The sequence below is a fragment of the Kocuria sp. genome (genome assembly GCF_030530945.1).
Classification (GTDB): Bacteria; Actinomycetota; Actinomycetes; order Actinomycetales; family Micrococcaceae; genus Kocuria.
Window position 1 is genome coordinate 1 of the sequence record NZ_JAUMTZ010000005.1, and the last position, 56675, is coordinate 56675.

The 56675-nt window shown below is 72.3% G+C and carries 49 protein-coding genes and 2 pseudogenes (1 of these 51 running past the window's edge); 29 read left to right on the top strand and 22 right to left on the bottom strand.

Going from position 1 to position 56675, the window contains the following annotated elements; genetic code table 11:
* Nucleotides 1–181: pseudogene (locus tag Q4A22_RS06345) on the top strand (respiratory nitrate reductase subunit gamma); the annotation flags it as partial.
* Nucleotides 182–251: 70 nt separating this feature from the next.
* Entirely contained in the window at nt 252–1475 is a 1224-nt protein-coding gene (locus tag Q4A22_RS06350) for a nitrate/nitrite transporter (RefSeq protein WP_303177896.1), read from the top strand.
* 60 nt (nt 1476–1535) lie between these two features.
* On the opposite strand, the gene Q4A22_RS06355 is transcribed toward Q4A22_RS06350, so the two are convergent.
* Together Q4A22_RS06355 and Q4A22_RS06360 are read right to left on the bottom strand one after the other, a co-directional pair.
* The gene (locus Q4A22_RS06355; RefSeq protein ID WP_303177897.1) at nt 1536–1904 is read right to left on the bottom strand and encodes a GntR family transcriptional regulator; all 369 of its coding nucleotides are present in this window, start codon (nt 1902–1904) and stop codon (nt 1536–1538) included.
* A 59-nt stretch (nt 1905–1963) separates the two neighbouring features.
* Nucleotides 1964–2254 (bottom strand): YciI family protein, encoded by a 291-nt coding sequence (locus Q4A22_RS06360; protein ID WP_303177898.1) that lies wholly within the window; start codon nt 2252–2254, stop codon nt 1964–1966.
* 57 nt (nt 2255–2311) lie between these two features.
* Here Q4A22_RS06360 and Q4A22_RS06365 point away from each other — a divergent pair, with 57 nt between their 5' ends.
* From Q4A22_RS06365 to Q4A22_RS06385, 5 genes are all read left to right on the top strand, one after another.
* The gene (locus Q4A22_RS06365; protein WP_303177899.1) at nt 2312–3436 is read left to right on the top strand and encodes an acyl-CoA dehydrogenase family protein; all 1125 of its coding nucleotides are present in this window, start codon (nt 2312–2314) and stop codon (nt 3434–3436) included.
* Nucleotides 3430–4767 carry a bifunctional PIG-L family deacetylase/class I SAM-dependent methyltransferase gene (locus Q4A22_RS06370; protein WP_303177900.1) on the top strand — a complete coding sequence of 446 codons (1338 nt, stop codon included), beginning with the start codon at nt 3430–3432 and terminating at the stop codon, nt 4765–4767. Before Q4A22_RS06365 ends, Q4A22_RS06370 begins: the two co-directional genes overlap by 7 nt.
* Entirely contained in the window at nt 4764–5582 is an 819-nt protein-coding gene (locus tag Q4A22_RS06375) for a glycosyltransferase family 2 protein (protein ID WP_303177901.1), read from the top strand. Before Q4A22_RS06370 ends, Q4A22_RS06375 begins: the two co-directional genes overlap by 4 nt.
* A gap of 63 nt (nt 5583–5645) precedes the next feature.
* Nucleotides 5646–6110: an SRPBCC domain-containing protein gene (locus Q4A22_RS06380; RefSeq protein ID WP_303177902.1), complete on the top strand. Its 465-nt coding sequence runs from the start codon at nt 5646–5648 to the stop codon at nt 6108–6110.
* Nucleotides 6111–6362: 252 nt separating this feature from the next.
* Nucleotides 6363–7598, top strand: a complete 1236-nt coding sequence (locus tag Q4A22_RS06385) for an MFS transporter (RefSeq protein WP_303177903.1) — start codon at nt 6363–6365, stop codon at nt 7596–7598.
* 136 nt (nt 7599–7734) lie between these two features.
* On the opposite strand, the gene Q4A22_RS06390 is transcribed toward Q4A22_RS06385, so the two are convergent.
* From Q4A22_RS06390 to Q4A22_RS06405, 4 genes are all read right to left on the bottom strand, one after another.
* Nucleotides 7735–8289, bottom strand: coding sequence for a type 1 glutamine amidotransferase domain-containing protein (locus Q4A22_RS06390; protein WP_303177904.1), 555 nt, complete (start codon nt 8287–8289; stop codon nt 7735–7737).
* A gap of 142 nt (nt 8290–8431) precedes the next feature.
* Nucleotides 8432–9391: an aldo/keto reductase gene (locus tag Q4A22_RS06395; protein WP_303177905.1), complete on the bottom strand. Its 960-nt coding sequence runs from the start codon at nt 9389–9391 to the stop codon at nt 8432–8434.
* Between the two features lie 177 nt (nt 9392–9568).
* On the bottom strand, nt 9569–10399 hold the full coding sequence (locus tag Q4A22_RS06400; RefSeq protein ID WP_303177906.1) for a hypothetical protein: 831 nt from the start codon (nt 10397–10399) through the stop codon (nt 9569–9571).
* A 161-nt stretch (nt 10400–10560) separates the two neighbouring features.
* Nucleotides 10561–11391 carry a methyltransferase domain-containing protein gene (locus Q4A22_RS06405; RefSeq protein ID WP_303177907.1) on the bottom strand — a complete coding sequence of 277 codons (831 nt, stop codon included), beginning with the start codon at nt 11389–11391 and terminating at the stop codon, nt 10561–10563.
* 197 nt (nt 11392–11588) lie between these two features.
* On the opposite strand from Q4A22_RS06405, the gene Q4A22_RS06410 reads away from it, so the two are divergent.
* A complete protein-coding gene (locus Q4A22_RS06410; protein ID WP_303177908.1) occupies nt 11589–12323 on the top strand; it encodes a type IV toxin-antitoxin system AbiEi family antitoxin domain-containing protein in 735 nt (244 codons plus the stop codon).
* An 87-nt stretch (nt 12324–12410) separates the two neighbouring features.
* Complete coding sequence (locus Q4A22_RS06415; RefSeq protein ID WP_303177909.1) at nt 12411–12995, top strand: nucleotidyl transferase AbiEii/AbiGii toxin family protein; 585 nt, start codon at nt 12411–12413, stop codon at nt 12993–12995.
* Between the two features lie 338 nt (nt 12996–13333).
* Here Q4A22_RS06415 and Q4A22_RS06420 read toward each other — a convergent pair whose 3' ends face one another.
* The 3 genes from Q4A22_RS06420 to Q4A22_RS06430 form a co-directional block, all read right to left on the bottom strand.
* Complete coding sequence (locus Q4A22_RS06420; protein WP_303177910.1) at nt 13334–13564, bottom strand: hypothetical protein; 231 nt, start codon at nt 13562–13564, stop codon at nt 13334–13336.
* Nucleotides 13561–14205 (bottom strand): hypothetical protein, encoded by a 645-nt coding sequence (locus Q4A22_RS06425; protein ID WP_303177911.1) that lies wholly within the window; start codon nt 14203–14205, stop codon nt 13561–13563. Before Q4A22_RS06425 ends, Q4A22_RS06420 begins: the two co-directional genes overlap by 4 nt.
* A 103-nt stretch (nt 14206–14308) precedes the next feature.
* Entirely contained in the window at nt 14309–15439 is a 1131-nt protein-coding gene (locus Q4A22_RS06430) for a glycerate kinase (protein WP_303177912.1), read from the bottom strand.
* Between the two features lie 164 nt (nt 15440–15603).
* Here Q4A22_RS06430 and Q4A22_RS06435 point away from each other — a divergent pair, with 164 nt between their 5' ends.
* A complete protein-coding gene (locus Q4A22_RS06435) occupies nt 15604–16182 on the top strand; it encodes a GNAT family N-acetyltransferase (protein WP_303177913.1) in 579 nt (192 codons plus the stop codon).
* Here the strand turns inward: Q4A22_RS06435 and Q4A22_RS06440 are convergent.
* Nucleotides 16179–17387, bottom strand: a complete 1209-nt coding sequence (locus Q4A22_RS06440) for an FAD-dependent monooxygenase (protein WP_303177914.1) — start codon at nt 17385–17387, stop codon at nt 16179–16181. The two genes, Q4A22_RS06435 and Q4A22_RS06440, sit on opposite strands and share 4 nt — an antisense overlap.
* Nucleotides 17388–17518: 131 nt before the next feature.
* Here Q4A22_RS06440 and Q4A22_RS06445 point away from each other — a divergent pair, with 131 nt between their 5' ends.
* Complete coding sequence (locus Q4A22_RS06445; protein WP_303177915.1) at nt 17519–18565, top strand: NAD(P)-dependent alcohol dehydrogenase; 1047 nt, start codon at nt 17519–17521, stop codon at nt 18563–18565.
* 111 nt (nt 18566–18676) lie between these two features.
* Here the strand turns inward: Q4A22_RS06445 and rfbA are convergent, their stop codons facing one another.
* Nucleotides 18677–19573, bottom strand: a complete 897-nt coding sequence (gene rfbA / locus Q4A22_RS06450) for a glucose-1-phosphate thymidylyltransferase RfbA (RefSeq protein ID WP_303177916.1) — start codon at nt 19571–19573, stop codon at nt 18677–18679.
* Nucleotides 19574–19666: 93 nt separating this feature from the next.
* Here rfbA and Q4A22_RS06455 point away from each other — a divergent pair, with 93 nt between their 5' ends.
* The 3 genes from Q4A22_RS06455 (at nt 19667) to Q4A22_RS06465 (ending at nt 23162) form a co-directional block, all read left to right on the top strand.
* A complete protein-coding gene (locus tag Q4A22_RS06455; RefSeq protein ID WP_303177917.1) occupies nt 19667–20401 on the top strand; it encodes a glutamine amidotransferase in 735 nt (244 codons plus the stop codon).
* Between the two features lie 90 nt (nt 20402–20491).
* Nucleotides 20492–21721: a CPBP family intramembrane glutamic endopeptidase gene (locus Q4A22_RS06460; RefSeq protein WP_303177918.1), complete on the top strand. Its 1230-nt coding sequence runs from the start codon at nt 20492–20494 to the stop codon at nt 21719–21721.
* Nucleotides 21705–23162, top strand: a complete 1458-nt coding sequence (locus Q4A22_RS06465) for a M18 family aminopeptidase (protein WP_303177919.1) — start codon at nt 21705–21707, stop codon at nt 23160–23162. Before Q4A22_RS06460 ends, Q4A22_RS06465 begins: the two co-directional genes overlap by 17 nt.
* 91 nt (nt 23163–23253) lie before the next feature.
* Here the strand turns inward: Q4A22_RS06465 and Q4A22_RS06470 are convergent, their stop codons facing one another.
* Nucleotides 23254–24669, bottom strand: a complete 1416-nt coding sequence (locus Q4A22_RS06470; protein ID WP_303177920.1) for a glyceraldehyde-3-phosphate dehydrogenase — start codon at nt 24667–24669, stop codon at nt 23254–23256.
* A 319-nt stretch (nt 24670–24988) separates the two neighbouring features.
* Here Q4A22_RS06470 and Q4A22_RS06475 point away from each other — a divergent pair, with 319 nt between their 5' ends.
* From Q4A22_RS06475 to Q4A22_RS06510, 8 genes and pseudogenes are all read left to right on the top strand, one after another.
* Nucleotides 24989–25921, top strand: coding sequence for a carbohydrate kinase (locus tag Q4A22_RS06475; protein ID WP_303177921.1), 933 nt, complete (start codon nt 24989–24991; stop codon nt 25919–25921).
* A gap of 167 nt (nt 25922–26088) precedes the next feature.
* Nucleotides 26089–26610 carry a YbhB/YbcL family Raf kinase inhibitor-like protein gene (locus tag Q4A22_RS06480; RefSeq protein WP_303177922.1) on the top strand — a complete coding sequence of 174 codons (522 nt, stop codon included), beginning with the start codon at nt 26089–26091 and terminating at the stop codon, nt 26608–26610.
* A 6-nt stretch (nt 26611–26616) separates the two neighbouring features.
* Complete coding sequence (locus Q4A22_RS06485) at nt 26617–27498, top strand: HAD-IIB family hydrolase (RefSeq protein WP_303177923.1); 882 nt, start codon at nt 26617–26619, stop codon at nt 27496–27498.
* Nucleotides 27491–28378 (top strand): glycerophosphodiester phosphodiesterase, encoded by an 888-nt coding sequence (locus Q4A22_RS06490; RefSeq protein WP_303177924.1) that lies wholly within the window; start codon nt 27491–27493, stop codon nt 28376–28378. Before Q4A22_RS06485 ends, Q4A22_RS06490 begins: the two co-directional genes overlap by 8 nt.
* Nucleotides 28379–28813: 435 nt before the next feature.
* The gene (locus Q4A22_RS06495; protein ID WP_303177925.1) at nt 28814–30469 is read left to right on the top strand and encodes an ABC transporter substrate-binding protein; all 1656 of its coding nucleotides are present in this window, start codon (nt 28814–28816) and stop codon (nt 30467–30469) included.
* Nucleotides 30470–30473: 4 nt separating this feature from the next.
* Nucleotides 30474–31430, top strand: a complete 957-nt coding sequence (locus Q4A22_RS06500) for an ABC transporter permease (protein WP_303177926.1) — start codon at nt 30474–30476, stop codon at nt 31428–31430.
* Nucleotides 31427–32431, top strand: a pseudogene (locus Q4A22_RS06505) (ABC transporter permease); the annotation flags it as partial. The gene Q4A22_RS06500 and the pseudogene Q4A22_RS06505, both read left to right, overlap by 4 nt.
* A 218-nt stretch (nt 32432–32649) precedes the next feature.
* A complete protein-coding gene (locus tag Q4A22_RS06510; protein ID WP_303177927.1) occupies nt 32650–34419 on the top strand; it encodes an ABC transporter ATP-binding protein in 1770 nt (589 codons plus the stop codon).
* Nucleotides 34420–34533: 114 nt separating this feature from the next.
* On the opposite strand, the gene Q4A22_RS06515 is transcribed toward Q4A22_RS06510, so the two are convergent.
* Nucleotides 34534–35436, bottom strand: coding sequence for a LysR family transcriptional regulator (locus Q4A22_RS06515; protein ID WP_303177928.1), 903 nt, complete (start codon nt 35434–35436; stop codon nt 34534–34536).
* Nucleotides 35437–35508: 72 nt separating this feature from the next.
* Here Q4A22_RS06515 and Q4A22_RS06520 point away from each other — a divergent pair, with 72 nt between their 5' ends.
* Nucleotides 35509–36771, top strand: a complete 1263-nt coding sequence (locus Q4A22_RS06520) for a TDT family transporter (RefSeq protein ID WP_303177929.1) — start codon at nt 35509–35511, stop codon at nt 36769–36771.
* Complete coding sequence (locus tag Q4A22_RS06525; protein ID WP_303177930.1) at nt 36768–37829, top strand: enoyl-CoA hydratase/isomerase family protein; 1062 nt, start codon at nt 36768–36770, stop codon at nt 37827–37829. Before Q4A22_RS06520 ends, Q4A22_RS06525 begins: the two co-directional genes overlap by 4 nt.
* Nucleotides 37830–37915: 86 nt before the next feature.
* Here Q4A22_RS06525 and Q4A22_RS06530 read toward each other — a convergent pair whose 3' ends face one another.
* Nucleotides 37916–39331 carry a uracil-xanthine permease family protein gene (locus Q4A22_RS06530; RefSeq protein WP_303177931.1) on the bottom strand — a complete coding sequence of 472 codons (1416 nt, stop codon included), beginning with the start codon at nt 39329–39331 and terminating at the stop codon, nt 37916–37918.
* Between the two features lie 181 nt (nt 39332–39512).
* Here Q4A22_RS06530 and Q4A22_RS06535 point away from each other — a divergent pair, with 181 nt between their 5' ends.
* The 3 genes from Q4A22_RS06535 to Q4A22_RS06545 all read left to right on the top strand — a co-directional run bounded on the left by Q4A22_RS06535 (nt 39513) and on the right by Q4A22_RS06545 (nt 42543).
* Complete coding sequence (locus tag Q4A22_RS06535; protein ID WP_303177932.1) at nt 39513–40367, top strand: 3-hydroxyacyl-CoA dehydrogenase; 855 nt, start codon at nt 39513–39515, stop codon at nt 40365–40367.
* Nucleotides 40368–40548: 181 nt separating this feature from the next.
* The gene (locus tag Q4A22_RS06540; protein WP_303177933.1) at nt 40549–41742 is read left to right on the top strand and encodes a hypothetical protein; all 1194 of its coding nucleotides are present in this window, start codon (nt 40549–40551) and stop codon (nt 41740–41742) included.
* 21 nt (nt 41743–41763) lie between these two features.
* A complete protein-coding gene (locus Q4A22_RS06545) occupies nt 41764–42543 on the top strand; it encodes a metal-dependent transcriptional regulator (protein ID WP_303177934.1) in 780 nt (259 codons plus the stop codon).
* Between the two features lie 13 nt (nt 42544–42556).
* Here the strand turns inward: Q4A22_RS06545 and Q4A22_RS06550 are convergent, their stop codons facing one another.
* Nucleotides 42557–43675, bottom strand: coding sequence for a peptidoglycan bridge formation glycyltransferase FemA/FemB family protein (locus Q4A22_RS06550; RefSeq protein WP_303177935.1), 1119 nt, complete (start codon nt 43673–43675; stop codon nt 42557–42559).
* Nucleotides 43676–43957: 282 nt separating this feature from the next.
* Between Q4A22_RS06550 and Q4A22_RS06555 the strand changes: the two genes are divergently transcribed.
* Nucleotides 43958–45496, top strand: coding sequence for an LTA synthase family protein (locus Q4A22_RS06555; RefSeq protein WP_303177936.1), 1539 nt, complete (start codon nt 43958–43960; stop codon nt 45494–45496).
* A gap of 32 nt (nt 45497–45528) precedes the next feature.
* Here the strand turns inward: Q4A22_RS06555 and Q4A22_RS06560 are convergent, their stop codons facing one another.
* The 7 genes from Q4A22_RS06560 to Q4A22_RS06590 form a co-directional block, all read right to left on the bottom strand.
* A complete protein-coding gene (locus tag Q4A22_RS06560; protein ID WP_368410617.1) occupies nt 45529–45924 on the bottom strand; it encodes a YrhK family protein in 396 nt (131 codons plus the stop codon).
* A gap of 239 nt (nt 45925–46163) precedes the next feature.
* Complete coding sequence (pgm, locus tag Q4A22_RS06565) at nt 46164–47798, bottom strand: phosphoglucomutase (alpha-D-glucose-1,6-bisphosphate-dependent) (protein ID WP_303177937.1); 1635 nt, start codon at nt 47796–47798, stop codon at nt 46164–46166.
* A 133-nt stretch (nt 47799–47931) separates the two neighbouring features.
* The gene (locus Q4A22_RS06570; protein WP_303177938.1) at nt 47932–49440 is read right to left on the bottom strand and encodes an amidase; all 1509 of its coding nucleotides are present in this window, start codon (nt 49438–49440) and stop codon (nt 47932–47934) included.
* A gap of 34 nt (nt 49441–49474) precedes the next feature.
* Entirely contained in the window at nt 49475–50962 is a 1488-nt protein-coding gene (locus tag Q4A22_RS06575) for an amino acid permease (RefSeq protein WP_303177939.1), read from the bottom strand.
* Nucleotides 50963–51178: 216 nt separating this feature from the next.
* On the bottom strand, nt 51179–52522 hold the full coding sequence (gene gabT / locus Q4A22_RS06580) for a 4-aminobutyrate--2-oxoglutarate transaminase (RefSeq protein WP_303177940.1): 1344 nt from the start codon (nt 52520–52522) through the stop codon (nt 51179–51181).
* 68 nt (nt 52523–52590) lie between these two features.
* Nucleotides 52591–54066, bottom strand: coding sequence for an NAD-dependent succinate-semialdehyde dehydrogenase (locus Q4A22_RS06585; protein WP_303177941.1), 1476 nt, complete (start codon nt 54064–54066; stop codon nt 52591–52593).
* A 165-nt stretch (nt 54067–54231) separates the two neighbouring features.
* Nucleotides 54232–55860: an amidohydrolase gene (locus tag Q4A22_RS06590; protein ID WP_303177942.1), complete on the bottom strand. Its 1629-nt coding sequence runs from the start codon at nt 55858–55860 to the stop codon at nt 54232–54234.
* A gap of 267 nt (nt 55861–56127) precedes the next feature.
* On the opposite strand from Q4A22_RS06590, the gene Q4A22_RS06595 reads away from it, so the two are divergent.
* Nucleotides 56128–56675: the 5' portion of an amino acid permease gene (locus tag Q4A22_RS06595; protein ID WP_303177943.1), read on the top strand. Its footprint extends 946 nt past the window's final position; 548 of the gene's 1494 nt are visible here — the first part of the coding sequence; it begins with the start codon at nt 56128–56130; the stop codon falls past the right edge of the window.

The window sequence follows — 56675 nt, forward strand, 5'->3', positions numbered from 1 at the left end:
GGCGCCGGTGCACTACCTGTTCCGCCCGTACATCGTGTACCGCTCCCGCGGCTCGCAGCCGCACGCGGGTTCCGTGGGCGTCCGCCGCGGCTGGGAGCCCATTGGCACCCAGGACAGGGCCAGTTCACGACGCCGCACGCGGCCTCCGCGCGCACGCACCGGTTCCACGCGCGCCAAGTGAGTTCCCCGCCGGAACGAGCCGGCGTTCCCAACCCATCCCTGCGCTGCGGCGCACTGCACCGAGGAGAGCCATGTCCACCGTTCATGCCAGCGGGGCCACCCCGAACTTGAAACAGGGCCAGCTGCGGAACCTGATCCTGGCCACCCTGGCTTCCACCGTGGGGTTCTGGGCGTGGACCGTGGTGGGTCCGCTCTCCAGGCGCTATGCCACCGAGATGCACCTGAGCCCCGGGCAGACCGCCATTCTGGTGGCCATGCCGATCTTCGTGGGGTCGATCGCCCGGGTGCCCGTGGGTGCCCTCACGGACAGGTTCGGCGGACGGGTCATGTTCACCGTGATCCTGGGCGTCACGGCCCCCCTGGTGCTGCTCACGGGGTTCGTGGGCGGGATGCACAACTTCCCGCTGCTGGTGGTGGTGGCATTCTTCTTGGGGATCGCGGGCACCGTGTTCGCGATCGGCATCCCGTTCTGCTCGGCGTGGTACGAGTCCCACCGCAAGGGTTTCGCCACCGGCGTGTTCGGGGCCGGCATGGTGGGCACGGCGGTCTCCGCGTTCTGCACCCCGCGGCTCGTGGCCGCCACCGGGTACTTCACCACGCACGTGGTCATCGCGGTGGTCGTGGCGGCCGCCGCGGTGCTGTGCTGGCTGCTGCTGCGGGACTCCCCCACCCGGGCGGGCGTTCCCGTGGAGCCGATGGTGCCGAAGCTCCGGGCTGCGTTCGGGCTGAAGGTCACGTGGCAGCTGTGCTTCCTCTACGCGGTGGTGTTCGGCGCGTTCGTGGCGTTCTCCAACTACCTGCCCACCTACCTGGCGAACGTCTACTCCTACGACGCGACCGCCGCGGGGACCCGCACCGCGGGCTTCGCGGTGGCGGCCGTGGTCGCCCGGCCCGTGGGCGGCACGCTCGCGGACCGCTTCGGGCCCAGGGTCATCACGCTGCTGTCCCTGACCGGGACCATCGTGACGGCGGTGCTCGTGGCCTTCCAGCCCGCAGGGGAGCATGTCTACGGCCCGCTGTTCCTGCTCATGGCCCTGTTCCTGGGGCTGGGTACCGGCGGCGTGTTCGCGTGGGTGGGACGGGCCACCCCGGCCGAGAACGTGGGCACGGTGGGCGGTGTGATCGCCGCGGCCGGCGGGCTGGGGGGCTACTTCCCGCCGCTGGTCATGGGGGCCACCTACGACGCCGAGAACAACTCCTACTTCGTGGGCCTCACGCTCTTGGCTGTGTTCTGCCTCGCCGCACTGCTGCTCTCACTGGTGGTGCGCCACGGCGGGCGTACCTGGGCGGACTGAGCGGCGGGGGCGGGTCCCGCGGGGCCTGAGACCCGCGCCCACGGGGCCGCCCGCGGGCCCTCAGCCCCGAGCCCGCCTGGCCGCGGCGCGCTCCACCAGCGCCACAGACTCCTCGGGGGTGTAGTGCAGCCGGTCCGCGACCACGTCCAGGTACGCGGCGGCGGCCCGCGCCGCGGCGGCCTCACGTTCGTCGCGGCCCTGCGCCACGAACGTGCCCCGGCGCCCGCGGGTCTCGATGATCCCGCGGGTCTCCATCTCCCGGTAGGCCTTGGCCACCGTGCCGGCGGCGAGACCGAGCTCCGCCGCGAGCGCTCGCACCGGGGGGATGCGGTCACCCACCGTGAGCTCCCCGGCGGCCACGTCCCGCAGCACGCACTCCACGAGCTGCTCGTACACCGGGGTGGGGGAGTGGGGGTCCACCGTGAACATGGGCACGCCTTTCGTCGTCTGCGCCCATCGTAGAGCGGGAGCGGGCGACGGCGGCGCGCTCAGTCCCGCAGCCACGCCCCGGTGCTCGGGTGCCACGCGGCGAGATCCAGGCGCCCCACGAGACCCTCCCGCGCGAACGGGTCCTCGGCGAGGATGCGGCGGGCCGCGGCCTCGTCGGGCGCCTCCAGCACCAGCATGCCGTCCCCGAACGGGCCGTCCAGCAGCTGGCCGGACGCGAGGAGTGTGCCCTCCTCCTCGAGCCCCTGGAAGTAGGCGTAGCGGGCGGGGCGCAGCGAGCTCATGGCCTGCGAGGAGGCCGCGTAGCTGAAGGTGGCGACGTAGACGGTCATGGGCCCAGACTACGGCGGCCTTCTGCCAGCCCCGTGGTCCGCACTGCACGTAGGCTTATGGTCGTGTCCGCGCATGCAGAACTTCCCCGTCCGGCCGCCGCAACACCCGATCCGCAGGCCGTCCGCACCTTCGTCCACCACGCACTGGAGCGGGCCCGGGTGCTCGGGCGCCAGCTCCCCCCGCCCGGGGAGGGCGCCACGGGGGAGCTGTGGCGGCAGCTGAGTGCGCTGGGCCGTACCGACCTCGCGCACGCGCGGATCATCGAACCCCATCTGGACGCCCTGGCCATCCTGCGCCAGGCCGGGCGTGAGGACCTCGCCGCCGGGGGCCACACCTGGGCCGTGTGGGCCGCCGAGGGCCCCGGTGAGCCCCTGCGTGCCGTTCCCACCGCGGACGACGCCGCCGGGCCCGGTGCCGGGGCGCCCGCCGGTGCCCGTGCCTGGACCCTCACCGGCACCAAGCCGTGGTGCTCCCTCGCGGACTCCGTGACCCGCGCCGTGGTCACCGCCCACGTGTGCGACGAGAACGGTGAGCCCACCGGCCACCGCCGCGCGTTCGTGGTGGCCACCGACCACCCGGGGTTCGAGCCCGAGCCCGTGACGCGGTGGATCTCGCACGGTCTGGCGGAGGTCGTGACCGTGCCCGTGGCCTTCGATGCGGTTCCCGCCGAGCCGCTCGGCGCGGACGAGTGGTACCTGACGCGCCCCGGTTTTGCGTGGGGCGGCATGGGCGTGGCGGCCATCTGGCTGGGTGGCGCGCAGTCCGTGGCGGACCTGCTGTGGTCCCAGCTGCGCCACCCGCGCCGTCCCGTGGACGATGCCGCGTTCACCGCCCTGGGACAGCTGGACCTCACCCTGGGGGCGGCCCGGGCGGTGCTGGAGCGCGCCGCGGCGGCCGTGGACCGCGGCGACGCCGTCGGGCAGCGGGGTGCCGCGTGGGCCCTGCGGGTGCGCCGCACCGTGGCGGACGCCGCTGAGGAGGTGATCCGCGTGGTCTCCCGTGCCACCGGACCGGGACCTCTCACGGGGGATCCCGGCCACATCCGGCGGGTGGAGTCCCTGCAGGTGTACATCCGCCAGGACCACGCCGAGCGGGACACCGCCGCCCTGGGGCGGTCCCTGCTGGAGCTCGCGGAACACACGGCGCAGGACTCCGTGCAGGAGGAGGACACCCCGTGGTGACCTTCGACCACAGGGATTCCGGAACACCCGAGGCGGACTGGGCCCGCTGCGGCGCCCTGCGCCGCGCCCCAGAGCTGGACCTCACGGGCGTGGACCGTGCCGTGGTGTTCGCCGCGCACCCGGACGACGAGACCCTCGGCGCGGGCGGCACCGTGCACCGGCTGGCCCGGCAGGGGACCGAGGTGCGCGTGGTGGTGGCCACCCTGGGGGAGAACTCCCACCCGGAGTCCCCCACGCACACCCCGCACCGGCTCACCGAGCTGCGCCGCGCGGAGATGGCCGGGGCGGTCCGCGCGCTCGCGGGGGAGGGCGTCACCCCGCACCACCTCGGTCTCACGGACGGCGCCCTCACCGAGGAGCAGCTGCGAGAGCCCGTGGCGGAGCACGTCGCGTGGGTGGAGCAGGGGGAGAAGCCTCTGGTGGTCTGCACGTGGGAGCACGACGGGCACACGGACCACGAGGTCCTGGCCCGCAGCGTCGCCCGCGCCGCGGGGGCCCGGGGGGTGCGCTGCGTGCAGTTCCCCGTCTGGTACTGGCACTGGGGCTCACCCTCCCGGCTGCCGCGCGGCCTGGTGCGGGTCCCGCTGGCGGACGCGGACCGGCGGGCCAAGCAGGACGCGCTAGCGCACCACGCCACGCAGGTCCGCCCGCTCTCGCACCAGCCCGGGGACGAGGTGCTGCTGGGCGAGCACGTCCTCGCGCACTTCGCGCGGAACGTCGAGCACTTCGTGGTCTCCGCGCCGGACCAGGCGGCGGTGTTCGACCGCGTGCACACGGACTCGGCGGACCCCTGGGCCGTGGACACCTCCTGGTACGAGCGGCGCAAGCGTGAGGTGCTCCTCGGCTGCCTCCCGCGGGCGCGCTACGAGCGCGTGCTGGACCTGGGCTGCTCCACGGGTGCACTGACCGCGGAGCTGGCCCGCCGGGCGGGAAGCGTGGTGGCGGTGGACGCGAGCGACGTCGCCCTGCGTACCGCCCGCGCCCGGCTGGCGGAGCACGGCGCCGCGAACGTCGAGCTCGTGTGCGCGGTTCTGCCCGCGGGCTGGCGGGACGAGTGGGCGCCGCGGGACCTGGTGGTGGTGAGCGAGATGGGGTACTTCTGCTCGCCCGAGCAGTGGGACGAGCTGCTGGAGCGCTGCGCCACTGCCCTGGCACCGGAGGGGCACCTGGTGCTGTGCCACTGGCGCCATCCCATCGAGGACTGGCCCCTGGACGGCGCGGACGTGCACCGTGCGGCGCGTCGCCGCCCGGACCTGCGGCGCGTGGTGAGCCACCGGGAGCCGGACTTCGAGCTGGAGGTCTTCGCGCCCGTGCCCGGGGAGCGCGGGTGATCCGGCGGCTCGCAGTGGTGGTTCCTGCCTGCGACGAGGAGGAGCGGGTGGGTCGGTGCGTGGCCTCGGTGGCCGCGGCGATCGCCCACCTCCGAGCCGGATCCCCGGTGGACCCGCCGCACGTGGGCGTGGTGCTGGCAGCGGACTCGTGCACCGACCGGACGGTGGAGCGGGCGCGGCGGGCGTGGGCGGCGTCGTGCCTCGCCGAGGACACCGCGCGGCTGGAGGTGCTGAGCGGGCGGTGGCGCAGCGCCGGTGGCGCGCGGGCCGCGGCGGCACGGCACGCGCTGTCGTGGACGCCCGGCCCGGAGTGGCTCGCCTCCACGGACGCGGACACCGCCGTGCCCGAGAACTGGCTGGCCCACCAGGTGGAGCGCGCGGCGCACGGGGTGGACGCGGTGCTGGGGACCGTGGAACCGGACCCCGCCGAGTGCCCGGAGGCCGTGCAGCGGCTGTGGCGCAGCGAGCACGTGCTCGCGGAGGGCCACCCGCACATCCACGCCGCGAACATGGGTGTGCGTGCCCGGTGCTACGAGCGGGCGGGCGGGTTTCCGCCGGTGGAGTGCAGCGAGGACGAGGCGCTCGTGGCGGCGCTGCGCGCGGCGGGCGCGCGGGTGGAGGCCACGGACCGGATCCGAGCGGTCACGTCCGGGCGGCTGGAGGGGCGCGCCGAACTGGGGTTCGCCCACCACCTGCTGAGCCTGGCCCGGTTGGCCGACGCCGGGCAGCCGGGGCCGGCGCCAACCATGGGGCACCGGGGCCCGGCCGGGCGCAGCGGGAGCCCGCGGCACTTCGCCCCTCGCGGAAACGCTTGAACCCCCACCCCCGGTTCTGACTACTGTGAACACGGAACGCACACCGACACGGGAGGTATTTTCGTGAAAGCCACGCACATCGACGCCAGCCGCCTCATCGACGCCCCGGCGAAGGACATCTTCGAGATCCTGACCCTGCCCGCCAAGCACGCCCAGATCGACGGCTCCGGCACCGTGGTCTCCGGCTCCGACCAGCGCATCCAGCAGGTGGGCGACGTGTTCGTCATGAACATGCACGCCGAGCACATGGGCGGGGACTACAAGATGGAGAACCACGTCACCGGGCTGGAGAAGGACAAGCTCATCGCCTGGAAGCCCTGCCAGGAGGGCACCTCCGTGGAGGACAACGGCTGGGAGTGGATGTACGAGCTCCAGCCCGAGGGCTCCGACCGCACCAACGTGACCCTCACGTACTCGTGGGAGCACGTCAACCCGGCCGTCCTCAAGAAGGTGAGCTTCCCGGTCTTCGACACCGACGTGCTCAAGGAGTCCCTGGAGAAGCTGGCCGCGGCCGTCTCCGGCTCCTGACACCCCGGGGCTCCGGCTCCGCACGCAGGCACGTTCGCCCGCGCTCTCCTGAGGGAGGGCGCGGGCGTTCTCGTGTGCGGGGCCCGCACGCAGGCGCCGCGGCGGACGACGGCGCCCGGTCACCGTGGCGGGAACGGCCCCGCACCTGACGGGCGCACCGGCGTAGCCTGGCCGGGCCGGGCGGCGACGTTCCGGTCCGGACCCGGGGTGCCGTGCAGTCCCGGTGGGCAGAGGACAGCGGAGAGGCTCGGGATGGGATCGTCAGTCAGCGCGTGGGAGGGCTACGACAGGGGTAGCTCCGGGTACAGGCGCATCCTCGTGGCGCTGCTGTGCGCCGGAGTGGCCACGTTCGCGCAGCTGTACTCGGTGCAGGGCGTGCTGCCTATCATGGCCGCGGACCTGCACGTGGACGCCGCCCGGTCCGCCCTCGCGGTCTCCGCAGCCACCATGGGTCTCGCCGTGGGGGTGATCCCGTGGTCGCTCGTCTCGGACCGGTGGGGCAGGAGGCGGGCCATGGTTGCCGCAGTCTCCGCCGCCACGTGCCTGGGCGTGGTCATGGGCGTGATGCCCACGTTCGAGTCCCTCGTGGCCCTGCGCTTCGTGGAGGGCATGGCACTCGGAGGGATCCCTGCGGTGGCCATGGCCTACCTCTCGGAAGAGGTCAACCCCCGCTACGGTGCCCTGGCGGCCGGGACTTACATCTCCGGGACGAGCCTGGGCGGGCTGTCGGGGCGCATCGTGGCCGCGCCCCTCGCGGACTTCTTCGGGTGGCGCGTGGGGACCACCGTGGTGGCACTGATCGCGGCGGTGGCCGCGGTGGTGTTCATCGTCCTCGCCCCGCGGCAGCGGGGGTTCACACCCCAGCCCGTCCGTCTCACCGGGGAACAGGGCCTGTTCGCCCACCTGTGGATCAACCTCCGGGACCCGCGCCTGTTCACGCTCTATCTGCAGGGGTTCCTGCTGATGGGCGGGTTCGTGGCCGTCTACAACTACATCGGCTTCCACCTGGGAGGGGAGCCGTTCCACGTCCCTCAGAGTGTGATCTCGGTGCTGTTCCTGGCATATCTCTCCGGCACCTGGTCCTCGGCGAAGGCTGGGGGTCTGGCGATCCGGCGCGGCAGGAAGCCGGTGCTGATCGGCTCCGCGCTGATCATGCTTGCCGGGCTGCTCCTGACCGCCGTCCCGTGGTTGCCCGCGATCGTTGTGGGACTGCTGGTCTTCACCGCCGGCTTCTTCGCCGCGCACTCCGTGGCCAACGGGTGGGTGCCCGCCCTCGCCACGGAGGGGCGCGCCCAGGCGTCGTCGCTGTACACCCTGCTCTACTACGGCGGCTCCTCCGTGCTCGGCTACGCGGTGGGTGTGCCCTTCACCGCCGCGGGGTGGAACGGGGCGGTGCTGTGCATCGTGGGGCTCATTGCCGCCGCCGTGGTGCTCGCGGTGGTCTTCCTTCCGCGGGCGCGTGCGGGTGAGGGGGTGCGCGTCGGATAGGAGGGGCTGTGGCGGGCGGCTGGTCTGCGCGCTCCGGGAGGTCTGAGGCCGCTGACCCGCGCGGCCGCCCGTCACACGGAAACGGCGGGCCCCACCGGGAAGGTGGGGCCCGCCGTCGTGGTGCGGGGAGCGCGGCTCAGGCGGTGAGCTGCTCCTCGATGGCGCCCACGAACGCGTCCAGGTCACCGGGGTTGCGGGAGGTGATCAGCGTCCAGCCGTTGGCGGGGCAGACCTTGGCGGACTCGTCCACCCAGGTGCCGCCCGCGTTGACGATGTCCGTCTTCACGGACTGGTACGAGGTCAGGGTCTTGCCCTTGACCAGGCCGGTCTCCACGAGCAGCCACGGGCCGTGGCAGATGGACGCCACCGGACGGCCGGAGGAGGCGAAGGCCTTCGCGATCTTCTGGGCGTCCTCATCCAGGCGCAGGGTGTCCGCGTTGAGGGTGCCGCCGGGCAGCAGCAGGAGGTCGTACTCGGACTCGTCCACCGCAGAGATGGTCTGGTCCACGGGGAAGGTCTCGCCCAGGTCCCAGTCGCCCACGAGGGACTTCACCTCGCCGGACTCGGGTGCGGCCACGGTGACCTCCGCACCGGCCTGGCGCAGCTTCTCCGCGGGCACCTTCAGCTCGTCCTGCTCCACGCCCTGGTTGTTGGTGAGGAGGAGGATCTTCTTGCCGGACAGTTCAGCCATTGCTAAGGGTCCTTTCTATCGGGTGATGGTTCAACTGTGGCACCGGGGAGCGGCGTCCGGCAAGAGTTCCGGGGCCGGTTCCGCTGTCAGCGACACGTTCCCGACGCCGCCGGGAAGCGTGCCGGGGCGCGGCGCCCCCGCCTCACGCGAAGGGCTGGGATGCGCGGTCCAGCGCGGCGACGTCGTCCTCGGTGAGGTGCAGGGACGGCGCCGCCAGCAGCGCGGGCAGCTGCGACGTGGTGGAGGCCGAGGCGATCGGGGCGGTGACCCCCTTGGCGAGCAGCCAGGCGAGGGCCACCGTGGCGGGCTCCGCGCGGTGGTGCTGCGCCACGGCCACGAGCGCGTCCACGACCTCCAGGCCCGCCGCGGAGACGTACTCCCCGGCCATCTGCTCGCGTGCAGAGCCCCGGAGGTCCTCCGCGGAGCGGTACTTGCCCGTGAGGAAGCCGGACGCCAGGGAGAAGTAGGGGAGCACGGCGGCGTCGAACTCCCTGGCCAGCGGGGCGTAGTCCCGCTCGTAGTCGCGGCGGTGGACCAGGTTGTACTGCGGCTGGATCGCGGCGGGCACGCTCGCGCCGCGCTCGTGGGCCACGGTGAAGAACTCCCGCATCCGCTGCGGCGAGTAGTTGGACAGGCCCACCGCGTGCACGCGGCCCGAGTCCACGAGCTCGTGGAAGGTCTCCACCTGCTCCTCGATGGGAGTGTCCTCGTCGTCGTAGTGGGCGTAGTAGAGGTCCACGTACCCGGTCTGCAGCCGGTCCAGGGACTCCTCCAGGGCCACGTTCACGGTGTCCCGGGAGAGGCCCCGGTGCTGGGGGTGGACGCCCACCTTGGTGGCGACCACCACGGAGTCGCGGTTGCCGCGGTGGGCCAGCCAGTTGCCCAGCACGGTCTCGGACTCCCCGCCCGAGTGCCCGGGCGCCCACGCGGAGTACACGTCCGCGGTGTCCACGAAGTTGCCCCCGGCGGCGGTGAAGGCGTCCAGGACGTCGAACGAGGTCTGCTCGTCACTGGTCCACCCGAAGGTGTTCCCGCCCAGGTTCAGGGGGAAGATCTCCTGGTGGATGCCCCGGATGCGGGCGGACGGGGTGTGCGCGGCCATGGTGTGCCTCCTGCGGTGGCGGTGCGGCCGCGCGGTCGATCACGCGACCCTGGTGCGCTCGCGACCCTAGCACTTGCCCCGGCAAGCAAACAGGCGGGGGAGGGGCGTGGACGGAGTCGCGCGCCCGGCCCGTCACCGGGCGCGGGGTTCGGCGCGCCGCGGGTTCGGCCTGCGCCCTCAGGCCGCCTGCTCCTGGATGATCGCGATCTTCTGCCACACCTTCCGCGCCATGTCCGAGGTGAGGGTCTCGATGCCCTCCACCGCGTCCAGCACGTCCCCGTCCGTGGTGTCCTCCGCGAACAGCGCCGCCGTCTTGCCCACGAGCGAGAGCATCTCCGTGCAGTAGTCCAGGTACTGGGTCATCTCCGCGCGGGTCATGTCAAGGTCCCCACCCCGCCCGGTGCCGGTCTGAGCGTCGGCAGCCCCCGACGACGACGGCGCGCCCTCCGTCCGCTCGGAGGCGCCCGGCACGTCCGGCAGCCGCTCGGGGACCTTGACCAGCTGGTGCATGTCGATCACGTGCGCGAGGGAGCGCAGCCGGTGCAGCACGCGCAGCACGCGGGCGCGCTCCATGCGCTGGGGTACGGCGAGGAGGAAGAAGATGGCGATGCCCGCGAAGACCAGATCGTTGACCACGGTCTCCAGGAGGGGCAGCCAGTCCACCGGGCCGAGCGCCTCGGGATCGGACCAGATGCTCGCGGCGGCCAGTGCGATGGCCGTTCCGAAGACCAGAAGCACCGCGAGCACACCCACCCGTGTGAGCAGGCGGGCCGAACGGATCCGGCGCCTGCTGATGCCGCCGCCCTCCGTCACCTCGTCCACCAGGGCGATCAGCTCACCTCCCACCTCCCACAGGCTGCGCCGGGGAAAGCGGGCGTAGATCCGCCGTTGCAGGGTGGCTGCCGAACCGCGGACCGCCGCGCCGTCCAGGTGCTGGTAGCGGCTGCCGGCCGGAGGCCCGTCGTCGTGGTCGTCCGGGCGCATGGGGGCAGGATGCGGAGAGGTCACTCCCCGAGGATAGGCGGCGAGGGGTGATGGCGACGGCCCGCAGGGCGGGCCGACATCATCTCCGATCACCTGGAGGAAGCGTGGGCCATGGAGGCGCTCCCCCACGGTCGCGGAACGACGGGTGACAGATGCCGTGATGCCCCGGGCGGCGTCGGTGCCGGTCAGACGGTGGCGCGTGCGACGACCTCTCCGTGGGGCATGCAGAACCAGGCATCGGGGGAGTTTCCCCAGTTCTGCCAGACGTCCGCGATGCGTTCCACCTCGGCGCGGGACAGGCCCTGTTCCTGCGCCCGGGCCGCGAAGCTCGACGTCCGCACGCGCTCCGCCTGGGAGCCGCCCCACCAGCGGGCGCTCTCGGGGTCGGCATAGGTCCAGGTGGAGGAGCCCACGCTCTCGACGGTGAGTCCTGCCGCGTTCGCCCACGCCCGCAGCCGACGGCCGGCGTCCGGCTCACCTCCAAGCGCGCGGGCGCCCGCGCAGTAGGTGTCCCGCCACCGGTCGAGTCCCTCGCTCTGGGGGTACCAGCTCATGGCGCCGTAGTCGGCGTCGCGACAGGCGACGACGCCGCCCGGTGCGCAGTAGCCCGCCATGGCGCGCAGCATGGCGACCGGGTCGGGCACGTGCTGGAGCACCTGGTGGGCGTGGACCACGTCGAAGGACCCCGGTTCCACGGGCACCGCGAAGAGGTCTGCCACGAGGAACCGGGTGGTCGTGTCGCCCCGCGACTCGGCACTCGCGCGGGCCGCGGCCACGGCGTCGGCGGAGAAGTCCACGCCCACCACCTGGCCCTCCGGTCCCACGATCTCGGCCAGGTCCAGCGTGATCGAACCCGGACCGCACCCGAGGTCGAGGATGCGCAGACCCGGGCGGAGCCGGTCGAGGAAGTAGGCGCAGCTGTCAGCGGCGCTGCGGGTGGAGTGGGAGGCCAGGACCGCCAGCTGGTGGCCGTGGCTGTACCGAGGGGTTGCGGCGGAGTCGGGCGAGGTGGTCATGGAGGCACGGTAGGGCGCGGGTGTCAGCGGGAAAAGACGGGACCGCATGGTGAGACGAGCTGCTGGCCCCGGAGTACTACCCAGCCCGGGGCCGATTTTCATGAGGGCAACAAGGGGTGCCGCGATGGCGATCGTGAACTACACCACGTGAGGTCATTATGCTGCAGCTGTATCACCCAAGCGATACAATTGCAGTTATGGGAGTCCTCGATGTCGTGTCGCGTGTGTCTGAACTGGCAGTACGGCAGTGGGGTCTGCTCACCACGGCTCAGGCCGGAGCGGAAGGCATCACCCGGCTGCAGCTGGCGCGTCTCGCGGCGGCGGGCGTGCTCGACCGCCTCGACAGGGGTGTCTACGCCGTCCCAGCGGCGGTGGACGAACGGACCCCCCTGCGTGTCGCCTGGCTGACCCTTGATCCCGCGCAACTCGCCGAGGAACGGCTGGCGGATCCCATGGCATCGGGCGTGGTTTCCCACACCTCGGCGGCGACTCTCCATGGCGTGGGCGATCTCCTGGATGACGAACCTGAACTCACGGTGCCCGGTCGGAAACAGAGCCGACGGGGTCTGCGCCTGCATCGGGCGGTCTTGGACACTGGCGACGTGACGATTGTGGGTGGCCTGCCGGTGACCACGCCGGCCCGCACCGCCGCAGATCTCCTGCGCGACGGGCACGATCCCTCGCACGTTGCTGAGATCATCGACGAAATGCGACGAAGGGACCTGGCCTCTCAGGGCGAGCTGGTGGCGGTGCTGGACCCGCTGGCGCGGAGGAACGGCCAGCCGGACGGGGCTGCGCTGCTCGAGAGTCTGCTCACAGGGAGTGGCCTGGGCCTCGAGAGCAGACCAATTCATCCAGAGGCAGAGGGGAACACCGGGGCCATGAAATTCCCACTTGTCCTGGTCGCCGATTCGGCGGGTGGTGCAGAGTGAAGGGGGAGTTTCCCCACCGAGACGGCAACGCCCTCTGGGCTGCGGTCAGGGCGCGCGAAAACGGAGGCCAGGGTTTCGGGGATCGCCGTGGAGGCGATCATCAGGCAGTTCGTTGTCGATCGCTTTCTGGCGCGGGTGTTCAGCTCTTCCCCTGCCGAATGGGTGCTGAAAGGCGGCAATGCGGTGCTCAGCCGCGTGCACGATGCGCGCGCGACCAAGGATGTCGATCTGCTGGTCGGTCTGACGAACCTGGAGGACGCGGTCGCGAGGTTGCGCACGGCGGTCGCCGTCGACCTCGGTGACCACTTCAGATTCATTGTCACCGAGGCCCGTGTCGCTTCCGGGGGCACCTTGCAGTCGGGTGTCGAAGGCTGCAAGGTGTCGGTCGATGCCTACTGCGGGGTGACGCGTCGCCACCGTTTCAGCGTGGACCTGGTGGTGTTTGCGCGGACCCAGTACATCGACGGGCCTGAGCTCTCCCGGGCCATTGCGGCTGAATGGGCCCACCGTGGCCTTCCCGGTAGCCCCTTCTTCGCTCCACCACACACCTGGGACCGGCTGTACCCGGCAGCAGCACGTCGAGTTCCAGCCTGTGGTGACGTCCTCACGTTCCACGCGGCCCTGGAGCTCACCGCGGCCTTCCTCGACCCCGTGCTTGAACACTTTGTCTAGGGCATGCGCTGGTCTCCGGAGAATCGCGCCTGGGGGAGTTCTTGAACTTTCCCGGTGGGAAATCTCCGAGCCAGCTCTTGCCGTGCGGAGGGGGCGTGAAGAAGATCGTTGCCCAGGCCCACTGGGCAACCCCAGATGTGCAGGAATGCGGTGGAAGTGCTGTGACCCGATGCCTCGTCAGTCCGCCACGTGATCGGGTGGTCTTCCACCCGATGTCCTCGACTGGGCCGCACCGCCACTTGCCCTACGGAGGAACGCCGGATGCTGATGGAAGCTGCCGACACCACCGAACTTGATGAGCTGACCTGCATGGGCAGGGGGCTACGGCCCCGGGACCATCACCTGGCGTTGGGGTTGATCCGTACGAGGACGATGCAGAGCACCGCGATCACGATGGTCGAGTACGAGTAGAAGAGACCCGCCGAGCTGCCCGCCGAGAGCTTCAAAACGATGCTCACGATGCTGCACACAATCGCGAGAGCAGCCGCGATGTAGATGAACTTCTTGACGCCGTACGGTGTCTCACCGTTCACGGCGGCCTCCTCGCTGGCATGGGGATGCGCGGTCATGAAATCAACGTGAAGTTTCCGTCGCGCGTCACCCGGTATCTTCCGACCGTTCCGCTCCCGCCGCCCTTCTGGAGCGAACGGGACCGCACGACGACCTCGAACGAGCCGTCCTGGTTGGGGAAACCCGCGTAGGTGAAATCGGGGTTGTTCTTGAACTCGACCCTGGAGACGAGGGCAATGGCCTCGTCCGGCGTGGTGATGTTCAACTGCTTCCACTGAGGGGTCCCACTGGGACCCGGAGGGACGACGAGGTCCGTGTTCCGGGCGCCGGACGGCGTGGGGTGGGCCGCAGGGGACGTTGGGGCAGCGGTGGGCGCGTGCTCCGCCGGAGGGGCGGTGGCTGGTGCGGAGGACGGCTGCGCGCTGGTCGCTGAGGGCTCCGGTGCTTCGACGGCGGTGGACGAGGGTGACGCCGCCACCTCGGGTGCCGCGGAACGGTATGACGGGGACGCCGACTGCTGGAGGTCTTCATTCGGGCTGCTCCACGACGCAGCGGCAGTGGGCGCGGAGCTCGTGGCAGTGGCGCGCGGGTTCCGCGAACCGTTCTTCGCATTGATGACGTACAGCGTGATCCCTGCGGCGATCAGGAGCACCACCACAGCCAGTGCAATTGCGCACATGATTTTGCGGCCGGTGCTCATCACATCTCCTCCGTGGGGTGATAAAAGCCTACTCTGCACTCAGATAAGTGCCCCACACATATAGAGGAATGCTGGAGGGTGATTCATGAGGAATGAGTCCCTTTCACCCTCGCCCGATGCGCCTCCCCACCTCCCGCAGCAGGCGCGGGGCCTCGCGCATGGAGGTTTCTACGTCCGGGGCCAGGGCGCGCAGCTCGTGCACGGCCTCGAACCCGGTGGTTCGCAGGGTCTGCGCATCCAGCGTGCTGCGCCCGCACACCGCCACCACGGGGACCCCGTGGCGCTGCCCCACCCGGAGCACACCCAGGGGTGCCTTCCCGCCGAGGCTCTGCTCGTCCAGACTGCCCTCGCCGGTGACCAGCAGGTCCGCGCCCGCCGCGGCGGCGTCGAGCCCCACGAGGTCGAGCACCACGTCGATCCCCGCCCTGCGCTCGGCCCCCAGCACCGCGAGTGCCGCGTAGCCGACGCCGCCGGCCGCCCCCGCGCCGGGTGCGTCCGCGGCCGTGCGGGCGGGTTCCCCGAGGGCGTGGGCGAGCCGGTCGCGGAACACGGCCAGGGCGGCGTCGAGCTCGGCCACGTCCGCCGGGGAGGCGCCCTTCTGAGGCCCGAAGACCGCGGCTGCCCCGCGCGGGCCGAGCAGGGGGTTGTCCACGTCCGCCGCGAGCGCGAACTCCGTGTCCCGGAGCTGCGGGTGCAGAGCGGAGGCGTCCACCGTGTGCAGCCGCGCCAGCGCGGCGCCGCCGAGGGGAAGGGGGTCTCCGGCGTCGTCGAGCAGGCGCAGCCCGAGCGCGGAGAGCATGCCCGCGCCGCCGTCCGTGGACGCGCTGCCGCCCACGCCCAGGACCAAGCGCGTGCACCCGGCATCCAGCGCCGCGGCGATCAGCTCGCCGGTGCCGACGGTCGTGGCGGTGCGGGCCGCGAGGTCGGGATGGCCCTCGCGCAGGGGGAGGGCCGCGAGGCCCGAGGCGAGCGACATCTCCACCACGGCCTCGTCTCCGCGCCGCGCCCACGCGGCACGGACCGGCGCCCCGGTGGGGCCCGTGACCGTGAGGTCGTGACGCTCGAAGCCCGCCTCCAGAGCGGCGTCGAGCGTGCCCTCCCCGCCGTCCGCGATGGGCAGGACCTCCACGGCCGCGTCCGGGCGCGCCTGGGTGATGCCTGCCGCGAGTTCTGCCGCCGCCTGGCGGGCGGTCGCGGAGCCCTTGAACTTGTCCGGTGCCACGACCACGCGCACGGAAACCTCCTGGGGTTGTCGGGTGCCCTGCTCCTCTCGGATCAGGGTGCCACGGGAAAGCGGAGAGCGAGCGACGCCGGACGCGGACGACGCCGCCGCTCACGGTGCGGGTGGCGGAGCTCGCGTCTCGCACCCCGCCGCGCTCGGCCTACTAGCCTGATCGCATGCCTACAACCCTGGACGACCTCACCTGGCCCCGCCGCACCGAACGGCTGACGCTGCGGAAGCAGGAGCCCGCGGACGCGGATGCCCTGTGGGAGATCGAGGGCGACGCCGCCCAGAACCGCTGGACCACGCGCGTCTACCAGGACCGGGCGGCGTTCGACGCCGACCGGGGCACCCGCGCGGCGTCGGACCTGGTGGCGCACTGGGATGGCCGGCTCGCCGGGGTGCTCATGGTGGCGCAGAAGGACGCCTGGTCCCAGGCCGAGGTGGCCGGGCAGGCGAAGGGCCAGCTGGTGGAGCTGGGCTGGCGCGTGGCCCCCTGGGCACAGGGCCAGGGGATCGCCACGGAGCTGGCCCGGGAGGGGCTGGCGATCGCCGTCGAGATGGGCGTGCACAGGGTGGCGGCCAGCTGCTTCATCGAGAACGCGGCGTCGTGGCGGGTCATGGAGAAGATCGGGATGCGGCGCGAGTCCCACACGGTGAGAGAGTCCCTGCACCGGGACGGCACGTGGCACGACGGCCTCACCTACGCCGTGCTCACCGAGGAGCTCGTGGCGGGCCGGACGCAGGGAGCCTAGTCCGCGCTCCGCTCCGGCAGCACGATCTCCGGCAGCGGCCGGGGCGTCTCCGCCACACGGGACACCCGAGAGGTCAGCGCCCTCACGGGCCCCGCGCTCGCCATCCGCAGCAGGCCCTGCCACAGGCGGACCCCCGCCGCCGTGCGGGGGTAGAACACGCGGGGCAGTCCCGGCGGCAGCTTCTGGCTGTCCGTCACGAGCGGGCGCAGCCACTGCTCGTACTCCGCCAGGGCACGGGCATGGTCCTGCGGGTGCTGGGACAGGAACGCCGCGAGCACGTACCCGCCCAGCAGTGCGAGGGACGCCCCACCGCCGCCCAGGGGAGTGACGCACCAGGCGGCGTCGCCCGTGACCACGGTGCGGCCCCGCACCCAGGCGGGCATGTGGATCTGCGTGAGGTGGTCGCTGTAGACGTCCCTCGAGTCCCGCAGGGCCTCCAGGACACGGTCGGTCTCCCAGCCGGCACCGCGGAAGCGGGAGTCGAGCTCCGCGAGCAGGGCCTCGCCGCGCAGGTGGGTGAGGTCCGCGTCCCGGTCGATGAACGCCAGGGTGGCGCGCGTGGTGCCGTGGTTGTCCGGGCGCAGCGTGACCTGCCGGGAGTCCGTGGCCAGGTACCAGCGCCACCAGCGGTCGTCCCGCGCGGTGCGCTCGATGGTCGCGTAGACCATCTCCAGCCCCAGTTCTCGCCGGGTGACGAGCTCCCCGAACACCCGGTCACGGGTGGTGGAGCGCACGCCCTCGGCCACCACCAGCAGCTCGCAGCTCTCCTCGCGGCCGTCCGAGCACACCACGCGGGTGCACCCACCGGGCTCCTCGTGGACCGCCTCCACCGTGGTGCCGAAGCGGAAGGCCACCGTGGACGGCAGGGCGCCCCGGACGACCTCCGCGAGGTCCCCGCGCAGGATCTCCAGCTCCGCCGTGAGTCCGCCCGAGCCCGTCACCGGGAACGCACCGAGCACCCGGCCGCGGCGGTCCACGAACGCGGTGCCCTCCTCGGTGGTGGTGTGCGCGCGGATGGCCGCCTCGATCCCCATGCGCTCGACGACGCCGCGCGCCGCCCCGCGCACGTCCACGTTCTGCCCGCCGCCGCGGAACTCGGGAGCCCGCTCCAGCACGGTGACGCGCCACCCGCTGCGCGCGAGCCAGAACGCGGTGCTCAGCCCCGCGATGCTCGCGCCGGAGACCAGGGCGTGGGGTGCTGTCATGGGGTGCCTCTTCTGCGGGGACGGACGGGGTCAGCTGGGGGAGAGGCTACTCCCTGGCCCCCGCGGAGCCGGCCCCGGGTGCTTTCCGCTGAAATGACGTACCCGTCGGTGCAGGTCTAGAGTCACGTCCCATGACTACCAACGTTGCTGCCTACCAGGCCGTCGCCTCGGACGCCCCCCTCGAGAAGGGCACCATCGAGCGGCGCGACCTGCGCCCGGACGACATCCGGATCGAGATCGAGTTCGCCGGGATCTGCCACTCGGACATCCACACCGTCCGCGAGGAGTGGGGTCCCATCGACTTCCCCATGGTCCCGGGTCACGAGATCATCGGCCGCGTCACCGAGATCGGCTCCGAGGTCACCACGTTCTCGGTCGGCGAGCGCGCCGGGGTGGGGTGCCTGGTGGACTCGTGCCGCGAGTGCGAGTGGTGCCTGCGCGGCGAGGAGAACAACTGCCCCAAGGCCGTGGCCACCTACAACGGCAAGGACCGCTTCGACGGGACCCCCACCAACGGCGGCTACTCCACGGAGATCGTGGTCTCCGAGGCCTTCGCCCTGCACATCCCGGAGAACCTGGACCCGGCGGCCACCACCCCGCTGCTGTGCGCCGGGATCACCACCTACTCCCCGCTGCGCACCTGGGGCGTCACCGAGGGCTCCAAGGTGGCCGTGGTGGGCATGGGCGGACTGGGCCACGTGGCCGTGAAGCTGGCCTCCGCGATGGGTGCGGAGGTCACCGTGATCAGCCAGACCCGCTCCAAGGAGGAGGACGGCCGCCGCTTCGGCGCCACGGACTGGATCGCCCGCAAGGAGGATCCCGAGGCCCTGAAGAACCATAAGGGCGCGTTCGACGTGATCATCAACACCGTGTCCGCCCACATCGACGTGCAGGAGTTCATGGCCACCCTGCGCCCGCACGGCGCCATGGTCCTGCTGGGCCTGCCCACCGAGCCCCTGCAGGTGAGCGCCGGCTCGCTGATCGGCGGCCGCAAGTCCCTCACCGGCTCCAACATCGGCGGCATCCGCGAGACCCAGGAGATGCTGGACTTCTGCGCCGAGCACGGCGTCACGGCGGAGATCGAGCTGATCAGCGCCGAGGACATCAACGACGCCTACGACCGCGTGGTGGGCTCGGACGTGCGCTACCGCTTCGTGGTGGACGCCAAGAGCATCTGAGGTCCCGCTCGGCGGGCACCCGCGCAGCGTGCCCCGACGACGACGGCGCCCTGTCCCCTGGAGGGGCGGGGCGCCGTCGCCGTGTGCATCCGATCGCGGCACGGACCGGGCTCAGGCGCCCGCGGGTGCCCGGGCGGCGTCGTCCGCCTCCGCCAGGAGGCCTTCGAGGTACGCCCCGTAGCCGCTCTTCGCGAGGCCCGCGGCCCGGGCGAGCAGCTGGTCGTCCGAGATCAGCCCCAGGCGCCACGCCACCTCCTCCGGGCAGCCGATGGACAGTCCCTGCCGGGCCTGCACGGCACGGACGTAGTTGGTGGCGTCCGCGAGCGAGTCCACGGTGCCGGTGTCCAGCCAGGCGGTGCCGCGTGCGAGCACGTGCACGGCCAGTTCCCCGCGCTGCATGTACAGCCGGTTCAGGTCCGTGATCTCCAGCTCGCCGCGCGCGGACGGGGTGAGCTGCCGGGCGAGCTCCACCACACGGTTGTCGTAGAAGTACAGCCCCGGCACCGCGTACCGGCTGCGGGGCTCGCGCGGCTTCTCCTCGATGGACACGGCCCGCCCGGAGGAGTCGAATTCCACCACGCCGTACGCGGTGGGGTCCGCCACCCGGTAGCCGAAGACGGCGGCGCCGCGCACGTCCTGGAAGCGGCGCAGCTGCGCCCCCAGCCCCGGTCCGTAGAAGATGTTGTCCCCCAGCACCAGGCACACGCTGTCGTCCCCGATGTGCTCGGCGCCCAGCAGGAACGCCTGGGCGAGCCCGTCCGGAGCGGCCTGCTGGGCGTAGTCGATGCGCACCCCGAACTGCGAGCCGTCCCCGAGCAGGCGCTCGAACTGGGGGGCGTCGTGCGGGGTGGTGATCACCAGGATCTCCCGCACCCCCGCCAGCAGCAGCGTGGACAGCGGGTAGTAGATCATCGGCTTGTCGTACACCGGGACCAGCTGCTTGCTCACGCCCACGGTCACCGGGTGCAGCCGCGAGCCCGTGCCGCCGGCCAGGATGATGCCCTTCATGTCCCCATTGTGGCAGGCCACCATGCGCGTGCATGAACCCGCAACCGGGGCGCCGTGTCCGGAGCGCGTCCCCGTCCTGGCTAGCATGAAGGCATGAAACCCTTCGTGCTGCTGGCCACCCGTGCTGATGACGTCCTCGCGGACGAGGAATACGAGGCCGTGGCCCGGTTCGGCGGCCTGGAGGAGTCCCAGCTCACGCGGATCCGGTTGGAGTCGGGCCAGTGGCCGGCCCTGGACCTGGACGACTACAGCGGGATCATCGTGGGCGGCTCGCCGTTCAACTCCTCGGACCCCGCGGAGGAGAAGTCGAAGGCCCAGCGGACCGCCGAGACCTGGATCACCGAGCTGCTGGACGAGGTGGTGGCCCGCGACTTCCCGTTCCTGGGCGCGTGCTACGGCGTGGGCACCCTGGGGATCCACCAGGGCGCGGTGGTGGACCACACCCAGCACGAGGACGTGGGGCCCATCACCGTGACCCTCACGGAGGAGGGGATGCAGGATCCGCTGCTGGCGGGCATGCCCCGGGAGTTCAGCGCGTACGTGGGCCACAAGGAGGGCACCCGGGTGCTGCCCCCCAACGCCGTGCTGCTGGCGGAGGGCTCCGTGTGCCGCGTGCAGATGTACCGGATCAAGAACAACCTCTACGCCACGCAGTTCCACCCCGAGCTGGACGTGGCCGGGCTGGTGAACCGCGTGCGCGTCTACAAGGACCTGGGCTACTTCCGCCCCGAGGAGCTGGACACCGTGATCGACCGCGTGTCCAACGGACCGGCCGTGGACCAGGCGCCCAGGATCCTTCGCGCGTTCGTGGAGCGCTACCGCCGCTGAGGTCCCCGCCCCGCCACGGCGGGGCACCGCACCCCGTGGCAAGTGCCGCCGGATCCGGCGCGCCCGGTCCGTGGCCGCTACCGTGGAGGCATGAGTCACCTGAGCGCTCCGTGGACCACCCCGGCACCCCTCACCGTGGGGGGCCGCCCGGTGCCTCCCGCCGGCGAGCGGCCGGCCGCAGGACCGGCGCCCGTCCCGCGGATCCGCCCGTACTTCTACCACCGCCTCGCGCTGACGGACCCGCGGCACCGCTGGTGGAAGCCCCTCGTGGAGGGCGTGATCCTCGTGGGCCTGTACCTGGTGGTGAGCATCCTCCTGGGGATCGTGCTGGCGGTGGCCGTGCCCCAGAGCCTCAGCCTGGACCTCGATGCCATGGACCAGAGCGACCCCGCGGTGTTCTTCGTGCTGTTCGCCTCGGTGGCCCTGCTGCTGCCGTGCGTGCTGGTGGCCCGCCTGGTCATGGGGCCCCGCCCCCTGGGTCTGATCTTCTCCGTGGCCGGGCGCATCCGCTGGCGGTGGCTGCTCACCTGCGCGCTGGTGGCCGTGGGCGTCTACGCGGTGGTCAACGCCGCGGGCATCGGGCTGGACCTCCTCGGGGGCGCCACGGCCACCCCCGTCCGCCCGCTGCCGGGCTTCTGGTGGTTCATCGCCACGATCCTGCTGGTGGTGCCCCTGCAGTGCGCGGCGGAGGAGCTCGTGTTCCGCGGCTACCTGGCCCAGACGGTGGGGCGCTGGCTCAAGCACCCGGCGTGGGCCATCCTGCTGCCCGTGCCGCTGTTCGTGCTGGGCCACGCCTACGACCTGTGGGGCCAGCTGTCGGTGGGCATCATGGCCGTGGCCATGGGCATCGTCACGTGGCGCACCGGCGGGCTGGAGGCGGGGATCGCCCTGCACGCCGTGAACAACATGAGCATCTCCCTGTTCGCCGCCCTCGGCCTCGTGGACATGAACGAGACCAGCGGGGCGCCCACGGACCTCATCACGGAGCTGATCCTCAACGGCGCGTACGTGGCGCTCGTGTTCCGGCTCGCGCGGCGTCGCCCGTCCCTCGCGGTGACCCGCACCGTGGTCCTGCCCCCGCCCCCGGCACCCCCGCGCCTGCCGGACGTGCGCCACCGCCCCGCGGCGCTCGCCGGGGACCGTTCCGGGCTGGCCGCCTATCCCGTGGACCCCGCCAGCGGCGCCTACCTGACCCTGCCGCCGCAGTACGGGCCGTACACGGTCAGGGACGGCCAGGGGCGGTTCGTGGGCGTGCTGGACACGCGCCCCGCCGCCCCGCAGGCACCCACCTACACTGGCCCCCATGACGGACAGCACTGACACCCCGGCCCCCGCCGCCCACGGGGCCCCCGCACCGACCACCACGCCGCTCGACGCCGGTGCGTCCCCGATTACCGGGTTGCAGGACTCCGCCCACGCGTCCTTCGCCCGTGCGCTGGGGGAGTTCGTCACCGCCTCTCCCAGCTCCTACCACGCGGTGGCCGCCGCGGCTCGGGAGCTGGAGGGCGCGGGCTTCGGCTTCCTGGCCGAGACCGCACCGTGGGAGCGCATGGCGCCGGGGCGCCACTACACCGTGCGCGACGGCGCCCTGATCGCCTGGGTGCTCCCGGCCGGTGCCGCACCGGGCACCGGGTACCGGATCCTCGGGGCGCACACCGACTCCCCGGGCTTCAAGCTCAAGCCCCGCCCCACCACCGTGACCCACCGCTGGTACCAGGCGGGCGTGGAGGTCTACGGCGGCCCCCTGTTGAACTCGTGGCTGGACCGGGACCTGCGCTTCGCGGGACGGCTCGTGGTGCGCGGCGCGGACGGGCGGCCGCGGGAGCTGCTCACCGCCACCGGCCCGGTGGCGCGCATCCCGCAGCTGGCCATCCACCTGGACCGCTCCGCGAACGAGGGCCTCACCCTGGACAGGCAGCGGCACGTCCAGCCCGTGTGGGGCGTGGGTGACGCCCAGGACGCGGACGTGCTGGCCGTGCTCGCCTCCGCGGTCTCCCAGCCCGCCGCCGGTCCCGCGGCCGCCCGTTCCGGCCAGGATGCGCCGGACGGCACCGCGCCCCTGGATCCCGCGGACATCCTGGGCTACGACGTCACGGTGGCGGACACCCAGGCCCCGGAGCTGATCGGCGCCCAGCAGAACCTGCTGGCCAGCGCCCGCCTGGACAACCTCACCTCGGTCTTCGCGGGTCTGCGCGCCATGGTCGAGCACGCGGCGGAGCTGGAGGCCGCGGAGCAGATCAGCGTGCTCGCCGCGTTCGACCACGAGGAGGTGGGTTCCGCCACCCGCTCCGGCGCCGCAGGACCCTTCCTGGAGGACGTGCTGGTGCGCATCGGCGCGGCACTGGGGGAGTCCCGGGAGGAGCACCGTCGAGCCCTGGCGAACTCCGTGTGCCTCTCCTCGGACGCCGGGCACCTGGTGCACCCCAACTACCAGGGTCACCACGACCCTGTGAACACCCCCGAGCCTGGGCGCGGTCCGCTGCTGAAGATCAACGCCCAGCAGCGCTACACCACGGACTCCGTGGGTGCCGCCCTCTGGGCGCAGCTGTGCGAGCGGGCGGGAGTCCCGTACCAGGAGTTCGTCTCCAACAACACAGTGCCGTGCGGCTCCACCATCGGCCCCATCACGGCCACGCGCCTGGGCATCCGCACCCTGGACGTGGGCGTGGGCCTGCTGTCCATGCACTCGGCGCGCGAGCTCGTGCACACCGCGGACCTCCACGCCCTCCACGGGGTGGTCGGGAGCTTCTGGCGCGGCTGAACCCCGGCGGGCACGACGCCGCCCGGTGGCCTTCCGTCCGAGGGCCACCGGGCGGCGTCGTGGTCCGGGAGAGGTCCCGGGGCTGGCGGTGCTACGGCAGCTGGAGCATGGAGATGTCCGCCATGCGGGCCAGCACGCGCACCACCTGGCACGAGTAGCCGAACTCGTTGTCGTACCAGACGTAGAGGACCAGCGAGCTGTTGTTCACGATGGTCGCGAGCCCGTCCACCACGCCCGCGCGGCGCGAGCCCACGAGGTCCGTGGAGACCACGTCCGGGGAGTCCACGTAGTCGATCTGCTTACGCAGCGGCGAGTTCAGCGAGATGTCCTTGAGGAACGCGTTGACCTGCTCCGCGGACTCGGGGGCGTTCTCGAGCTGCAGGTTCAGGATGGCCATGGACACGTCCGGGGTGGGCACGCGGATGGCGTTGCCGGTGAGCTTGCCCTTCATGGCGGGCAGCGCCTTGGCCACGGCCTTCGCAGCACCCGTCTCGGTGATGACCATGTTCAGCGCGGCGGAGCGGCCGCGGCGGTCGCCCTTGTGCCAGTTGTCGATCAGGTTCTGGTCGTTCGTGTACGAGTGCACGGTCTCCACGTGGCCCTGCACGATCCCGTACTCGTCGTCCAGCACCTTGATCACGGGGGTGATGGCGTTGGTGGTGCAGGACGCCGCGGAGAGGATGGTGTCCTGCGGGGTGATGTCCTGGTCGTTCACGCCGCACACGATGTTCTTCATCTCGCCCTTGCCGGGCGCGGTGAGCAGCACCTTGGACACGCCCGTGGAGCGCAGGTGCTGGGAGAGGCCCTCCTCGTCCCGCCACACGCCGGTGTTGTCCACCACCAGGGCGTCGTGGATGCCGTACTGCGTGTAGTCGATCTCGGCGGGGGAGTTGGCGTAGATGAACTGGATGGGCACGCCGTTGGCCGTGATCACGCTGTTCTCCTCGTCCACCGTGATGGTGCCGTCGAAGGAGCCGTGCACGGAGTCCCGCCGCAGCAGGGAGGCGCGCTTGACGAGGTCGTTGCCCGGCTTGCGGCGCACCACCACGGCGCGCAGGTTCAGGCCGGTGCCGTCGTTGCGGTTGAGCAGGATGCGGGCCAGCAGGCGGCCGATGCGCCCGAAGCCGTAGAGCACCACGTCACGCGACTCGGGCTCGTTGCTGCCGTGCTGGTCCACGGCCGGGGCCAGCGCCTCGCGCAGGTAGGCGTCCAGGTCCGTGGCGCCGGACTCGGTGAACCCCTGGTGCAGCTTGGCCACGTCCACGTTGCACACGCCCAGGTTCAGCCCGCCCAGGGCCGTGACGATCTCCACGGTCTTCTCCAGGGGCAGCTCCTCGCCCAGGATGCGGCGCGTGAAGCGGTGGACCTTGATGATGTCCGTGACGGACTTGTGGACCAGGGAGCGTCCGAAGGCGGTGGTGACCACCTTGTTCTCGCGGTGCAGCTTCCCCACCAGGGGAACCAGCTCCTCGGCGTATGCCTCCCGTTGCGACCAGGTGGTGCTCATGAGCATCCTTCTTCCTCGGCCCGGACGTCGTCGTGAGGGCCGTGTTCGGGTCCTGCGGTGTGCGCGGGACCGGCATGGTGGCGCGCCCGGTGAGCGGCGCTGCTCGTCGTGCGCCAAGTTTACGGGCCCCGCGAACCCACCCCGCACCGCGCGCACGCATGACGACGCCGCCCGCCCACCGAGTGCTCGCCTCGCCCCGCCGCCCCGGACCGCCCGCCGTCGCGCCCCGCCGCCTCCCGGTTCCGCAGCTCCGGCACCCGCAGGCCGCGGCCCCGTGAGGAGGGGCGGCGGCGTCGCCCCGCTTTGCTACCGTGGTGGCATGTTGACCGTGATCGGTGAGGCCCTCGTGGACGTGGTGTCCCGCAGCGGCGGAGAACCCAGTGCGCACGTGGGCGGGAGCCCCATGAACGTGGCGGTGGGCCTGGCCCGGCTGGGCCAGCAGGTGCAGTTCCTGGGCCGCTACGGCCGGGACGAGCACGGCCGCCAGGTGGCGGAGCACCTGAGCGGCAGCGGTGTCCAGCTCCCGTTCGAGGCGGACGAGCGCCCCACGTCCGTGGCCCGGGCCACCCTGGACGAGGACGGCTCCGCGAGCTACGACTTCCAGCTGGACTGGTCCCTGGACGTGTCCCCCGGACAGATCGACGAGCTGCTCGAGGGCACGGACCTGCTGCACGTGGGCTCCATCGGCGCGATGCTCGAACCGGGGGCGGGCGTGGTGCGCCAGGCCCTGGAGCGGGCCCACCGCCACGCGCTGATCACCTACGACCCCAACTGCCGCCCCACCATCATCCCGGACTCCTCCGACGCCCGCGCCCGCGCCGAGCGGATCGTGACGCTGTCCCACGTGGTCAAGGCCTCGGACGAGGACCTGCTGTGGCTCTACCCGCACCGCAGCATCGAGGACTCCGCGCGCGCGTGGCTCGCGGCCGGTCCGCGCCTCGTGGTGGTCACCCGCGGTGCCATGGGCCCCTGGGCGATCAGCCGCGGCACGGGCGAGGCCGGCGTGTCCGTTCCCGCCGCGAAGGTGGCCGTGACGGACACCGTGGGCGCCGGCGACTCCTTCATGGCCGCGCTGCTCTCCGCGCTCGCGGACCGCGAGATCCTGGGGGCCTCCGCCGCCTCCTCCCTGGAGCAGCTGCGCGCGGGCGAGGTCGAGGACCTGCTGCGCTACGCCGCCGCGGCCGCCGGCGTCACGGTCTCCCGCTCCGGCGCGCAGCTGCCCACCCGGGAGGACCTGCCCGCGAACGGCTGAACCGTCCCCGCGGTCAGCCCGCCCTGGGCCACCCCGGTGCGAGGCACCCGGCCCGCGCGGGGTCACGCCGGGGCCACGAGGCGCGGGAACCCGCTGGCCGTGACCGCGGGTTCCCCGACCGCCCCGTGCACCACCGCAGTTCCCGAGACGACGAGAGGACCACCGCCATGTACGACCGTCACCCCTACGCAGACCTGCCCGAGCTGCCCACCTTCACCCTCACCTCCACGGACGTGGCGGAGGGCGAGACCATGAAGACCCCGCAGCTGTCCGGGATCATGGGCGCCGGGGGAGAGGACGTCTCCCCGCAGCTGTCCTGGAGCGGCGCTCCGGAGGGCACCCGCTCCTACGTGGTCACCATGTTCGACCCGGACGCGCCCACCCCCAGCGGGTTCTGGCACTGGTGCCTGTCCAACGTCCCGGCGGACGTCACCGAGCTGGCGACCGGTGCGGCGTCGAACCTCCCGCAGGCGGCGGTGAAGCACCGCAACGACGCCGGGACGGACGAGTTCCTGGGTGCGGCCCCGCCCGAGGGCCACGGCCCGCACCGCTACATCATCTGCGTGACCGCGGTGGACGTGCCCGAGCTCGAGGTGGACGCGGACACCACGCCGGCCGTCGTGAACTTCACCATGTCCTCGCACGCCCTGGGCCGGGCGTTCCTCACCCCGGTCTACGAGGCGAAGTAGGCGGCGGTGGGCCAGCACCCCGGGGCCGGGGACCTGCCACCGGTCCGGCTGATCGCGAGCGACCTGGACGGCACGGTCCTGGGCCACGACTTCCGGTTCCGCCCGCGCAGCCTGGAGGCCATCCAGGCCGCGCGGGACGCCGGGATCCGGGTGGTGTTCGTGACCGGACGCCCCAAGCGGTGGCTGGACCCCCTGCAGGAGCAGCTCGACGACGCCGGCGTGGTGATCTGCTCCAACGGTGCGGTGGTCTACGACCCCGGCACGGACGAGGTCCTGGGGGCCAGCGGCTTCGACGTCGCTGAGGCCCTGCCCGTGATCGAGGACGTCCGCCGCGCCTTCCCGGACTCGCTGTTCGCCGCGGAGACCCTGGAGCGGGTGCACACGGACCACGGCTGGGCCCGCACGGACCGCATGGAGATCGAGGGGATCGTGGAGGCCCCGGTCGCCGAGAGCCTCACTCCCGGCACCGAGGTGCTCAAGCTGCTGGCCAAGCTGGACGGCGCGGACCCGGACCGCTACTTCGAGGGGGTCCGGGAGGTGGTGGCCGGACGGCTCGCGGTCACTCACTCGGTGGCCGCCGCGCCGCTGGTGGAGATGGGGCAGCGCGGGCTGAGCAAGGCGCGGACCCTGGAGCGGTTCGTCGCGGAGCTGGGGATCGCACGCGAGGAGGTCATGGCCTTCGGGGACATGCCCAACGACCTCGAGATGCTCACGTGGGCCGGTCGCGGCTACGCCATGGCGGACGGCCACCCCCGCGTGGTGGCCGCCGTGGAGCGCACCGCCCCGGCCTTCACGGAGGACGGCGTGGCGCGGGTGATCGAGGAGTACCTGGCCCGGGAGCACGTCGGCGGGTCCGCCACGGCCCCCGTGGAGCACGGGCGTGGCTGAGGCGGAGACCTCCCGCGGGGGTCGCCCCGGGCGGCGCCCGGCGGCCCTCGCGCACCGCGGCTTCTCCCTGGACGGCCACGAGAACACGATGGCCGCCTTCCGCGCCGCCGCGGACCTGGGCCTCCTGTGGCTGGAGACGGACGTGCACACCACCCGGGACGGCGTGGTGGTCGCCTTTCACGACCCCTCACTGGAGCGGGTCACGGGCACGGACGGCAACGTCAACGACCTCACGTGGGAGCAGTTGCGCACGCTGCGTGTGGGCGGCGAGCACGGCATCCCCACCCTCGCCGAGCTGCTGCGCGGGCTGCCGGGGGCGCGCCTGAACATCGACGTCAAGGACGAGGCCTCCGTGGCCGCCCTCCCGCGCGTGATTGCGGACGAGGGGGCCGCCGACCGCGTGCGCGTCGCCTCCTTCTCCGAGTCCCGACGACGCCGCACGCTCGCCGCGCTCACCCGCCTCACCGGGCGGCGGGTACAGACCTCCGCCGGGGTGCTCGGCACCGCCGGGTTCCTCGCGGTCGCCGCGGTGGCACCCTGGACGGACCGGCTCTCCCCCCGGATCGCCGCCGCCCTGTGGCGGGGCCACCGGAGGGCGTGGTCCCGCGTGGTGGCGCCCTTCGACACGCTCCAGCTGCCCGAGCGCCACGTCCTGGAGCTGCCCCTGGGTGGGCGGTTCACCGTCCCCGTGGTCACCCCGGGCCTGCTGGGCTTCGCCCACCGGGAGGGGCTGTCCGTGCACGTGTGGACCGTGAACGAGCCCACGGACATGCACCGGCTGCTGGACATGGGCGTGGACGGGATCGTGACCGACCGCGCCGACCTGCTGCGGGACGTGCTCGCGGCCCGGGGGCAGTGGCCGCCGGACCCGCAGGACTGACCGCGCACGCACGGGCCACGCACGCCGCCCTTCCCGCATTCGCGCACCGATCGGGGTACGTTGGACGTGATCGGGGCCACGGCACCCGCAGGGCCACCCACCCTGTGCCGCCCCGTCCGGACGAGTCCAGGGAGGTCACGTGAGCTGCACGCTCCTGAGCCCTGTCCCCGTTTCCGCCCCCCGCACGACCCGGCGGGTCGTTCCCGCCCACACGGTTCCCCGCCCCCGGTGCGCCCCGTCCGCGATCTACCACCGCCGCCTCACCGCCCAGGAACCCCTGCGCGCGCACCGCGTGGTGACCGCGTTCCCCAGCAAGATCCCGTAGCTGCGTTCCCGCCACCCCGCTCTCCGCCGCCCACGTCGCGGCGCAGCGGGCACCCCATGACAGCCGTCCGCCGTTCGTCATGCCCGCGACCACCCTGCCTGCGAGGAACCATGAACCCTGTGCCACCGTCCGCCCGACCCCCCGAGGGGCGCCGCGCCCCCCGCTCCGTTCCCCGGGGAGCGGGGACCGCACCCGCCCGCCCGTTGCGTGCCGGGCTCGACCGGCGCGGGTTCATGGGACTGGGCGCCGCGGCGGCGTCGTTGGCGCTGGCCGGGTGCGCGAGCGGCGCACAGCCCGGGGCAGCCACCGCCCAGGCCACGGGAGAGCCGCAGAACGGCGGGACCCTGCGGATCGGCACCACCGGCGGCGGGGCCTCGGACACCATGGACGCCAACGCGCCGGTGGGCACCGCGGACGGCGGGCGCGTGATGAACCTCTACGACCGCCTGTACGAGTTCGACCCCGACTACAAGCTCACGCCGGGCCTCGCGCACTCGGTGCACTCGGAGGACGGCGGCAGGGCGTGGGTGTTCCACCTGCGCAAGGGGGTGACGTTCCACGACGGGCGCCCGCTGACCTCCCGCGAGGTGGTGCACACGTTCGAGCGCGTGACGGACCCGAAGGACCCCAAGACCGGCGCGGCGGGGCTCGCGCTGCTCCAGCGCTCCGTGGCGGTGGACGAGCACACCGTGCGCTTCGAGCTCTCGGAGCCGGACGCCGTGTTCGTGGACTCCACGGCGCAGAACTCCATGGGGATCGTGCCCCTGGACTACGACCCCAGGAAACCCGTGGGAACGGGGCCGTTCCGCTTCGGGTCCTTCGAACCCGGCCAGCTCACGGTCCTGAAGGCCAACCACGACTACTGGGGCCAGAAGCCCCACCTGGACGAGGTGCAGCTGCTGAACTTCAACGACCAGGACGCCCTGGTGAACGCCCTGCTCTCCACCCAGGTGGACGTGGCCGGGCAGCTGCCCCTGGCCATGATCGACGTGGTCAACACCGACCCCCGCCTGCACACCGTGGTCTCGCAGACCGGCAACTGGCTGCCGTTCACCATGCGCGTGGACACCCCGCCCTTCGACGACGTGCGCGTGCGCCAGGCGTTCCGGCTGGTGGTCAACCGCGAGCAGATGGTGGAGCAGGTCTTCTCCGGCCACGGCACGGTGGGCAACGACATGTACGCGCCCTTCGACACGGGCACCCCCGAGCTGCCGCAGCGCACCCGGGACATCGCCCGGGCCAAGGAGCTGCTCACACAGGCCGGGCACCGGAACGGGCTGGAGGTGGAGCTCGTGACCGCGCCCATCCAGACCGGGGCGGTGGAGGCCGCGCAGGTCTTCGCGGAGCAGGCCTCGGAGGCCGGGATCACCGTGAAGCTGCGCCGCGTGGACGCCACCACGTTCTTCGGGGACGGCTACCTCACCTACCCCTTCGCCCAGGACTTCTGGTACACCCGCAGCTTCCTGCCGCAGAGCGCCCAGGGCTCCCTGCCCAAGGCCCCGTTCAACGAGACCCACTGGGCGGACCCCGAGTTCCTGGCGCTCTACAAGAAGGCCCGCGCCACCCTGGACGAGGGCCAGCGCAACCGGGTGGTGGCGCAGGCGCAGAAGGTGCTCCACGAGAAGGGCGGGTACATCGTCTGGGGGTTCTTCGACCAGGCGGACGCCTACCAGAACTACGTGGGCGGGGCGTTCACGCACCGCTCCGGCATGCCCGTGAGCGGCTTCCAGCTGCGCTCGCTGTGGCTCGCCCAGGAAGGGAAGTGATCGCGTGACCTCCATGATCCTCAGGCGCCTGGGCGTCTCGGTCTTCGTGCTGCTGGCGGTGTCCCTGCTGGTGTTCGTGTTCACCCTGTTGCTGCCCGGAGACCCGGCCCAGGCGATCCTGGGCCAGCAGGCCACCCCGGAGCGGCTGGCCGCGCTGCGGGAGCAGCTGCACCTCAACGACCCCTGGTACACCCGCTACCTCACGTGGCTGGGGGGACTGTTCGTGGGCAACCTGGGGACCTCCGCCGCCACGGGCGGTTCCGTGAACGCGCTGCTCGGCAGCAAGGTCTCCGCGTCCATGGTGCTCATGGCGATCGCAGCGGTGGTCGCCATCCCCGTGGGGCTGCTGCTGGGCACGTGGTCCGCGATGCGGCGGGGCCGTGCCTCGGACCAGGTGCTCACGGGCTTCTCGCTGGTGCTGGCGGCGCTGCCCGAGTTCGTGATCGGCGTGGTGCTCACCACCCTGCTGTCCACCACGGTGTTCACGCTGCTGCCCTCCGTGACCATGGCGGCGCCCGGCACCCACGTGTGGGACCACCCCCTGCAGCTGGTGCTGCCGTCCCTGACGCTGGTGCTCGTGGTGGTGCCGTACATGATCCGCATGACCCGCACCACCATGATCGACGTCCTGGACTCCGGCTACGTGGAGATGGCCCGGCTCAAGGGCCTGCCCGAGCGCCAGGTGATCCTCAAGCACGCCCTGCCGCACGCCATCGGGCCGGTGGCCCAGGTGGTGGCCATGCAGCTCGCGTGGCTCGCCGGGGGCATCGTGGTGGTGGAGTTCCTCTTCCGCTTCCCCGGGCTCGGCCAGGCCATGGTGGACGCCGTGAACAACCGTGACGTGCAGGTGGTCCAGGCGCTGTCCATGATCATCGCCGCGTTCTACGTGCTCGTGAACCTCCTCGCGGACGTGATCGGCATCCTCGCCAACCCCAAGCTGCGGACGGAGTCCCGCTCATGAGCGCACCCCAGACCCCTGGCCGCACGCCGCAGGACACCGGCGGGAGCTCGGCCGCGGGCGACGTCGCCCTGGCCGCCGACCGCGGGCCCGGCACCTCCCCGCAAGCCACCCTGCGACCCGCCCCGCAGGACACAGGGGCCCCGGACTTCGGGCACTCCGCCTCCCGCGGGGACGCCCGACCCGCCTCCTTCGCGCGGCGCGTGCTGGGCCAGCCCGCCGCGAAACTGGGCTTCGTGCTCACCGGGATCGTGCTGCTGCTGGCCGTGCTGGGCCCGTTCGTGGTGCCCGCCTGGACCGGGTACGGCCCCAACTCGTTCGCGGGGAAACCGTTCCAGACCGGTGTCTTCGGCACCGACAACCTGGGCCGTGACGTGGCCTCCCGCTTCCTGGAGGGGGGCTGGCGGCTGCTGCTGTACTCGGCCCTGGCCACGGTGGTGGGTGTGGGCCTCGGCGCGCTGCTGGGCATGCTCGCCGCCTTCCGGGGCGGCTGGCTGGACGCCGTGATCATGCGGGTGGGGGACGTGTTCCTGGCCATCCCCCAGCTCGTGTTCGCGCTGCTCGCGGTGACCGTGCTGGGTCCCAAGGGGTGGGTGCTGGTGCTCGTCATCGGCGTGACGCACGCCCCGCGGGTGGCCCGCGTGATCCGCTCCGCCACCTCCTCCGTGGTTGCGGAGGACTACGTCCTGGCCTCCCAGATGTACGCCGTGCCGCAGTGGAGGATCCTCACCCGGGACGTGGTCCCCAACATCATGGGACCCCTCATGGTGGAGGTGGGGCTGCGCCTGACCTACTCGATCGGCGCGGTGGCCTCCCTGTCCTTCCTGGGCCTGGGCATGCAGCCGCCCACCCCGGACTGGGGGCTCATGATCAACGAGAACCGGATCGCCCTCGCCCTGCAGCCGTGGGGCGTGCTGCTGCCGGTGCTCGCGATCGCCGTGCTCACCGTGGGCACCAACCTCATCGCCGACGCCGTGGCGGGCGCCTCCGCGGGCCGGGTGCGCTCCACGCGGCGCACGAAGGGCCGGGGTGACCGCAACGCCGAGGGCCGGACCGGTCACGCCGGTGCGGCGCCCGCTGACGGCGCTGCGCCAGCACATGATGTGGCGCGTGCAGATGGTGCGGTTCTTGCCACCGGTGCCGCGCCAGCGGACGGTGCGGTGCGTGGGGACGGTTCCGCGGGCGGCGTCGTCCGCGATGGGAACGACGTGGAGAGGCAGTCATGATGCGACGCTCGGAGCAGAAGGCGCGCGAGAAGGTGCGCGGCACCGTGGTGCCCCGCGCCACCGTGGACACCGCCGTGGCCGTGTCCCACCTGGACGTGGGGGTCGCCGGCGGCGGGCTGATCCTGGACGACGTCTCCTTCCGGCTGCGGCCCGGGCGGATCCTCGCCCTCGTGGGGGAGTCCGGCTCCGGAAAGACCACCGCGGCGCTGGCGTGCATGAACCACCTGCGCGCCGGGCTGGAGCTGCGCGGCGGCACCGTGGAGCTGCAGGAAGGCGCGTCCCGCTTCCACCGGGAGGCCGTGGACCTGCTCACCCTCTCCGAGGCGCAGATGCGCCGGCTGCGCGGCGGGACCATCGCGTACGTGCCCCAGGACCCTGCGCTGTCCCTCAACGGGGCGCTGCGCGTGGGCGAGCAGATCGCCGAGGTGCTGCGCGCCCACGAATTCGGCCGCAACGCCCACGAGCGGGACGAGCGCGTGGCGGAGGTGCTCTCCGAGGTGGGACTGCCGAGTGACCGCGCCTACCAGCGGCGGTTCCCGCACCAGCTCTCGGGCGGGCAGCAGCAGCGCATCGGGATTGCCATGGCGTTCGCGTGCCGCCCCGCGGTGATCATCCTGGACGAGCCCACCACGGGCCTGGACGTGGCCACCCAGGACCTGGTGCTCAAGACCGTCTACGAGCTGACCACCCGGCACGACGTCGCCGGGCTCTACATCACCCACGACCTCGCCGTGGTGGCGCGCGTGGCGGACGACGTGGCGGTCATGCTCCACGGCGCCGTCGTGGAGCACGGCCCCGCCGAGCGCGTGCTGCGCCACCCTGAGCACCCCTACACGCGCGCCCTGCTGGAAGCCGTGCCGGACCTGCGCGGCGCGCGGGACATGGGCGGCGGGCCCGCCGTGAGCCCGGTGGCCGCCGTGCGCGCCCCCTGGGACGACGGCCGCCCGGGTGCGGTGACGCGCGAGCGGGAGGTGGGCGGCAGCGTCGTCCCCGAGGGGCGTGGACAGGCCGTGGTGAGTGTGCGCGGGCTGCGGATGGCGTACGGTTCCGCGGTGATCCTGGACGGCATCGACCTGGACCTGCCCGCCGGGCAGACCACCATGCTGCTGGGGGAGTCCGGCTCCGGGAAGACCACCCTCTCGCGCAGCGTGGCCGGACTCAACGACGGCTACACCGGGGACGTGCTGCTGGACGGGCAGGTGCTCGCGCCCAGCACGCGGCGGCGGAGCAACGAGCAGCGGCGGCGGATCCAGTACGTGTTCCAGTCGCCGTTCTCGTCCCTGAACCCGCGGCGCAGCATCGGCGACTCGCTGCAGGTGCCGCTGGAGATGACCGGCGGGATGTCCCGCGCGCAGCGGCGCGCCGCCGTGGCGGACGCGCTGGACGCGGTGCGGCTGGGGCGCAGCTACATCGACCGCCGCCCCGGGGAGCTCTCCGGCGGTGAGCGCCAGCGCGCGGCCGTGGCGCGGGCCCTCGTGAACGCACCCTCCCTGCTGATCTGCGACGAGATCACCTCCGCGCTGGACGTCTCCGTGCAGGCGTCCGTGATCGAGCTGCTGCGGGAGCTGCAGCACGAACGCGGTCTGGCCATGCTGTTCGTGACCCACAACATCGCACTCGCCCGGCACATCTCCCACACCCTCGCGGTGCTGGAGAAGGGGAAGCTGGTGGAGTACGGCCCCACGGACACCGTGCTGCGCCACCCGCGGCACGACTACACGCGGTCACTGCTGGAGCACGTGCCCACGCTGGAGGAGGCGGGATGAGGCAGTCCTCGGTCCGTGGGTGAGGAGGGGGTTCTGACCGGGTTTTGTCCTGGTCTGCGGTGAGAACCTCTCCTGACGCGTGGCAGAGGGGCGGACGTGCCCGGCCTCGTGCCCCTAGCCCGGACCGCTGCCCGTCCGCTGCGCCTCCGTCATGAGTTCCGCCGCGAGGCCCTGCGTTCTGCGGGGGCCGTGCCACACGGCGTGCAGCTCGCGGCGCAGGTCCAGAACGGTGGGGACCCTCACCAGGGTTCCGGCGGCCAGGGCGTCGTCCACCGCGAGCCGGCTGAGCACTGCTGGGGCGGACCCCGCCTGCACGCTGACCCGCACTGCGGCGTTGCTGGGCATCTCCAGCAGCGACTGCGCGGGTCGGCCCAGGGCATCGTCCAGCGCCATGCGAGTCCCGGACCCGGCCTCACGGGTGATGAGCTGGGTGGCCGCGAGCTCGGCTGTGCTCACGGGATCCTGCCGGGAGGCCCACGGATGCTGCGGGTGGACCACGAGCACCAGCTCGTCCCGGGCCACCACCGCGCGGTGCACCCCGGACGGAGGTTTCGGGCTCTCGACGAAGCCCACGTCCGCGGCGCCGTGCAGGATGTCCTGCACCACCTCGTGGGAGTTATGCACGGTCACCTGCACCCGGGAGTCCGGGAAGACGGAACGGAGTCCTGCGAGCCACCGGGGGAGCAGGTGCTCGGCCACGGTCTGGCTTGCGGAGACCCGCAGGGACAGTGTTCCGGACGCGTCCTGTCCGAGGAGGGCGGCGCCGTCGACGAGCCGACGTGCGGCCGTGACCACCGACCGTGCCCAGTCCGTGACGAGCAGTCCGGCCGGGGTGAGGGTGGAGCCGCGGGTGGAGCGTTGCAGGAGAGGCGCGCCCAGGGAACGCTCCAGCCGGGCCACGGACCGGCTGGCGTTGGGTTGCGCCATCTCCACCGCGCGGGCGCCGGCGGCCAGGCTGCCGTGGTCCGCCACGGCCACGAGCAGCTCGAGCGCGGCGAGGTCGGGCCAGTGAGACATATCCGCAAGATATACCCAGCATGTGAAACCACGGGCTACCGGCGGGGAGATGACGAGCGAGACCCTGGATCCATGAGCCACACTGCCGCGCCACTGCCGGAACCGGACCGCACCGCAGAACCCGCCGTCACCCTCCACGACCGGGCAACCCACGCGGCCGTGGGTCTGTCAGACCGCGCGGCCGGAGCCCCCGGAAACCGTGCCGCCACCGTCCCCACCGGGGGAGCAGCGGGCGCGCGGCAGCCCGCACGCCCCAGCTCCGCGCCGCTGCCCCCGCCGGGTCCGCAGTGGTACGGCTCCCTCATGGGCACGGGCATCCTGGCCACTCTCGTGCAGACCCTCGGGGAGGACCTTCCCGGTGGCACAACGCTTGCGGTGGCTCTGCTGCTGGTCGCCTGGTGCACATTCCTGGGCCTGACCACGGCCTTCGCCCTGCGGATCGTGCGCCGCCCCGGTGTGCTGGCGGACACCATCCGCGACCTCCCCGTGCTGGCCACGTGGGGCATGGTGTCCATGGGCATCCTCTCCCTGGGCTCGGCAACCGCCACCGTGGTTCCCGCCCACTGGCCCGCGCTGGCATCCGCGGCGTGGGCCGTGGACGGCGTGCTGTGGAGCGTGGGCACCGTGCTGGGCGTGCTGACGGCCCTCGGCTTCGCCACCCGGCTGATCGGCCGGGAGGTGGGCTCACCCACCACCACGTGGGGCCTGCCCATCGTGCCGCCCATGGTCTCCGCCACCACTGGCGCCGCCCTGGTGCCCCACCTGACCACCCGCCACGACCAGCTGCTCCTCGAGATCGCGGCGGTCGCGTGCTTCTTCCTCGCCCTCGTGCTGGGGCTCGTGGTCTTCACGGTGGCCTACCACCACCACTGGCGCGTGGCCCCGCTGCCGCTGGCGGCCGCCACCAGCGCGTGGATTCCCCTGGGCGTGGTGGGCCAGTCCACCGCCGCGGCCCAGGTGCTCGCCGTCCAGGCCCAGCGCTTCGTGCTCCCGGAGGACGCCGGGACGCTCACCCAGGTGGCCAACGGCTACGGCGTCGTCGTGCTCTCGTGCGGCATCCCCCTGGCAGTGTGGGCCACGGCCATGACGGTGCGCGGCTTCCGCGGCGGCATGGCCTACTCGCCGGGCTGGTGGGCGCTCACGTTCCCCATCGGCACCGTGTGCCTGGGGCTGCACGGTCTGGAGAGCGGCACGAGGGTCCGCGCGTTCGGTCTGGCGTCCGACGCCGTGTGCCTGGTCCTGCTCGGCACCTGGACCCTCTGCGCCGTCGCCACGGCCCGATCCGTGCGTGCTCACGCCTCCCACCCCGCCCGCTGGCTAGCATGGGAGTCATGAAGGCTACTGAAGAATCGTTCGTCCGGGCCGAGATCCAGGGCCACACCGGGCTGCTGACCCTCACCCGTGACAAGGCGCTGAACGCGCTGAACCGGAGCATGTACCACCAGCTCGTGAACGCCCTGCAGATGTGGCGGGACGATCCCGCGATCACTGAGGTGGTCCTGCGCTCCGACCTGCCCAAGGCGCTGTGCGCGGGCGGGGACATCAAGGAGGTGCGGACCGCGGCGCTGGCGGGTCACGAGGACGAGATCCGGGACGCGTTCGGCACCGAGTACTCCATGAACGCGATCATCGCCCGCTACCCCAAGCCGTACGTGGCCATGATGAACGGCATCGTGATGGGCGGTGGCATGGGCCTCTCGGTCCACGGCTCCCACCGGGTCGTCACGGAGACCACGCAGCTGGCCATGCCGGAGACGGCCATCGGGTTCTTCACGGACGTGGGGGCCAGCTTCTTCCTGCCGCGCGTCACCCGCGGTGCCGGGGCCGGCATCGACGACGACGCCGCGCGGCGTGAGTCCCTCGCCGTCGCCCGGTACCTCGGGCTGGGTGGGGTGCGGATCACCGGTGCGGACGCCATCGCCCTGGGCCTGGCGGACACGTACATCGACTCGTCGGACGCGGACGCGTTCGTGGACGCCGTTCTCGCGGACGGGGTGGACGCCGCGGTGCAGCGCTTCGCCCGGGAGGCCCCCGAGTCCGAGGTGCTGGGCCGCTGGGACGAGATCGTGGCGACCTACTCCGGGAACACCCTGGAGCAGGTCATGGAGTCCGCCGGATCCGAGCTGGAGGGCATGAGCCCCACGTCCCTGGCGCGCGTCTTCGAGCTGCTGGACAGGGGCGCGGAGGACGACGACGTGGTGTCCTGCCTGGAGCGCGAGCTGCGCATGGCGGAGGACACCGCCGTGGGCCACGACTTCATCGAGGGCGTGCGCGCAGTGATGGTGGACAAGGACAAGGATCCGCACTGGGACCCGGAGACCGTGGCGGAGGTGGACCAGGACCGCATCCGCGCCGTGGCGGACCAGAAGTCCGAGCTGCCCATCCGGGTCTGACACGGACCCCCTCCGCCCGGGAGTGCCGACGCCCCGCACACGAGAAGGTGTGCGGGGCGTCGTCGTCGTCCGGAAGGGGCGCCGGGTCAGCCCAGGGGTGAGGGGCTCTGGGAGGTGTCCGGGTCCAGCGGGTCCGAGCCCACCGAGCCGCGGGCGCGCGCAATGGTGGCCATGAGGTGGTAGACCACCAGGGTGGCGGCGGTGCCCAGGGCGATGCCCGCGAAGTCCAGCCCGGCGAAGGACCACGTGTAGTTGCCGATGCCCACGATCATGGCGATCGCGGCGGTGGTGAGGTTGACCGGGTTGGAGAAGTCCACGCGGTTCTGCACCCAGATGCGCACGCCCAGCATGCCGATCATGCCGTAGAGCACGGTGGCCGCCCCGCCCAGGACGCCCTGGGGGACGGTGGCCACGGCGGCCCCGAAGACCGGGGTCACGCTCAGCAGCACGGCCACGAGCGCCGCCACCCAGTACGCCGCGGTGGAGTAGACGCGGGTGGCGGCCATGACGCCGATGTTCTCCGCGTACGTGGTGGTGCCGGAGCCGCCGCCGGAGCCGGCGATCATGGTGGCCAGCCCGTCGGACATGATGGCGCGGCCGGTGTAGGGGTCCAGGTCGTCGCCGGTCATCAGGGCCACGGACTTCACGTGCCCGATGTTCTCCGCCACGAGCACCAGGATCACGGGGATGAACAGCCCGGCCAGGCTCAGGTGGAACTCGGGGGTGTGGAACTGCGGCAGCCCGAACAGCCCCTGCTGCTCCCACGCCGCGCGGATGCTGGTGAAGTCCACCTCCCCGCGCACCACGGCGGTGAGGTAGCCGATCACCACGCCCAGCAGGATGGACAGCCGCCCCAGGATCCCGCGGAACAGCACCGAGACCAGCACGATGGAGCCCAGGGTCACCAGCGCGGTGACGGGCGCGGCCGTGAAGTTCTCCTTGGCGGAGGGCGCCAGGTTGAACCCGATCAGCGCCACGATGGTGCCGGTCACCGCGGGCGGCATGAGCGTCTGCAGCCATCCCGTGCCCGCCACCTGCACGACGACGCCGATCAGGAACAGCGCGGCACCCGCCATCACCACCCCGCCCAGCGCGCCCCCGGGCCCGTACTGGCTCACGGAGGCGGTGATGGGCGCAATGAACGCGAACGAGGACCCCAGGTAGCTCGGCACCCTCCCGGCCGTGAGCACCAGGAACAGGATGGTGCCGATCCCGGAGAAGAACAGGGTGGTGGCCGGCGGGAAGCCCGTGAGCAGGGGCACCAGGAACGTGGCGCCGAACATGGCCACCACGTGCTGCGCGCCGATCGAGATGGTCCGCGGCCACGCCAGGCGCTCGCGCGGCGTCACCACGTCCCCGGGCGCCACGTGCCGGCCGTCCCCGTGCAGCCGCCAGTCCAGGCCCAGCCGTTCGACGACGCCGCCGCGCCGGTTCCCGGCGTGGGGATCCTGCTGCTTCCCACCTGGTGGCGGGGTGTGTGAAGGGGAAACCGGGGTGCTCATGGGTGCTCCTTGTCCTGGGCGACCCGGAGGTGCCGCCCCCGGAATTCTAGTGCGCCGGGCCCTTCCGAGGACCCGTGGTCGTTCTCCCTCCCGGGGCTTGAAGCACTGCTACGGACGAGTAACCTGCGTTCCGGGGGCCACGCCCGTGGTCTCCGGACTCGCAGGGGAGTGGGAACACATCATGGCTGAACTGAGCAGAGTGACCGTCGTCGGATCCGGGGTGCTCGGATCGCAGATCGCGTTCCAGGCCGCGTACTTCGGCAGGACCGTCACCGTCTACGACATCAGCGACGAGATCATCGCCAGGCTGCCCGCCAAGTGGGAACGGCTCTCCGGTTTCTACGCCCGGGACATGGCGGCCACCCCGCAGCAGCTGGAGCAGGCCGTGGCTCGGCTGAGCGCCACCACGGACCTGGCAGCAGCACTCACGGACGCGGACATCGTGATCGAGGCCGTTCCGGAGAACCTGGAGCTGAAGAAGAAGGTGTGGGCGCAGATCGGTGCGGCGGCGCCGTCGTCCGCCCTGCTGTGCACCAACTCGTCCACGCTGCTGCCCAGCGACATCGCCGGGGCCACGGGCCACCCGGAACGGTTCCTGGCCCTGCACTTCGCCAACGAGGTGTGGCGCAACAACACTGGCGAGGTCATGGGCCACGCGGGCACGGACCCCGCCGCGGTGGCGGCCGTGCTGGCGTTCGCGGCGGAGATCGGCATGGTGCCCGTCCACGTGAAGAAGGAGCAGGCCGGGTACATCCTCAACACCCTCCTGGTCCCGTTCCTCAGCGCCGCCGCACACCTGTGGGTCAACGACATCGCCCAGACCGAGGAGATCGACAGGACCTGGCGCACCGCCACCGGCTCGCCCCTGGGCCCCTTCCAGATCCTGGACCACGTGGGCATGGAGACCTTCTACCAGGTCAACCTCAACGCGGGAACCCCGGAGGCGACGCGGGTGGCCGAGCGGGTCAAGGCCGAGTACATCGACAGGGGCTACATGGGCCGGGACACGGGGAGGGGCTTCTACACGTACGAGTGAGGGGGGGATGCGGCGGGGCGCCCGGCCCGGGGTTTGCCGCAAAAACTGAGCAGATGCGGATTTCAGCGGCGGATGTGGCACCTGCTCCGTTGTTGCAGGCGCCTGCCAGGCGTATCGCCCCCACGCCGCCACCTCCCAGTCCCGATGGCCGCGGGGTGCGTCCCTGGGGGAAGATGAACCCATGCCCAACCACCCACGGCGCCGCACGCGGCGGATCCAGGCCCTCCGCGACGACCTGCTGCAGCGGGGCCTGCCCCTGGTGCTGGAACCCCGCGACCGGTTCCAGGGAGTGGTCCCCCGCAGCGCCCCCGCGCTCTTCGGGGTGCTCATCCTGCTGGTGGGGCTGATCCAGTTCGGCCGGGGCGTGGAGGACGTCACGGAGGACGAGCTCGCGGGCCTGAGCCAGGACCAGGCGGTGGCGGCCGGCACGGGGCTGCTGATCATGGTGTGCTTCCCCGTGGGGTGGTGGCTGCTGCGGGTGATCCTGCGGCACGTGAGCAGCCGGGTGGCATCGGTGGTCGGTGTGGTGGTCGTGGTGGCGCTGCTCGTTCTCCCGTGGCTGCCGGTCAGTGGGCTGGAGCTCAGCGTCGTGGACGTCCTGCTCATCCTGGCGGTGATCCTCCTGGCCACCTACGGGGGTGTGGGCTCGGTGCTCGCGTGGGCCTCCCGGCGTGCGGCGCGGGAGATGAACCACGTGGGGTCCATGGTGGGCCGGGTGCTGCCCATCCTGATGCTCGCGCTGCTGTTCTCCTTCTTCAACGCGGAGATCTGGCAGGTGGTGGCCCAGCTGTCCATGGCCCGCACCTGGGTGATCGTGGGAGTCATGGGGGCGCTGGGCGTCGCCCTGGCCATCCTCAACGCCCGGGACGAGATCGCGCGGATCGTCCGCAGCTACGACGTCCACGGCGGCGGGCCCGACCTGAGCCCCCCGGAGCGCGCGAACATCACCACCATGTGCGTGCTGATCAGCCTGATCCAGGTGCTGCTGCTGGGCGTGGTGGTCTTCGTGTTCTACGTGGTCTTCGGGGTGCTGTCCGTCTCCAAGGTCACCGCGACCCAGTGGATCGGCAGTCCGCCCGCCGAGTTCACCGGGGTGCTCTCCGGACTGCCCGTGTCCCTGCCGCTCGTGCAGGTGTGCATGGTGCTGGCCGCGTTCAGCGCCCTGAACTTCATCGTGAGCATCGGCACCGACCCCACCTACCGCACCACGTTCCTGGAGCCCGCGCTCGCGGAGGTCCGCCAGGGCCTGGAGGTCCGCGACGAGTACGTCGGCCTCCGCCGCGGCGGCGCCCCGCAGGACCACGGCGCCCCGTGGGACCGCGGCGCCGCCGGTGGCACGGCCCACGACGCCGCCCAGTCCACCCCGCGCGCCTGACACCCCCGCTACCCTGAACCCGTGCACCCCGCCGAGCTCACGTCCTCCACCCAGGACTACCTCAAGACCATCTGGCGCCTGGGCGAGTGGGAGCCGGAGCGGGTCACGACCACGTCCCTCGCCGCCCGCATGGGCCTCGCGCCGTCCACGGTGTCCGAGGCGCTGAAGAAGCTGACCGCACAGGGCCTGGTGTCCCGCCCGGCCTACGGGGTGGTGGAGCTCACCGCGCAGGGCCGGGACGCGGCCGTGCACATGGTCCGCCGTCACCGGCTCCTGGAGATGTTCCTGGCCACCGAGCTCGGCTACCCGTGGGACGAGGTCCACGACGAGGCCGAGGTGCTGGAGCACGCCGTCACGGACCGGTTCATCGACAGCCTCGACGCCAAGCTCGGCCACCCCGGCACGGATCCCCACGGGGACGTGATCCCGTCCCCCAACGGGACGATCACCCCTCCGGATGCGCTTCCCCTCACGGATGTCCCGGCGCCCTCGCTGGTGCGGGTGACCCGTGTCTCCGACGCTGATCCGGAGACCCTGCGGCTGCTCGGGCGGTACGGCATTGGGCCGGGGTCGCTGCTCCGGGTGCTGCCGAACTCCCGTGCTCGCGGCGCGGTGCGGGTGCGTCCGGAGGCCGACGACGCCGCGTCGCCCCCCGGCGCGGAAGAGCCCTCGCGGGACTCACCCGGGCGAGAGCCCGCCGTGCCCGGCCGCAGGCACCGGGAACCGGCCGAGGACGGTGTGGAGCTGAACATCCTGGTGGCGGAGGCCGTGCGGGTGCACCGCGTGGCCCGCGCCACGTGAGAGCGGGGCGGTGTCAGTTCTGCTGCGCCGTGCCGCCGCGCGCGGCGCGCACCCTCTCCTGGACGACCGTGCGGACCCGTGACCGTGCGGTGGACGCGGTGTCCCGCGCGGTGCGCAGCGCCCGGTACGCGTTGTAGCGCGGCAGGGAGACCGGCACGTCCCACGTGCCGCCCAGGGCCACGTCCGCACCTCCGAAGGAGCGCTTGAACGCGCTGAACCCGGTCCAGGGGTGCTCGGGCTCGTTGGGAGGGGCGATGCCGAAGAGGTCCGCCACGGCGAGGCCCCGCTCGGCGGCGTCGAGCATGGCCTGCGCGATCAGCGGCTGGTTGGGGCGCAGCTTGCGCACAGCCGCATCCATGCCGGAGTGCGCGAAGATGCGCGTGGTGGGGGAGTCGTAGGTGAGCAGGGCACTGACCACGGTGCCGTCCACCGTGCTCGTGTACGCGGTGCAGTTCTCGGTGGGACCCAGAGCCCGGGCGGCGGCGCGCAGGTAGTCGCCGGAGTGGGCCGTGAAGCCGTTGCGGCCCGCGGTGCGGTGCAGCAGCTCCACCACGGACTCCGCGGCGTCCGCGCGGTGCGAGGAGGCGATGGTGATGCCCTTGTCCCGGTGCCGCCGCCACAGGTTGCGGTTGGTGCCCGTCATGGCCTTGAGGATCTCCTCCGGGGGACGCGTGAGATCCACCCAGCGTGTGAAGGCCGGCTGGATGTCCCGCGGTGCGGACCGCGCGCCGAGGGATCGCAGTCCGGCGGACAGGGACGCCGCGGTGGCGTTCTGCCGCCGCACGGTGTCCGAGAACGTGGCGCCGAGCCGCGGTGGGCACTGCGGCTCCACGCGCAACCAGGAGATCCCGTGCTCCCGGGCCGCCGAGCCGAGGGAGGACAGCGCCTCTGGAAGCGCGGACGGGTGCTCCAGCACCGGGCCGTACGGCGCGTACCAGATCGGGCCCACGGCGGTGCGCTCCTCGACCACGAGAGCCTGCCAGCCCGCGCCGTCCCGTCTGAGCACGGTGCGTCCGAGGCTTCTCTGGAACTCCTGCCACGCGGCGGACTGCAGGATGCTCGCCGGTCCCAGGAGGGGTGAAGAGGCTGAGCCGGGGAGGGGGGCGGCGGCGGGGGTGGCCGGTCGGATCATGTGGGGGAATCGTGTCCTAGGTCAGATGCGCCGGGAGCAGCGGTGGTCGCGGCGCGCGTGGGACTCACACTAGCCGCATTCCCGGTGCTGGCGGGAGGGCGAGTGCCCCTGTGGTGCGGCTCTTCCTGCTCTCGCCGGGAGCGGTGGTGTCCGGGGAATGTCCTACCCTTGAACAACGGGTGAACGGCACGTTGCGTCCCGCGTTCCGAGGCGGCCACGAGCCCCGCGGGAACCGACGGCGCCCGCCGGTCCCACTCCCTGAGACGAAACACGAGGTGAGCGATGTCCGGGCAGACTGCGCGCGCAATCCGTCGGTTCGCACTGCTGCTGACCAGGAGTGCGAGCTGCCTGCTGGTGTGGGCCGGGCTGGTCCTGCTCGCGGCAGCGGCGGTGATCCGGCACTACTGGGGGCCGATCTCCGTGGGGCAGATGAAGCTGAACCTGGTCTCCGTGCAGACGGACGGCGGAGGCGGTTCCATCGTGTGGGTGGCGGTCCTCGCCATCGGCGTGCTGCCCGTCCTGGTCACCGGGGCGCTCGCCGCGGGCCTGCACGTCTGGCGGCGCCGCTCCCCGACGTGGCGCCTCTCCCGGCGCTCCCGCGCGGTTGCCCGTTCGGTCTCGGCCCTCGCCGTGGCCGCGGTGGTCGTCAGCGGCTCGGCCACCTTCGCCTCCGCCGTGGGGCTCAAGCAGTACGTGAAGGCGGCGAGGTCCACCTCGGACATCGGCGACTACTACGCGGACCCGACCCCCACCAGCACCGCGGACAGGCGGAACGTCGTGGTGATCTACCTGGAGTCCGGTGAGCAGACCCTCGCGGACGACCAGCTCTTCGAGAAAAACGCCTTCGCGCCCCTGGAGCAGGTCACCCCCGCCTCCGAGGGGTGGCGCAGCGTGGACGACCTCCAGCAGTACCAGGGCGGCGGGTGGACCATGGCGGGGATCGTCTCCACGCAGTGCGGCATCCCCCTGAAGGGTTCCGGCGCCGCGGGCGCCGAGAACGACATCGGCGGCGGCATGGGCGAGTACCTGGGCGGTGTCACGTGCTTCGGGGACGTGCTGCGGGAGCAGGGGTACAAGAACGTCTTCCTGGGCGGGGCCAACTCCTCCTTCGCCGCCAAGGACGTGTTCCTGCGCACCCACGGCTACACCGAGGACAAGGGGCTGCAGGACTGGCGGGCCGCCGGTGAGGACCCGAAGAACTTCCGCGGGGACTGGGGGCTGAGCGACGAGCGCCTGATGGCCCACGCCGAGGACGAGGTGGACCGCCTGCACGCGGACGCCGAGCGCACCGGGCAGCCGTTCAACCTGTCCATGCTCACGCTGGACACCCATGAACCCGTGCACGTCTACGACTCGTGCCACGTGGACACCCGGAACGAGGTCACCTCCGTCTTCGCGTGCTCCATGACCCAGGTGGCCGGTTTCGTGCAGCACATGAAGGACCGGGGCTACCTGGAGGACACCTCGGTGGTGGTCATGGGCGACCACCTCAAGCACATGAGCGCCGGGGACGCCTTCCACGAGCAGCTGGACGACAACCCGGACCGTTCCATCTTCAACCGCATCTGGATCCCGGGCGAGACGGGCCGCACCCCGGTGCGCGGCGACTCCAACCAGCTGGACATGTACCCCACCCTGCTCGAGGCCGCCGGTCTGCCCGTGGCCGACGGCCGCGCGGGGCTGGGCGTCTCCGTCCGCCGTCCGGACCTTCCCGAGGGGGCGGCCCAGTCACTGGATCCGGGGGCCTACAGCGAGCTGCTCAACTCCCTCTCGCCGCGGTTCTACTCCCGCGCGTGGGGCCCGTCCGCCACCGGCAGCTGAGCGGGAACTGACCGCGGCGGCGTCGTGGGCGCTCAGAAGTCGTGCGAGGCCTCGGGTGCGCGGTTCGGGGACAGGCGCTGCAGGTGCACGCGGCGGGTGATGCGGATGCTCGGGCGCACGAGCATGAGCGCACTGCCCACCACGAAGAGCCACGTGCCCGCGTACACGGTGTCCTCGTGGAAGAAGAGGAACGAGCCGGCCAGGAAGATCAGCCCGATCAGGATGTCGTTGGCGATCGAGAGCGTCTCGTAGCGCCCCCGGATGATCAGCTCGTGGTGTCCGGCGTGCACCTCCACGGGCCGGTCGGCACGGCTCCGGGCTCCGGAGGGGTTCCCGGGTCCGCGGGAGGCGGGGGAGGTCCCACCGGCCTCGGTCGGATCGGCGGGGCCGTGGTGGGTGTCGGCGGGAACGTGGGGCGAGGGGGACACGGGGGTCCTTTCGTGGAGCGGGCGGTTGTGCCTGGACGGCGCGGACAGGCCGGCGGGATGCACGCGCAGTGTCTCCCACCGGCCGTTCAGGCTACCGAAAGCCCTGGGCGCTCAGCACCGTGCCGTCGTGTCCCGTGCACACGGAAGGGGGCCGCCGCATGGGACGGGACGAACCCGCGCCGCACGGCGACCCCCGCACTCTCGAGCCCCCCGCGGACGGTGGCGGCGGGGCAGGTGCGTCAGCCGATGACCGAGTCCACGAGCGCCTTGGCCTCGCGCTGGACCTGCTTGAGGTGCTCCGCACCCTTGAAGGACTCGGCGTAGATCTTGTAGACGTCCTCGGTGCCGGAGGGGCGCGCGGCGAACCACGCGTTCTCGGTGGTGACCTTCAGCCCGCCCACGGGGGCGCCGTTGCCGGGGGCCTCGGTGAGCTTGGCGGTGATGGGCTCACCGGCCAGCGTGTCCGCCGTGACCTGGTCCGCGGAGAGCTTCTTCAGGGCGGCCTTCTGCTCGCGGTTCGCGGGGGCGTCGATGCGCTCGTACACGGGGCCCCCGAACTGCTCGGTGAGCTCCCGGTACCGCTGGGACGGGGTCTTGCCCGTGGTGGCGGTGATCTCCGCCGCCAGCAGCGCGAGGATGATGCCGTCCTTGTCCGTGGTCCAGACCGACCCGTCCCTGCGCAGGAACGAGGCGCCCGCGGACTCCTCGCCGCCGAAGCCGATCGAGCCGTCCAGCAGGCCGGGGACGAACCACTTGAAGCCCACGGGGACCTCGTCCAGGCGCCGCCCCAGGGACTGCGCCACGCGGTCGATGATCGAGGAGGACACCAGGGTCTTGCCCACTCCCGCGTCCGCCCGCCAGCCGTCGCGCGTGCGGTAGAGGTAGTCGATGGCCACCGCGAGGTAGTGGTTGGGGTTCATCAGCCCGCCGTCCGGGGTGACGATGCCGTGCCGGTCGCTGTCGGCGTCGTTGCCGGTGGCGATGTCGTACGTCGAGCGGTTGCCGATCAGCGAGGCCATGGCGTACTGCGAGGAGCAGTCCATGCGGATCTTCTCGTCCCAGTCCAGGGTCATGAACGCCCACTGCGGGTCCACCGTGCGGTTCACCACCTCCAGGTTCAGCCCGAACCGCCCGGCGATCTCCTCCCAGTACGCCACGGACGCCGAGCCCATGGGGTCCGCGCCGATGTGCACACCGGCGTCCCTGATGGCGTCCAGGTCGATGATCTCCGGCAGGGCGGAGACGTAGCTGTCCAGGAAGTCGAACGTGCCGGTGGTCTCCGCGGCCCGCGCCTCGTCCAGCCCGATCTGCCGCACCCCGTCCAGGCCGGCCGCGATGAGCTCGTTCGCACGGGTGGCGATCCACTCGGTGGCGTCCGTGTCCGCGGGGCCGCCGTGCGGGGGGTTGTACTTGAAGCCGCCGTCCGTGGGCGGGTTGTGGGACGGGGTGATCACGATCCCGTCCGCGCGGTCCGTGGGCTCGGAGGCGTTGTACGTGAGGATCGCGTGGGACAGCGCCGGGGTGGGGGTGTAGCCGTTCCGGGAGTCCAGCAGGGTGCGCACGCCGTTGGCCGCGAGCACACGCAGGGCGGTGTCCTGCGCGGGCCCGGACAGCGCGTGCGTGTCCCGGCCCATGAACAGCGGGCCGGTGATCCCCTGCCCGGCGCGGTACTCCACGATCGCCTGGGTGATCGCGGCGATGTGCGCCTCGTTGAAGGAGGTCTTCAGGGACGAGCCGCGGTGTCCCGAGGTGCCGAACACCACGCGCTGGTCCGGGTTGGCCACGTCCGGCACGCGGTCGGTGTACGCCGCCAGGAGCTGGTCGAGGTCCACGAGGTCACTGGGTTGGGCAACGGTGCCCGCACGATTGGTCATGGCCCCAACCTAGTCCCGTTCCCCCCGCCTCGTCAGGCGCCGGTGCGTGCGGGTCCCGGTGTGACGACGCCGCCGCGGGGCGCCCGGACCGGGCACGTCGCCCTCCGTGCCGCTCGCGGCGCGCCCGGGGGCGTCACGCCACGAGGCGGGCGTGCGGTGTGGTGGGCGGGTCCAGCTGGGCGGCCAGCGCGAGCAGCGCGGCCTCCGCGGAGGGTGCCCCGATCAGCTGCACGCCCATGGGGACCGGGCCGGGGTAGTCCCCCGGGCCGGGAGTCACCCAGGTGGTGGGCACCGTGACGGCGGGCAGCCCGGCCACGTTCACCACGGAGGTCCACGGCGTGTACTGGCACTGGCGCGTGTAGTCCTGGTCCGCACCGGCGGGATCCGCGATGTCGAAGCCCTCGTGGAACCAGCCCACGGGCCGTGGCGGCATGGCCAGGGCGGGGGTGAGGACCATGTCGAAGCGGGAGAACTGACGGAGCAGGTCCGCCTCGATCCCGCGCAGCACGGCGAAGGCGTCCGCGAGCTCCACGGCGCCACGGGCCAGGGCGCGCTCGCGGAACGTGCGGGCCAGTCCGGTCAGCAGCGGCTCCCGCCCCTCCAGGGGCAGCTGACCCACGGCGGTGGTCCACAGCCGGGAGAAGGCCTCCGGATAGGCGGGGTCGTAGTGGAGCTGCGCATTCTCCACCGTGTGGCCGAGGGCCGTCAGCTGCCGGACTCCCGCGTCCAGGGCGGCGCGGGCCTCCGGGGACACCGTGATCTCGTGCGTCTCGTCGAAGGGGGAGGCCGTGCTGACGCCGATCCGCAGCGGGCGCCCATCCCACGGCGGGTCCCCGGCGAGCGCGCGGCGCACCGACTCCTGGAAGGACGGTTCCGCAACGGCGGTGACCGGACGGTGGATTCTCTCGTGACCGGGCGTACGGCACAGCACGTCCATGAGCAGGGCGGCGTCCTCGGCGGTGCGGGCGAGGGGACCGTTGACCGCCAGCTGCCCGATGTTCGACATGGCGTCGCTGCTCGGCACCCGCCCCCGGTTGGGTTTGAGCCCGATCAGCCCGCAGGCCGCCGCAGGAATGCGGATGGAACCCCCGCCGTCCGAGCCGATGGCCCCGGGGAGGATCCCCGCCGCCACGGCCGCCGCCTGCCCTCCCGAGGAGCCGCCGGGGGAGCAGTCCAGCGCGAACGGGTTCCGGGCGGCCGGAAGCATGCGGTTCTCGGAATAGGAGTTCAGCAGGAACTCGGGCACCTGGGTCTTGCCCAGCACCACGGCGCCGCTCTCCTGAAGGGTGGCCGCGAGCTCGTCGGAGCGCTCGGCGGGCGGTACCCTCCCGGTCTCGTCCAGGGAGGTCAGGGAGCCCCAGGTGGTGGGCATCCCGGCGACGTCGTGCCCGTCCTTCAGCGCGGTGGGAACACCCAGCAGGGCGGGCAGGGTCGTCCCGCCCCGTCGCAGCAGGTCCTCGCGCCGTGCGTCCGCGGCACGGGCGGCGGTCAGCGCGTCCTCGCGGGCCACGTGCACGAACGCCCCGAGGTGCTCGTTCAGGGCGTCGATCCGGTCCAGCGCCCGCAGGGTGAGCTGCTCGCTGGTGACCTCCCCGGCGTGCAGGGCCGCCACGGTCCCGGTGAGGGTGGGGAAGTGTTCCATGCGTCCCTTTCGGATCGTGCCCCGGCGGGGCCGGTCAGGAGGTGGCGGCGGGGGTGGCCCGCGCGGGACCGGTGGCCGCGCGGCGTCGCAGGTTGCGGCGCACGAGCGGCCAGAAGACCGCGAGCACGGCCACGGCCACGAGGCTGGTCCACACCTGCGTGCGGCTGGAGTCGCCGGAGACCAGCATGACCACCACGATGGCCGCCACGGCCACGATCACGAAGATCCCCAGCCACGGGTGCAGCCACATCTTCAGCGTGAGGTTCTCCCGCTCCTGGGGGCTCATCCGTGAGCGCAGCTTCATCTGCGTGACGGCCACGAACACGTACACGAACAGGGCCACGAGTCCCGCGGAGTTCATGATGAAGTCGAAGATCCCGGAGTCCGGGGCCACGAAGTTCACGATCACGGCCGCGTACCCGCCCAGGGTGGAGGCGAGCACCGCCACCACGGGCACGCCGTTGCGGGAGCGGCGTGCCACGATGCGCGGGGCCAGCCCCTCACCGGCCAGCGCGGAGAACATGCGGGCCGCGGAGTACAGGCCGGAGTTGAGCACGGAGCAGACCGCCGTGAAGATCACCACGTCCATGACCAGCCCGGCACCGGGCAGCCCGAACAGGCTGAAGACGTGCGCGAACGGCGCCTGCTCGTCCGGGTCCGGCAGCCGGTCCCACGGCACGATCGTGACGATCAGCAGCACCGAGCCCACGAAGAACAGCAGGATGCGCCACACCACGGTCACGGTGGCCTGCCGGACGCCCCTGGCGGGGTCCTCGGACTCCGCGGCGGCCATCACGGCGATCTCGGTGCCGAAGTAGGAGAAGATCACCACGGCCACACCCGAGATCACGGCCCAGCCGCCCTGGGGTGCGAATCCGCCGTGCTCCCAGAGGTTGGGCACCGAGAACGAGGCGTTGGGCCACAGCCCCAGGGCGAAGAGCGTGCCCAGCCCCAGGAACACCACGATCACCGTGACCTTGACGCTCGCGAGCCAGAACTCCACCTCCCCGAACGAGCGCACGGAGATCAGGTTGGTGACCGTGAAGACGAGCAGCAGCACCACGGAGCCCAGCCACACGGGCACACCGGGGAACCAGCCGTTGAGGATCGACCCGCCCACGGTGGCCTCGAAGGCGATCACGCCCACCCAGAAGTACCAGTACAGCCAGCCCACGAAGTACCCGGCCCAGTCGCCGAGCCCCACGCGCGCGTACTCCATGAAGGAGCCCACCGCGGGCCGGGCCGCGGCCATCTCTCCGAGCATGCGCATGGCGAGGAACACGAGCAGCCCTCCCAGCAGGTAGGACAGCACCGCGGCCGGACCCACCATGCGGATCACGTTCCCGGAGCCCACGAACAGACTCGCGCCGATGATCCCGCCCAGCGTGATCATGGTGACGTGGCGGGAGCGCAGGGCCTTGTGCGCGACCTCGGGGGCGTCCTGGGCGGATGCCGCGGGGGCGGGGGAGGACCCGGCCCCGGCGGGAACTGCCGCGCCGCGTGAGGGGCTGCCGTTGCTCATGGCCTGTCCTTTCGCCCGGCGGATCTCGGGGAGGTGCCGGAGGGGTCGGGAAACGCGGGGAACAGGGGAGTTCTACCACAGGAGGGGCCGTGCGGCGTCGTCGCCCCGGTCCCGGATGCCCGATGACGTGGGGAGATGCGGAGAAGGCGCACGGGCGGCCACCGGGAAACCCGGTGACCGCCCGTTCGGCGCGCTCCGCGAGGGAGGCTCAGCGGATCAGGCGCCGAGCTCCTGGATGGCCGCGGCGAACACGCCGAGGGCGTCCCGCAGCAGGTCCATGTCGATGACCAGCGGGGGGAGCAGGCGCACGATGTTGCCGAACGTGCCGCACGTGAGGATCGCAACCCCCTGCTCGAGGCAGCGGGCCGCGACCTGCTTGGCGGCGTCCGGGTTGGGCTCGTGCGTGCCGGGCTTCACGAACTCGAGTGCGACCATGGCGCCGCGTCCGCGCAGCTCGCCCACCACGGGGGAGGACCCCGCCACGGAGCCCAGCTCCTCGCGGATGACCGCCTCGATCTGCCGCGCGCGCTCCACGAGACCCCACTCCTCGATGGTCTCCAGCGCGCCCAGCGCGGCGGCGCAAGCCACGGGGTTGCCGCCGTAGGTGCCACCCAGGCCACCGGGGTGCACGGCGTCCATGATCTCGGCTCGGCCCACCACGCCGGACAGCGGCATGCCGCCCGCGACGCCCTTGGCGAAGGCCACCAGGTCCGGCTCCACGTCCTCGTGCTCGGACGCGAACCACGCACCGGTGCGGGCGATGCCGGCCTGGACCTCGTCCGCCACGAAGACGGCGCCGTTGTCCCGGCACCAGGCGGACAGGGCCGGCAGGAAGCCCTCGGCGGGGACGATGAAGCCGCCCTCGCCCTGGATGGGCTCGATCACCACGGCGGCCACGTTCTCCGCGCCCACCTGCTTCTCCACGAGCGTCAGGGCGCGCTTCGCGGCCTCGGCGCCCGTCATGCCCTCGGGGTCGCGGAAGGGGTAGGACATGGGCACGCGGTAGACCTCGTTCGCGAACGGCCCGAAGCCCTGCTTGTACGGCATCACCTTGGCGGTCATGGCCATGGTGAGGTTGGTGCGCCCGTGGTAGGCGTGGTCGAAGACGACCACCGCCTGCCGCTTGGTGTGCACGCGCGCGATCTTGACGGCGTTCTCCACGGCCTCGGAGCCGGAGGTGAACAGCGCCGTGCGCTTGTCGAAGGAGCCCGGGGTCAGCTGGGCGAGCTTCTCGCCCACGGCCACGTAGTCCTCGTACGGGGTGACCATGAAGCACGTGTGCGTGAACCTGGCCACCGCATCCTGGACCCGCTGCACCACCTTGGGGGCGGAGGCGCCCACGGAGGTCACGGCGATCCCGGAGCCGAGGTCCACCAGCTGGTTGCCGTCCACGTCCTTGATCACGCCGCCGTCCAGCTCGTCCGCGAAGACGGGCATGGAGGAGGCGACGCCGGCCGCGACGGTCTGCGCACGGCGTTCCGCGAGCGCCTGGGACCTGGGGCCGGGAATGCTGGTCACGAGCTCACGCTTCTGCGGGAGCCGGTACTCGATCTCTGCCATCTCTGGGGCTTCCTTTCGTGCTGTGCCCGGGGCGCGGCGGCACCCCGGGCGGGAGGTGTGGGGTGGGCTCAGGCCCAGGGGGAGGGCATGCCCATGTACTGGACGGTGGTGTACTCCGCGATGCCCTCGGCGCCGCCCTCGCGGCCCAGGCCGGACTCCTTGACCCCGCCGAAGGGTGCGGCGGCATTGGAGATCACGCCCACGTTCAGGCCCAGCAGGCCGTACTCGATGCGTTCGCCGATCCGCAGGGCCCGGGAGATGTCCTCGGTGAAGACGTAGGAGGCCAGGCCGTACTCGGTGCGGTTGGCCAGGCGCACGGCGTCGTCCTCGTCCGTGAAGGTGGTCACCGGTGCCACGGGGCCGAAGATCTCCTCCTGGAACACGCGGCAGTCCTCGGTGACCCCGGTGAGCAGGGTGGGCTCGAAGAAGTAGCCGGGACCGTCCACGCGCTTGCCGCCCACCACGGCGGTGGCGCCCTTGGCCAGGGCGTCCTGAACGAGCTCGGCCACGGACTCCACGGCCTTGCGCTCCACCATGGGGCCCACGGTGGAGTCCTCCTCGAGGCCGTTGCCCGGCTTCAGCGCGGCGAGCTTCTCGGCGAACTTCCGCGAGAACTCCTCGGCCACGGACTCGTGCACCAGGAAGCGGTTGGCCGCGGTGCAGGCCTCGCCCATGTTGCGCATCTTCGCGGCCATGGCACCCTCCACGGCCTTGTCCAGGTCCGCGTCCTCGAACACGATGAACGGGCCGTTGCCGCCCAGCTCCATGGAGGTGCGCAGCACGTGGTCCGCGGCGGTCTTCATGAGCTGCTTGCCCACGGGGGTGGACCCGGTGAAGGAGACCTTTCGCAGGCGGGGGTCCGCCATGATCGGGTCCGAGACGCTGGCCGCGGACTTCGAGGACACCACGTTGAGCACGCCGGCGGGCAGGCCGGCCTGGACCATGAGCTTGGCGAAGAACTGCGAGGTCAGCGGGGTCAGGCGCGCGGGCTTGAGGACCATGGTGCACCCGGCGGCCACGGCGGGGGCCACCTTGCGGGTGGCCATGGCCAGCGGGAAGTTCCACGGGGTGATCAGCAGGCACGGACCCACGGGCTTGTGGGACACGAACATCCGCAGGTTGCCCTCGGGGGTGGGGGCGTAGCGGCCGTAGTGGCGCACCGCCTCCTCGGAGAACCAGCGGAGGAACTCGCCGCCGTAGACCACCTCGCCGCGGGCCTCCTTCAGCGGCTTGCCCATCTCCAGGGTCATGAGCAGGGCCAGGTCCTCCGCGTGCTCCTGCACAAGGTCGAAGGCGCGGCGCAGGATCTCGGAGCGCTCCCTCGGGCTCGTGCGGGCCCAGGACTCCTGGGCGTTCGCGGCGGCGTCCATGGCCGCGCGGGAGTCCTCCTCGGTGGCCGAGGCGAGCGTGGCCAGGACCTCCCCGGTGGCGGGGTTCTCGACGTCGAACGTGCCGCCGTCCGAGGCGTCCCGCCACTCGCCGTCGATCAGCAGACCCGTGGGCGTTGCCTCGAGAACGGCGGCGACCTTGTCGTGGATGCTCATGTGGTTCCTTTCTGGGATCCGCCCGGCGCTGCGCTGCGCGGTGCGGTCTCGGATGCACGGGACACAACTCCCGGCGCCATCGTATCCCCGGGGACAAGGCCGCCGGGGAGGGACCTGGTGCCGCCCGGCCCACGACGCCGCCGGGCCCGCCCGGGTGCCCGGGCGTCAGTCCCCGTGGCGGTAGCGGACGCGGGCGCCCACCACGGTGGCCTCCACCACGGTGTCCCGCACCGCCTCGGTGTCCACCGAGAAGACGTCCCGGTCCACGCTCACGAAGTCCGCGAGCATCCCGGGGGCCAGGCAGCCCTTCAGGTTCTCCTCGTAGGAGGCCCGGGCCACCGCGTGGGTGTGCAGGTGCACGGCCTCCGCGCGGGAGATCCGCTCGTGGGGCTGCCACCCGCCCTCGGGTGCGCCGTCGCGGGTGCGGGTGACCGCCGCGTGGAGGGCGTGGAACGGGTTGGGGTCCTCCACGGGGGCGTCCGAGCCGAAGGCCAGCTCCACGCCCTGCTCCAGGAGGGTGCGCCAGCCGTAGGCCACGAGGTCCCGGTCCGCGAGGAAGCCGTTGAGCGGGATGTCCGTGGTGCAGTGCATGGGCTGCATGGAGGCCGTGACGCCCAGCTCCCGCAGCCGGGGGACGTCCTCGGGCTTGAGGTACTGCGCGTGCTCGATCCGGTGCCGCAGCCCGAAGGCCCGTGAGACGTCCCGGCTGGCCGCGATGGCGTCCAGGGCCTCCGTGGCGGCCTGGTCCCCGATGGCGTGGACCGCCGTGGCGATCCCCGCGGCGGCCGCGGTGCGGATCCAGTGCCGCAGCTCCTCCGGCTCCATCACCGCCATGCCGTGGTCCCCGGTCCCCGGCCACGCCCGGGACATGTGGCACGTGTGGGAGCCCAGGGCGCCGTCCGCGAAGAGCTTGAGTGGGCCCATGGAGATCCACTCGTCCCCGGAGTGCGTGCGGATCCCGCGCTGGAGGAAGTCGGGCAGCTGCTCCTGCCGCAGGATCTTGTGCACCCGCAGGTCCAGCTCCCCGCGCTCGCGCAGCGCCCGGTAGGCGTTGAGGCAGTCCACGCCGTCGATGTCGTGGACGGATGTGATCCCGCGCCGCAGCAGCTCCCGCTGTCCCAGGGGCAGGTAGGAGTCGATGCTCCCGGCCACGTCCGACTGCATGAGCCCGTCCCGCACGGGGATGGCGGCGGCCTCCCGCAGCACGCCGGTGAGCTCGCCGTGCTCGTCCCGCTCGTACTCCCCGCCGTCCGGGTCCGCCACGGTGCGGTCCAGGCCGAGCTCCTGCAGCGCCCGGGAGTTCAGCCACAGGGTGTGCAGGTCCAGCGAGCTCAGGGCCACGGGGACGTCCGGCGCCACAGCGTCCAGCACGCGGCGGTCCGGTCGGGCGGGGGTGGTCCACGCGTTGATGTTCCACTGCCCGCCGAAGATCCACGTGATCGAGGGATCCCTGCGCGCCTTGTCCACGTGCGGCCGCAGCACCGCCAGCGCGGAGTCCAGGTCCGTGCACGCGCGCATGTCCGGCTCGATGAGCGAGCGGGCGTACATGGCCGAGTGGATGTGGGCGTCCCCCATGCCCGGCAGCACGTGCCCGCCGCCGAGGTCCACGTGCTCGGTGCCCAGGGGTGCGAGGGCCCGCAGCTCGCGGTACCCGCCCACGGCCAGGATCCGGTCCCCGGCGGTGAGGATCGCGTCCGGGTGGGTCGCGTCACGGGAGTGCCACTGCCCCTGCGGCGTCCAGCCGGTGGCCGGGTTCATGGCGTGGACGGTGGCGTGGTGGAACAGGCGGTGCATGGGTGGGCTCCTCGGGATCCGCCGGGGGCGCGGCGTCGGCCCGGCAATCGTCACCGACCACCCTACGTGGGCGGGAAACCGGGAGCGCCCCGGGTGCCGCGGGGCGTGACGTCTCCGCACCCGCCCCGGCTGTCACGCGTCGCAGACCCCCGGGGCCCGCGCAGTACGCTCGTGGGGCGGCGCGGCGGCTTCCGGATCGTGCGGAGGCCGCAGGACCGCCCCGGCGTGCGCGCCCGGGAGCACGCCCCCACACCCCCAGGAGAACTCATGCCCTTCGATCCCAAGGCACCGGCCACCGGCCCCATGCCCGTCTACCAGGAGCGGGGGGACCAGGGGTACAAGAAGTCCCTGGGCAACTTCCAGATCCAGATGATCGGCATCGGCGGCGCCATCGGCGTGGGCCTCTTCCTGGGCATCGGCGGGCGTCTCGCCGCGGCCGGTCCCGCCCTGATCGTGTCCTACCTGGTGGTCTCCACCGTGGTGTACCTGCTCATGCGCGCCCTCGGGGAGCTCGTGATCCACCGGCCCACCACTGGCGCGTGGGTGTCCTACGCACGCGAGTTCGTGGGGGACCGGTTCGCGTTCATGACCGGGTGGATCTACGTGGCGCTCTCCGCCGTGGCCGGCGTGGGCGAGATCGCCGCGCTCGCCGTGTACGTGCAGTTCTGGTGGCCCGAGATCCCGGGGTGGATCCCCTCGCTCGTGGCCGCCATGGTGATCGTGGGCTGCAACCTGCTGAGCGTGAAGCTCTACGGCTTCATCGAGACGTGGGCCGCTGCCGTCAAGGTGCTCGCCATCCTGCTGTTCCTGGCCGC

Bases quoted from the DNA above. Each gene is read 5' to 3' on its own strand.
- Q4A22_RS06350 (WP_303177896.1), top strand. From the start codon at position 252: ATGTCCACCGTTCATGCCAGCGGGGCCACCCCGAACTTGAAACAGGGC.
- Q4A22_RS06355 (WP_303177897.1), bottom strand. From the start codon at position 1,904: ATGTTCACGGTGGACCCCCACTCCCCCACCCCGGTGTACGAGCAGCTC.
- Q4A22_RS06360 (WP_303177898.1), bottom strand. From the start codon at position 2,254: ATGACCGTCTACGTCGCCACCTTCAGCTACGCGGCCTCCTCGCAGGCC.
- Q4A22_RS06365 (WP_303177899.1), top strand. From the start codon at position 2,312: ATGGTCGTGTCCGCGCATGCAGAACTTCCCCGTCCGGCCGCCGCAACA.
- Q4A22_RS06385 (WP_303177903.1), top strand. From the start codon at position 6,363: ATGGGATCGTCAGTCAGCGCGTGGGAGGGCTACGACAGGGGTAGCTCC.
- Q4A22_RS06390 (WP_303177904.1), bottom strand. From the start codon at position 8,289: ATGGCTGAACTGTCCGGCAAGAAGATCCTCCTCCTCACCAACAACCAG.
- Q4A22_RS06395 (WP_303177905.1), bottom strand. From the start codon at position 9,391: ATGGCCGCGCACACCCCGTCCGCCCGCATCCGGGGCATCCACCAGGAG.
- Q4A22_RS06405 (WP_303177907.1), bottom strand. From the start codon at position 11,391: ATGACCACCTCGCCCGACTCCGCCGCAACCCCTCGGTACAGCCACGGC.
- Q4A22_RS06410 (WP_303177908.1), top strand. From the start codon at position 11,589: ATGGGAGTCCTCGATGTCGTGTCGCGTGTGTCTGAACTGGCAGTACGG.
- Q4A22_RS06420 (WP_303177910.1), bottom strand. From the start codon at position 13,564: ATGACCGCGCATCCCCATGCCAGCGAGGAGGCCGCCGTGAACGGTGAG.
- Q4A22_RS06425 (WP_303177911.1), bottom strand. From the start codon at position 14,205: ATGAGCACCGGCCGCAAAATCATGTGCGCAATTGCACTGGCTGTGGTG.
- Q4A22_RS06435 (WP_303177913.1), top strand. From the start codon at position 15,604: ATGCCTACAACCCTGGACGACCTCACCTGGCCCCGCCGCACCGAACGG.
- Q4A22_RS06440 (WP_303177914.1), bottom strand. From the start codon at position 17,387: ATGACAGCACCCCACGCCCTGGTCTCCGGCGCGAGCATCGCGGGGCTG.
- Q4A22_RS06445 (WP_303177915.1), top strand. From the start codon at position 17,519: ATGACTACCAACGTTGCTGCCTACCAGGCCGTCGCCTCGGACGCCCCC.
- rfbA (WP_303177916.1), bottom strand. From the start codon at position 19,573: ATGAAGGGCATCATCCTGGCCGGCGGCACGGGCTCGCGGCTGCACCCG.
- Q4A22_RS06455 (WP_303177917.1), top strand. From the start codon at position 19,667: ATGAAACCCTTCGTGCTGCTGGCCACCCGTGCTGATGACGTCCTCGCG.
- Q4A22_RS06460 (WP_303177918.1), top strand. From the start codon at position 20,492: ATGAGTCACCTGAGCGCTCCGTGGACCACCCCGGCACCCCTCACCGTG.
- Q4A22_RS06465 (WP_303177919.1), top strand. From the start codon at position 21,705: ATGACGGACAGCACTGACACCCCGGCCCCCGCCGCCCACGGGGCCCCC.
- Q4A22_RS06470 (WP_303177920.1), bottom strand. From the start codon at position 24,669: ATGAGCACCACCTGGTCGCAACGGGAGGCATACGCCGAGGAGCTGGTT.
- Q4A22_RS06475 (WP_303177921.1), top strand. From the start codon at position 24,989: ATGTTGACCGTGATCGGTGAGGCCCTCGTGGACGTGGTGTCCCGCAGC.
- Q4A22_RS06480 (WP_303177922.1), top strand. From the start codon at position 26,089: ATGTACGACCGTCACCCCTACGCAGACCTGCCCGAGCTGCCCACCTTC.
- Q4A22_RS06495 (WP_303177925.1), top strand. From the start codon at position 28,814: ATGAACCCTGTGCCACCGTCCGCCCGACCCCCCGAGGGGCGCCGCGCC.
- Q4A22_RS06510 (WP_303177927.1), top strand. From the start codon at position 32,650: ATGATGCGACGCTCGGAGCAGAAGGCGCGCGAGAAGGTGCGCGGCACC.
- Q4A22_RS06515 (WP_303177928.1), bottom strand. From the start codon at position 35,436: ATGTCTCACTGGCCCGACCTCGCCGCGCTCGAGCTGCTCGTGGCCGTG.
- Q4A22_RS06520 (WP_303177929.1), top strand. From the start codon at position 35,509: ATGAGCCACACTGCCGCGCCACTGCCGGAACCGGACCGCACCGCAGAA.
- Q4A22_RS06525 (WP_303177930.1), top strand. From the start codon at position 36,768: ATGAAGGCTACTGAAGAATCGTTCGTCCGGGCCGAGATCCAGGGCCAC.
- Q4A22_RS06530 (WP_303177931.1), bottom strand. From the start codon at position 39,331: ATGAGCACCCCGGTTTCCCCTTCACACACCCCGCCACCAGGTGGGAAG.
- Q4A22_RS06535 (WP_303177932.1), top strand. From the start codon at position 39,513: ATGGCTGAACTGAGCAGAGTGACCGTCGTCGGATCCGGGGTGCTCGGA.
- Q4A22_RS06540 (WP_303177933.1), top strand. From the start codon at position 40,549: ATGCCCAACCACCCACGGCGCCGCACGCGGCGGATCCAGGCCCTCCGC.
- Q4A22_RS06550 (WP_303177935.1), bottom strand. From the start codon at position 43,675: ATGATCCGACCGGCCACCCCCGCCGCCGCCCCCCTCCCCGGCTCAGCC.
- Q4A22_RS06555 (WP_303177936.1), top strand. From the start codon at position 43,958: ATGTCCGGGCAGACTGCGCGCGCAATCCGTCGGTTCGCACTGCTGCTG.
- pgm (WP_303177937.1), bottom strand. From the start codon at position 47,798: ATGACCAATCGTGCGGGCACCGTTGCCCAACCCAGTGACCTCGTGGAC.
- Q4A22_RS06570 (WP_303177938.1), bottom strand. From the start codon at position 49,440: ATGGAACACTTCCCCACCCTCACCGGGACCGTGGCGGCCCTGCACGCC.
- Q4A22_RS06575 (WP_303177939.1), bottom strand. From the start codon at position 50,962: ATGAGCAACGGCAGCCCCTCACGCGGCGCGGCAGTTCCCGCCGGGGCC.
- gabT (WP_303177940.1), bottom strand. From the start codon at position 52,522: ATGGCAGAGATCGAGTACCGGCTCCCGCAGAAGCGTGAGCTCGTGACC.
- Q4A22_RS06585 (WP_303177941.1), bottom strand. From the start codon at position 54,066: ATGAGCATCCACGACAAGGTCGCCGCCGTTCTCGAGGCAACGCCCACG.
- Q4A22_RS06590 (WP_303177942.1), bottom strand. From the start codon at position 55,860: ATGCACCGCCTGTTCCACCACGCCACCGTCCACGCCATGAACCCGGCC.